The 57,671-nt window shown below is 51.4% G+C and carries 57 protein-coding genes and 5 pseudogenes (1 of these 62 running past the window's edge); 14 read left to right on the top strand and 48 right to left on the bottom strand.

Annotated features, from left to right (window positions below; all coding sequences use genetic code 11):
- Positions 1–33: the 5' portion of a TetR/AcrR family transcriptional regulator gene (locus COHPA_RS24520; protein ID WP_027086918.1), read on the bottom strand. Its footprint begins 651 nt before the window's first position; the window shows 33 of its 684 coding nt (coding positions 1–33); it begins with the start codon at positions 31–33; its stop codon lies off the left edge, out of view.
- 107 nt (positions 34–140) lie between these two features.
- Here COHPA_RS24520 and COHPA_RS0114700 point away from each other — a divergent pair, with 107 nt between their 5' ends.
- Positions 141–395: a zinc/iron-chelating domain-containing protein gene (locus tag COHPA_RS0114700; RefSeq protein WP_027086917.1), complete on the top strand. Its 255-nt coding sequence runs from the start codon at positions 141–143 to the stop codon at positions 393–395.
- A gap of 108 nt (positions 396–503) precedes the next feature.
- Positions 504–1,232 (top strand): polysaccharide deacetylase family protein, encoded by a 729-nt coding sequence (locus COHPA_RS0114695; protein WP_027086916.1) that lies wholly within the window; start codon positions 504–506, stop codon positions 1,230–1,232.
- A 2-nt stretch (positions 1,233–1,234) separates the two neighbouring features.
- Here the strand turns inward: COHPA_RS0114695 and COHPA_RS0114690 are convergent, their stop codons facing one another.
- Positions 1,235–1,837: a class I SAM-dependent methyltransferase gene (locus COHPA_RS0114690; RefSeq protein ID WP_027086915.1), complete on the bottom strand. Its 603-nt coding sequence runs from the start codon at positions 1,835–1,837 to the stop codon at positions 1,235–1,237.
- 209 nt (positions 1,838–2,046) lie between these two features.
- Between COHPA_RS0114690 and COHPA_RS0114685 the strand changes: the two genes are divergently transcribed.
- Both COHPA_RS0114685 and COHPA_RS25195 read left to right on the top strand, forming a co-directional pair.
- Entirely contained in the window at positions 2,047–5,325 is a 3,279-nt protein-coding gene (locus tag COHPA_RS0114685) for an S-layer homology domain-containing protein (protein ID WP_027086914.1), read from the top strand.
- A gap of 131 nt (positions 5,326–5,456) precedes the next feature.
- Positions 5,457–5,621 (top strand): zinc-binding dehydrogenase, encoded by a 165-nt coding sequence (locus tag COHPA_RS25195; protein WP_084761016.1) that lies wholly within the window; start codon positions 5,457–5,459, stop codon positions 5,619–5,621.
- A gap of 341 nt (positions 5,622–5,962) precedes the next feature.
- Here the strand turns inward: COHPA_RS25195 and COHPA_RS0114680 are convergent, their stop codons facing one another.
- The 12 genes and pseudogenes from COHPA_RS0114680 to COHPA_RS26260 all read right to left on the bottom strand — a co-directional run bounded on the left by COHPA_RS0114680 (position 5,963) and on the right by COHPA_RS26260 (position 16,648).
- Entirely contained in the window at positions 5,963–7,603 is a 1,641-nt protein-coding gene (locus tag COHPA_RS0114680; protein WP_027086913.1) for a stalk domain-containing protein, read from the bottom strand.
- A 142-nt stretch (positions 7,604–7,745) separates the two neighbouring features.
- Entirely contained in the window at positions 7,746–8,975 is a 1,230-nt protein-coding gene (locus tag COHPA_RS0114675; protein WP_027086912.1) for an endo-1,4-beta-xylanase, read from the bottom strand.
- 124 nt (positions 8,976–9,099) lie between these two features.
- Entirely contained in the window at positions 9,100–9,966 is an 867-nt protein-coding gene (locus COHPA_RS0114670) for a YitT family protein (protein ID WP_027086911.1), read from the bottom strand.
- A gap of 91 nt (positions 9,967–10,057) precedes the next feature.
- Positions 10,058–10,219, bottom strand: a pseudogene (locus tag COHPA_RS25190) (GNAT family N-acetyltransferase); the annotation flags it as partial.
- 60 nt (positions 10,220–10,279) lie between these two features.
- Entirely contained in the window at positions 10,280–10,747 is a 468-nt protein-coding gene (locus tag COHPA_RS0114660) for a MarR family winged helix-turn-helix transcriptional regulator (RefSeq protein WP_027086910.1), read from the bottom strand.
- A gap of 105 nt (positions 10,748–10,852) precedes the next feature.
- Positions 10,853–11,287, bottom strand: coding sequence for an ester cyclase (locus COHPA_RS0114655; RefSeq protein ID WP_027086909.1), 435 nt, complete (start codon positions 11,285–11,287; stop codon positions 10,853–10,855).
- Between the two features lie 133 nt (positions 11,288–11,420).
- On the bottom strand, positions 11,421–11,846 hold the full coding sequence (locus COHPA_RS0114650) for a VOC family protein (RefSeq protein ID WP_027086908.1): 426 nt from the start codon (positions 11,844–11,846) through the stop codon (positions 11,421–11,423).
- A 344-nt stretch (positions 11,847–12,190) separates the two neighbouring features.
- The gene (locus COHPA_RS0114645; protein WP_027086907.1) at positions 12,191–14,572 is read right to left on the bottom strand and encodes a GH36-type glycosyl hydrolase domain-containing protein; all 2,382 of its coding nucleotides are present in this window, start codon (positions 14,570–14,572) and stop codon (positions 12,191–12,193) included.
- A 124-nt stretch (positions 14,573–14,696) separates the two neighbouring features.
- Complete coding sequence (locus COHPA_RS25635) at positions 14,697–14,873, bottom strand: hypothetical protein (protein WP_156926676.1); 177 nt, start codon at positions 14,871–14,873, stop codon at positions 14,697–14,699.
- Between the two features lie 32 nt (positions 14,874–14,905).
- Positions 14,906–15,445, bottom strand: coding sequence for a DoxX family protein (locus tag COHPA_RS0114635; RefSeq protein ID WP_027086906.1), 540 nt, complete (start codon positions 15,443–15,445; stop codon positions 14,906–14,908).
- A gap of 238 nt (positions 15,446–15,683) precedes the next feature.
- Positions 15,684–16,160: a CBO0543 family protein gene (locus COHPA_RS0114630; RefSeq protein WP_027086905.1), complete on the bottom strand. Its 477-nt coding sequence runs from the start codon at positions 16,158–16,160 to the stop codon at positions 15,684–15,686.
- A complete protein-coding gene (locus COHPA_RS26260; RefSeq protein WP_027086904.1) occupies positions 16,157–16,648 on the bottom strand; it encodes a CBO0543 family protein in 492 nt (163 codons plus the stop codon). Before COHPA_RS26260 ends, COHPA_RS0114630 begins: the two co-directional genes overlap by 4 nt.
- Positions 16,649–16,827: 179 nt before the next feature.
- Between COHPA_RS26260 and COHPA_RS0114620 the strand changes: the two genes are divergently transcribed.
- The gene (locus COHPA_RS0114620) at positions 16,828–17,931 is read left to right on the top strand and encodes a stalk domain-containing protein (RefSeq protein ID WP_027086903.1); all 1,104 of its coding nucleotides are present in this window, start codon (positions 16,828–16,830) and stop codon (positions 17,929–17,931) included.
- A gap of 442 nt (positions 17,932–18,373) precedes the next feature.
- Here the strand turns inward: COHPA_RS0114620 and splB are convergent, their stop codons facing one another.
- From splB to COHPA_RS0114550, 14 genes and pseudogenes are all read right to left on the bottom strand, one after another.
- Positions 18,374–19,411 (bottom strand): spore photoproduct lyase, encoded by a 1,038-nt coding sequence (splB, locus tag COHPA_RS0114615; protein ID WP_027086902.1) that lies wholly within the window; start codon positions 19,409–19,411, stop codon positions 18,374–18,376.
- A 116-nt stretch (positions 19,412–19,527) separates the two neighbouring features.
- On the bottom strand, positions 19,528–19,977 hold the full coding sequence (locus COHPA_RS0114610) for a YdeI/OmpD-associated family protein (protein WP_027086901.1): 450 nt from the start codon (positions 19,975–19,977) through the stop codon (positions 19,528–19,530).
- 97 nt (positions 19,978–20,074) lie between these two features.
- Entirely contained in the window at positions 20,075–20,923 is an 849-nt protein-coding gene (locus tag COHPA_RS0114605; protein ID WP_027086900.1) for an AraC family transcriptional regulator, read from the bottom strand.
- A gap of 73 nt (positions 20,924–20,996) precedes the next feature.
- Positions 20,997–21,800 (bottom strand): class I SAM-dependent methyltransferase, encoded by an 804-nt coding sequence (locus COHPA_RS0114600; RefSeq protein WP_027086899.1) that lies wholly within the window; start codon positions 21,798–21,800, stop codon positions 20,997–20,999.
- A 48-nt stretch (positions 21,801–21,848) separates the two neighbouring features.
- Positions 21,849–22,568: a response regulator transcription factor gene (locus COHPA_RS0114595; protein WP_027086898.1), complete on the bottom strand. Its 720-nt coding sequence runs from the start codon at positions 22,566–22,568 to the stop codon at positions 21,849–21,851.
- Positions 22,569–22,585: 17 nt separating this feature from the next.
- Positions 22,586–24,052: a sensor histidine kinase gene (locus tag COHPA_RS0114590; RefSeq protein WP_027086897.1), complete on the bottom strand. Its 1,467-nt coding sequence runs from the start codon at positions 24,050–24,052 to the stop codon at positions 22,586–22,588.
- Positions 24,053–24,055: 3 nt separating this feature from the next.
- Complete coding sequence (locus tag COHPA_RS0114585) at positions 24,056–24,781, bottom strand: ABC transporter permease (protein WP_027086896.1); 726 nt, start codon at positions 24,779–24,781, stop codon at positions 24,056–24,058.
- The gene (locus COHPA_RS0114580; protein ID WP_027086895.1) at positions 24,778–25,500 is read right to left on the bottom strand and encodes an ABC transporter ATP-binding protein; all 723 of its coding nucleotides are present in this window, start codon (positions 25,498–25,500) and stop codon (positions 24,778–24,780) included. Before COHPA_RS0114580 ends, COHPA_RS0114585 begins: the two co-directional genes overlap by 4 nt.
- A gap of 26 nt (positions 25,501–25,526) precedes the next feature.
- A complete protein-coding gene (locus COHPA_RS0114575; protein WP_027086894.1) occupies positions 25,527–26,498 on the bottom strand; it encodes a hypothetical protein in 972 nt (323 codons plus the stop codon).
- Positions 26,499–26,636: 138 nt separating this feature from the next.
- The gene (locus COHPA_RS0114570; RefSeq protein ID WP_245590303.1) at positions 26,637–27,404 is read right to left on the bottom strand and encodes an aminoglycoside phosphotransferase family protein; all 768 of its coding nucleotides are present in this window, start codon (positions 27,402–27,404) and stop codon (positions 26,637–26,639) included.
- An 11-nt stretch (positions 27,405–27,415) separates the two neighbouring features.
- Positions 27,416–27,610, bottom strand: a pseudogene (locus COHPA_RS25625) (phosphotransferase); the annotation flags it as partial.
- A gap of 68 nt (positions 27,611–27,678) precedes the next feature.
- Entirely contained in the window at positions 27,679–28,146 is a 468-nt protein-coding gene (locus tag COHPA_RS0114560; RefSeq protein ID WP_027086891.1) for a hypothetical protein, read from the bottom strand.
- Between the two features lie 24 nt (positions 28,147–28,170).
- Complete coding sequence (locus COHPA_RS0114555) at positions 28,171–28,650, bottom strand: GyrI-like domain-containing protein (RefSeq protein WP_027086890.1); 480 nt, start codon at positions 28,648–28,650, stop codon at positions 28,171–28,173.
- Positions 28,651–28,725: 75 nt separating this feature from the next.
- Positions 28,726–29,154, bottom strand: coding sequence for a DoxX family protein (locus COHPA_RS0114550; protein WP_211237881.1), 429 nt, complete (start codon positions 29,152–29,154; stop codon positions 28,726–28,728).
- An 86-nt stretch (positions 29,155–29,240) separates the two neighbouring features.
- Between COHPA_RS0114550 and COHPA_RS0114545 the strand changes: the two genes are divergently transcribed.
- Positions 29,241–30,203, top strand: coding sequence for a helix-turn-helix transcriptional regulator (locus tag COHPA_RS0114545; RefSeq protein WP_027086888.1), 963 nt, complete (start codon positions 29,241–29,243; stop codon positions 30,201–30,203).
- A 50-nt stretch (positions 30,204–30,253) separates the two neighbouring features.
- Here COHPA_RS0114545 and COHPA_RS0114540 read toward each other — a convergent pair whose 3' ends face one another.
- From COHPA_RS0114540 to COHPA_RS0114520, 5 genes are all read right to left on the bottom strand, one after another.
- Complete coding sequence (locus tag COHPA_RS0114540; RefSeq protein ID WP_027086887.1) at positions 30,254–30,895, bottom strand: peroxiredoxin-like family protein; 642 nt, start codon at positions 30,893–30,895, stop codon at positions 30,254–30,256.
- Between the two features lie 833 nt (positions 30,896–31,728).
- Entirely contained in the window at positions 31,729–32,400 is a 672-nt protein-coding gene (locus tag COHPA_RS0114535; RefSeq protein WP_027086886.1) for a TetR/AcrR family transcriptional regulator, read from the bottom strand.
- A gap of 58 nt (positions 32,401–32,458) precedes the next feature.
- Positions 32,459–33,328 carry an alpha/beta fold hydrolase gene (locus COHPA_RS0114530; RefSeq protein WP_027086885.1) on the bottom strand — a complete coding sequence of 290 codons (870 nt, stop codon included), beginning with the start codon at positions 33,326–33,328 and terminating at the stop codon, positions 32,459–32,461.
- Positions 33,328–34,254: a PadR family transcriptional regulator gene (locus COHPA_RS0114525; protein WP_027086884.1), complete on the bottom strand. Its 927-nt coding sequence runs from the start codon at positions 34,252–34,254 to the stop codon at positions 33,328–33,330. The genes COHPA_RS0114530 and COHPA_RS0114525 overlap by 1 nt, the downstream gene beginning before the upstream one ends.
- A 123-nt stretch (positions 34,255–34,377) precedes the next feature.
- On the bottom strand, positions 34,378–35,637 hold the full coding sequence (locus COHPA_RS0114520; RefSeq protein ID WP_027086883.1) for a mechanosensitive ion channel family protein: 1,260 nt from the start codon (positions 35,635–35,637) through the stop codon (positions 34,378–34,380).
- 131 nt (positions 35,638–35,768) lie between these two features.
- On the opposite strand from COHPA_RS0114520, the gene COHPA_RS0114515 reads away from it, so the two are divergent.
- Positions 35,769–36,590, top strand: coding sequence for a glycoside hydrolase family 16 protein (locus tag COHPA_RS0114515; protein ID WP_027086882.1), 822 nt, complete (start codon positions 35,769–35,771; stop codon positions 36,588–36,590).
- 59 nt (positions 36,591–36,649) lie between these two features.
- Here COHPA_RS0114515 and COHPA_RS0114510 read toward each other — a convergent pair whose 3' ends face one another.
- The 6 genes from COHPA_RS0114510 to COHPA_RS0114485 all read right to left on the bottom strand — a co-directional run bounded on the left by COHPA_RS0114510 (position 36,650) and on the right by COHPA_RS0114485 (position 41,232).
- On the bottom strand, positions 36,650–37,024 hold the full coding sequence (locus COHPA_RS0114510; protein WP_027086881.1) for a GntR family transcriptional regulator: 375 nt from the start codon (positions 37,022–37,024) through the stop codon (positions 36,650–36,652).
- Entirely contained in the window at positions 37,021–37,677 is a 657-nt protein-coding gene (locus tag COHPA_RS0114505; RefSeq protein ID WP_027086880.1) for an ABC-2 transporter permease, read from the bottom strand. The genes COHPA_RS0114510 and COHPA_RS0114505 overlap by 4 nt, the downstream gene beginning before the upstream one ends.
- Positions 37,670–38,524, bottom strand: coding sequence for an ABC transporter ATP-binding protein (locus COHPA_RS0114500; RefSeq protein WP_027086879.1), 855 nt, complete (start codon positions 38,522–38,524; stop codon positions 37,670–37,672). Before COHPA_RS0114500 ends, COHPA_RS0114505 begins: the two co-directional genes overlap by 8 nt.
- A 263-nt stretch (positions 38,525–38,787) precedes the next feature.
- The gene (locus COHPA_RS23555) at positions 38,788–39,315 is read right to left on the bottom strand and encodes a hypothetical protein (protein WP_027086878.1); all 528 of its coding nucleotides are present in this window, start codon (positions 39,313–39,315) and stop codon (positions 38,788–38,790) included.
- The gene (locus tag COHPA_RS0114490; RefSeq protein WP_027086877.1) at positions 39,296–39,793 is read right to left on the bottom strand and encodes an RNA polymerase sigma factor; all 498 of its coding nucleotides are present in this window, start codon (positions 39,791–39,793) and stop codon (positions 39,296–39,298) included. The genes COHPA_RS23555 and COHPA_RS0114490 overlap by 20 nt, the downstream gene beginning before the upstream one ends.
- A gap of 200 nt (positions 39,794–39,993) precedes the next feature.
- Complete coding sequence (locus tag COHPA_RS0114485; RefSeq protein WP_027086876.1) at positions 39,994–41,232, bottom strand: Fic family protein; 1,239 nt, start codon at positions 41,230–41,232, stop codon at positions 39,994–39,996.
- 161 nt (positions 41,233–41,393) lie between these two features.
- Between COHPA_RS0114485 and COHPA_RS0114480 the strand changes: the two genes are divergently transcribed.
- A complete protein-coding gene (locus COHPA_RS0114480; protein WP_027086875.1) occupies positions 41,394–42,578 on the top strand; it encodes a Fic family protein in 1,185 nt (394 codons plus the stop codon).
- Between the two features lie 62 nt (positions 42,579–42,640).
- On the opposite strand, the gene COHPA_RS0114475 is transcribed toward COHPA_RS0114480, so the two are convergent.
- Positions 42,641–46,792, bottom strand: coding sequence for an S-layer homology domain-containing protein (locus COHPA_RS0114475; RefSeq protein ID WP_027086874.1), 4,152 nt, complete (start codon positions 46,790–46,792; stop codon positions 42,641–42,643).
- A gap of 183 nt (positions 46,793–46,975) precedes the next feature.
- Between COHPA_RS0114475 and COHPA_RS0114470 the strand changes: the two genes are divergently transcribed.
- The 4 genes from COHPA_RS0114470 (at position 46,976) to COHPA_RS0114455 (ending at position 52,364) form a co-directional block, all read left to right on the top strand.
- Positions 46,976–47,662, top strand: a complete 687-nt coding sequence (locus tag COHPA_RS0114470) for a response regulator transcription factor (RefSeq protein WP_027086873.1) — start codon at positions 46,976–46,978, stop codon at positions 47,660–47,662.
- Entirely contained in the window at positions 47,659–49,101 is a 1,443-nt protein-coding gene (locus COHPA_RS0114465) for a sensor histidine kinase (protein WP_027086872.1), read from the top strand. The genes COHPA_RS0114470 and COHPA_RS0114465 overlap by 4 nt, the downstream gene beginning before the upstream one ends.
- A gap of 30 nt (positions 49,102–49,131) precedes the next feature.
- Entirely contained in the window at positions 49,132–51,156 is a 2,025-nt protein-coding gene (locus tag COHPA_RS0114460) for a right-handed parallel beta-helix repeat-containing protein (RefSeq protein ID WP_027086871.1), read from the top strand.
- 311 nt (positions 51,157–51,467) lie between these two features.
- Positions 51,468–52,364, top strand: coding sequence for a LysR family transcriptional regulator (locus COHPA_RS0114455; protein WP_027086870.1), 897 nt, complete (start codon positions 51,468–51,470; stop codon positions 52,362–52,364).
- A gap of 6 nt (positions 52,365–52,370) precedes the next feature.
- On the opposite strand, the gene COHPA_RS0114450 is transcribed toward COHPA_RS0114455, so the two are convergent.
- Both COHPA_RS0114450 and COHPA_RS0114445 read right to left on the bottom strand, forming a co-directional pair.
- A complete protein-coding gene (locus tag COHPA_RS0114450) occupies positions 52,371–52,979 on the bottom strand; it encodes a MarR family winged helix-turn-helix transcriptional regulator (RefSeq protein WP_027086869.1) in 609 nt (202 codons plus the stop codon).
- A 123-nt stretch (positions 52,980–53,102) separates the two neighbouring features.
- Positions 53,103–53,342, bottom strand: coding sequence for a thioredoxin family protein (locus COHPA_RS0114445; protein WP_027086868.1), 240 nt, complete (start codon positions 53,340–53,342; stop codon positions 53,103–53,105).
- Between the two features lie 162 nt (positions 53,343–53,504).
- Here COHPA_RS0114445 and COHPA_RS0114440 point away from each other — a divergent pair, with 162 nt between their 5' ends.
- Positions 53,505–53,831: a hypothetical protein gene (locus COHPA_RS0114440; RefSeq protein WP_027086867.1), complete on the top strand. Its 327-nt coding sequence runs from the start codon at positions 53,505–53,507 to the stop codon at positions 53,829–53,831.
- Here the strand turns inward: COHPA_RS0114440 and COHPA_RS0114435 are convergent.
- From COHPA_RS0114435 to COHPA_RS0114425, 3 genes are read right to left on the bottom strand one after another with little or no spacing between them, the layout of a single operon-like run.
- Positions 53,828–54,325, bottom strand: coding sequence for a DinB family protein (locus COHPA_RS0114435; RefSeq protein ID WP_425393686.1), 498 nt, complete (start codon positions 54,323–54,325; stop codon positions 53,828–53,830). The genes COHPA_RS0114440 and COHPA_RS0114435 overlap by 4 nt on opposite strands.
- Positions 54,326–55,102, bottom strand: coding sequence for an RNA polymerase sigma factor (locus COHPA_RS0114430; RefSeq protein WP_027086865.1), 777 nt, complete (start codon positions 55,100–55,102; stop codon positions 54,326–54,328).
- On the bottom strand, positions 55,102–55,524 hold the full coding sequence (locus COHPA_RS0114425; protein WP_027086864.1) for a VOC family protein: 423 nt from the start codon (positions 55,522–55,524) through the stop codon (positions 55,102–55,104). The genes COHPA_RS0114430 and COHPA_RS0114425 overlap by 1 nt, the downstream gene beginning before the upstream one ends.
- 220 nt (positions 55,525–55,744) lie before the next feature.
- Between COHPA_RS0114425 and COHPA_RS25185 the strand changes: the two are divergent.
- Positions 55,745–55,882, top strand: a pseudogene (locus COHPA_RS25185) (IS3 family transposase); the annotation flags it as partial.
- An 83-nt stretch (positions 55,883–55,965) separates the two neighbouring features.
- Here the strand turns inward: COHPA_RS25185 and COHPA_RS0114420 are convergent.
- The 3 genes and pseudogenes from COHPA_RS0114420 to COHPA_RS0114410 form a co-directional block, all read right to left on the bottom strand.
- Positions 55,966–56,502, bottom strand: coding sequence for a hypothetical protein (locus COHPA_RS0114420; protein WP_027086863.1), 537 nt, complete (start codon positions 56,500–56,502; stop codon positions 55,966–55,968).
- A gap of 166 nt (positions 56,503–56,668) precedes the next feature.
- Positions 56,669–56,918: pseudogene (locus COHPA_RS0114415) on the bottom strand (response regulator); the annotation flags it as partial.
- Positions 56,919–56,987: 69 nt separating this feature from the next.
- A pseudogene (locus COHPA_RS0114410) lies at positions 56,988–57,542 on the bottom strand (MMPL family transporter); the annotation flags it as partial.
- Positions 57,543–57,671 lie beyond the last annotated feature (129 nt).

Below are 57,671 nucleotides of genomic sequence, written 5' to 3'. Positions count from 1 at the left end.
CGATCTTGTGTTGGAGCCTGGCGTATCGTTCACCACCGTTTCGATCCTTTATAACTAACTGGTTAGATTTTAATCGCTCGATTTCCGATTGTCAAGCTCCTTCGCCTATACCTATAATGAGGTGAAGGAGGAATCGCCACATGGAATGTAGAATAGGCTGCGCTGCGTGTTGCATCGTCGTCTCTATCTCCTCCCCGATACCCGGCATGCCGGATGGCAAGCCTGCCGGCGTCCCTTGCGTGAATCTGACGGAGGATTACCGGTGCGGCTTGTTCGGCAAGCCTGAACGCCCCGCCGTCTGCGGCAGCTTGCCGCCCTCCCTTGAGATGTGCGGAACGACGAACGAAGAAGCCCATGCGTACCTTAGCGCGCTCGAACAGACGACTCGCCCATAAGATTCATGAAAGGCACCCGGTACGGGTGCCTTTCTTCGTTATTCGATGTATACGAATGTACCCCATTAAGGCAGTATAGAGACGATCTGGATTCATGGAGGTATTCGCATGCCGTTTCGTCGCTCGGGTGCTCTTGTCGCCTGTCTTCTCTTGTCGTCGCAGACGCCGGCTTGGTCTGCTCCTTCCAACAGCCGGGATTATTATGAAGCCCGCAACGAAATCGTCTGGGAAGTTCCGACGAAGGAGAAAGTTATCGCTCTGACGTTCGATGACGGTCCCGATTCGGAGGACACGCCGGCGATCCTGGATCTTCTGCGCCAATACGAAGCCAAGGCGACCTTCTTCGTCGTGGGCAAACGCGTGGAGGAGTATCCCGATCTCGTCATTAGGGAATCGCTGGAGGGGCATGAAATCGCGAATCATACGTACAGTCACCCCTACTTCAATCGCCGGGATTCGAGTCAGAAGATTCGTAAGGAGATGGAGCAGACCAATGACGCGATTGTGCAAGTTACCGGGCAGCAACCTCACCTGTTCCGTCCCCCCGGCGGGTATTACAGCGAGCAATTAGTCCGCGTGTCGAAATATTTTCATTATCGAATCGTCTTATGGTCTTGGCATCAAGACACGGAGGATTGGAACAAGCCGGGAGTCGATAAGATCGTGAACAAAGTGTTGAACAACGCCCGTAACGGGGATATTGCCTTGTTCCACGATCATGTCCAGGGGAGTACGCAAACGATAGCGGCTTTGGAACGAATATTGCCCGAATTGAAGCGAAGAGGCTTCCGGTTCGTAACGGTGTCCGAGCTGCTCTCTTACAAGCGGCGATCATAAGTTTACTTGCTGGAGTCCAGAACGAACATCGACGCGTCTTGCCCCATGAAAATCCGCTCGCCGGCCAAGAAGGTTCTGGAATGGATATCCTTAAACCCGATTGCCGTCATGAGGTCCGCCAGCTCGTTCTGGTTAAATCCGGTATGGACGAGTTCTGAAGATACCTTGTCGTTCTTATCGAAATCGACGATGAGCAGATGCCCTCCGTCGTTCAGCACTTCGTATAGCCTGGTCAGAACGGGTTGAACATCGGGAATATGAAGCAGGACTTGTGCCATGAATATATAGTCCGCGCGAACATCGCCCAATCCTTCTTTTTCGAAATCGAAAATCATCGTCTCCGCGTTCCGAATGGCCGACTCGGTAATCTTCCTTTTTATCTGGTCGATCATGCCCGGGGAAGTATCCAGAAACAGCATGGCACGAAATTCGTCCAGTAGGTTCATTCCGACTAGCCCGGTCCCGCAACCGAAGTCGATCGCGCTCTTGCTCTTGGCATCTATGATGTATTCACGGATGGCTTCCGCGGATGCTTTGGCGATTCGGATTCTTTCAGGTGTATCATACGTGCCGGCGATCATTTCGAACTTATCGGTATTGGCCATGGGTGCCTCCAGTCTCCTGTGGTTCGGATAAAATCGACGACCTGCTGCAGTGATGCAATCTGGCTGATAATGTTGGCCCGGTGGCTCCTGACGCGTTCCACCGCTCGCCTGCGATGAACCTCAATGAATTGAATTTTTCATTAACGGAAACGATATGGCAGGCTATTCGTTGTCTGTTGATTTTACAACCCGATTGGAGGAAATTTCAATTGAATGTCTTGCGCGATGAGCTCATCAAAACGGGTGAAGGCTATGAACTGATTATTTACCTTGATCCGCAGAAAGTCGAATTCGCAAGCGAGTCCGACCTTGACGGGAGCAACAAACAAGAACTCATCTCTGACGTCCAGGATTACGCGAAGAAGAAATATCCGAACGTCAAGATTAATGTCGCCAAAATTATTCTAGGCGGGATGTTGATCTCGACGGTTCCGCTTGCCGGAGGCGTAGGCAAAGCGCAAGCGGCTACGCCGAACGATTTCACTTCCGCTTCCAGTTGGGCTAGGCCTTCCATTTCACGATTGATGGACATGAAGATTATTACGGGCGATCAAGCGGGAAATTTCAATCCCAAGTCCGCCATGAATCGCGACGCATTCGCGACTCTATTAGTTAAAGCGCTCGTTCCCGAGAACGAGCTCGCGAATCCGGGTACGCCTACCTTTACCGACCTTGGCAAAGATCATTGGGCTTACACCTATGTAGAAACCGCGGTGAAGAAGGGTTGGATCTCGGGGCTTTCCGCGGACGTCTTCGGGGGCGGCAAACAGATCACTCGCGAACAAATGGCGACGATATTCGTACGCGCTCTTGGACTGACTCCGGACGACATGAAGGGATTGGGCGATACCCTGATATTCGAGGACAAGGACAGAATTTCGCCATATGCCCGAGACGCCGTCGCCTTCGCGGTTGCGAACGATCTGTTCGCGGGGGTAACGCCTACCCGATTCGACGGCAAAGCAATCGCCACGCGAGAGCAGGTTGCCGTAGTCGTGGATCGTTTTCTGACGAACAAGGACAAGTTGCAATCGGCGGCGGCAGCCTTGCTGTCGACGACCGTTACGGCTACGGCCGGCGCGGATTTATCGTCGATAACTCTAACGTTCTCCAAAGCGCTTGATTCGCTTGCGGCGTCGGACATTACGATTAAAGCGGCAACAGGCGCGGCACTGAACATTACGAATGTGAGCTTGAGCGACGACAAGATGTCCGCTGTCGTTACGACAGACAGAATGACCGGCGGCGTTCCCTATACCATCACCGTGAACAAGCCGAACGTCAAAGGACCGGCAATCGTTACGCCGGTTGTAACCGACCTCCGCGTGACGGGCGTGACCGCGGATAATAATAAACAAATCAAGGTCGCGTTCAATCAGGAACTGGACAGAACGTCTGCCCAACTCGTATCCAACTACACGTACACGGGAGCTTCTTCGGGGATTTCCTCCGTCGATCTGCTGGACGACAAGAAATCCGTTCTCGTCACATTGACCCAGGCGGAAGGCCAGCAAGCCGTCGGTTCGCTGGCGATCAAGGACGTGCAATCCGTCTCCGGCAGCAAGCTGGCGAACGTCAGCGAAACCGTCACCTTCCTGGATTTGACGATTCCAAGCGCGATCGGCGCCAAGCTGACGGCACCGACCAAAGTTCAAGTGACGTTCTCGGAGCCCGTAACGGCCTCTTCCTTGAGCAACACGGCATTCTCGCTCAACAATAATACGTATTCGTTAGCCGGAGCGCCGACGATCGTTAAGCCGAACGTCGTCGAGCTGACGCTCGGCAGCGCATTGCCGGCCGGAGACTATACGCTGACCATCAACCCGACGAATACCGCGAGCGGCAATCAGATCAAAGACTTCGTAGGTCTGGCCGTACCGAAAAGCGATGTGAAGTTCAGCTACGCGGCGGATACGGTCGCTCCGGCGGCAAGCGTCGCGTCGATCACGCAAACGTCGGTTGCGATTCAGTTCAACGAAGCGGTAAGCATGGCAGGCACAGGCGCTCTGAATACGGATTTTACGGTATATCATTCGAACAATAACGTGCCGAGCTATAAAGGAACGGCGTCCCTTAGTCCGGACGGCCTTACGATGACGGTAAATTTCGACAACGCCCCGCTGCCGCAAGGCGCCGTCACCTTGTTCTTGAACAACAGCCCCTCGACAGCGGTTCAGCTTCAGGATGCTTGGGGGAACAAATTCGCGACGACCACGCTTACGACGTCGGTCATTGCCGATACGACCGCGCCTACGGTTAGCGGGGTGAACTATGTCGATTCCACCCACGTGGACGTAACGTTCAGCGAAGCGGTAACAGGCGTCGACCCGGCCGATTTCACTTTGAAGTCGGCGGACGGTACGACGATTCCCGTCTCCGGCGTCGCCCCGACAAGCAATACGTATCGCTTGACTACTGCGGTCCCGATCAACGGCTCCACATACACGTTAAGCTTGGCGGATGGCGTCTTAACGGATACCTCGCTCGCGAAGAACAAAAACCTTCCTTATTCCACTTCGTTCAGCGTAGCGGACACGATCGCGCCAAACGTTACGACGGGCGAGTTTACAGCGGACAATAAGACCGTGGTCGTTAAGTTCAGCGAGGCGATGACCATTACGGGGCTAGGCTCCATCCTGGATACGAATTATTACCGATTGGCCGCTTCCGACGGCAGCCATCCAAGCGCGCTGCCGGCAGGCACGACGATTACTCCGACCGCCGGCAACAATGGCGTTCTCATTACGCTCCCGAACGCGATTTCGGGCCTCGGTTTCGGGAATTACGCGAAGCTTCTCGTCGGTCAAGTGAAAGACGCGGCGGGCAATGCCACGAGCGCTCTCAGTAATACGGTCGCTCTGACGGCTGTCACGCTATCCAACGGCAATATTAGCGATGTAAGAGCCATCAGCGGAGATACGCTTACGTTCAAGGTCGACACGTATCTGAACGCAATCGATGTATCGAAATTTACGATTGACGGACAAGCGGCGACTTCGGCGACCTATAAGAACGAAGGAGGCACGGCGCTCGTCACGGTTAAAGCTCCAAGCGCCGTAGGGATTATCAATCCGAGCACGGTGGCTTTGGGCATTACGGCCGGCGGTCTTACGTCCGACCTCAATATTGCGAGTACCGCGATATCGCAAACCGGCGCGATCGACTACGCGGCTCCGTCCATCGTGTCCCGCGTCATTGCGGACTCGAATGCGAACAGCAAGTGGGATACCGTGACCGTAACATTCTCGGAAGCGATTCAAGCCGCTTCCGTTGCCTTCGACTCGTTCCTGGTGGACGGCTATACGGTCAACGACGTAAACGTAAGCGCCGACGGTACGACGGTCACGTTGAAGCTTCAGGAGAAAGACTCGGCGGACATCACCGGTACGAAGCCGAACGTGCAGCTCGTGAAGGCGATCCGCGACGCATCCGCGCAACGCAACGTAATCGCGCCGGAGACAGCCGGAGTAGCCGCGACGACCGCATAGTTTCGGCAACAGAATCAAGTATTCGTCCAAGGCCATCCTCTTCAGGATGGCCTTTACTGTTATTGACTTAAGTCAATGCAAGGAATGATCCCCCTAGATACAATGAAGTCATTACTTGGACTTAGGGGGGAATTCCGGTACGAAAAGCAGGGGCGGACTTCGTTGTCGATTATACTCGGGAGGACTTCACGAAAGCGGGCAAAAGATATGATGTCGTCTTCGATGCCGTTGGCAAGCGCTCCTTCTCGGCTTCCAAGCGCGTTCTTAGATGCCGTATTGCCGGGCTAATTCCCTGATATGTGCTTGTATTCCCGCAAGCCGAAGATACCTCTAGCCTACTCCATTTCCGGGCGTACGTGCGTTGGCGTCATTTACTGCATGAATGGCAGGTATTCCAATCGTTGGGATACTCCTTGATCTGTAAACGGTACGAAGTGCAGTTATTTGGGTAGAAAAATGCGAGATCCGATGTTTCGGCGATAATGAGATGTATTCGATGCCGTTATCCACTAGAAAAAATGACGATAGGATGATAACGAACTGTACTCCACGCAGTTGAGACGGAAATCGGTTGTACGTTCTGCAGCGTATGCGACCGGCGATCGATCGCGGACTCATGCATGCAAATTCCTCGTTCTTAATAACTAATGGTCACCGTTCGCGTCGTATCATCGAAATCAACCTTGGCGCCAAGCACTTCGGATAACAGTCTCACCGGAATAAGCGTCGAACCGTTATCCAATATAGCCGGCGAGTTCGTCGCAACCTCTTGGCCGTTCAACGCATAAGCTTTTTGGTTCGTGTAAAGCGTGATGGTTCTGCCTTGTTTGGAATAGATGGCGGCCATCCGTTGATCGTCCCAGTCTACGGATGCCCCAAGCGCCCCTGCTAAATCCCTTATCCACAGATAAGAGCTCCCGTCTTTAACGATCGGCTTCTGCTTCATAGGTACGATAACGTCGTCCAAGACGAATTCGGTATCCGCCAGTCCGAAGGAGACCACGCGCACCAGCTTGTCGGGTTGATTCATGAGCTTCGCATACGCGGCGGAATCGCTATGCAATTTACTCTTCCCTAAGTCCTCGATAGGCTCCGTACGGAAATCCCACTTCTTCTCGTAGACTCGGGGCTCATTGTCCTCAATGACGGACAACTTCACGTATGCCGTGTACACCGTATCCGGAGAGAGCGGTTTTATCGGAATCAGCATGACCTCATTCCGCAGATGATCGTCGTCTTTCGGCGTATTCTGCAGCAGATCCAACTCGTTGCCCGCGCGATCCGTCAGCTTGGATTCTACTAATTGCACGTCTCTAACGAATTTCCCCGCGAGCTGGACCATGATCGGATAACCGACGGGGTACTCCGCGTCGGAATGATTCCGTATCGGGTCCGGCGTCTCGTTACCGTCGAAGTCGACCGGTACGTAAGGGTCGCCTGGAGCGGGAGAAACGACTAATCGCGAGTCCCCTTCATTCTTGAGTCCGAATTCAATGACCGTGTAATTGCCTTGTTTATCGAGGCCGATCTCCACGGCTTCGGGCATCAAGAAAGGCATGCGGTGATAAGGGGCATCGAATAGGCCGTCGATCGCATGCGTGATCGTGGTGTCCGGGTTTCCGTTGTAAGACACGTCTTCCGAGAAAGCGCCGGTATATCCTGCATACTCGCCGCGCTTATTCAAATCGCTTCCGATATAATCGGGAAGCCCGCTATCTTCTTCGTGCATCGATGCTCCCGTTTCGGCGACTTTGTTCGTTTCTAGATACCGAGCATGCACTTGTGCCGCGTACGTCAAACTCTTATTGAACGCAAGGGGATTCAACCCGTGCATAACCCGGTAATCGTTGATCGCCTCGATGCCTTCCGATTGCTGCGCCGTAGGCGCCGCGGGCAGGTCGGAAACGGCTCTTTCGTCGATGCGGAACGTCCAGCTTCTCTCCAGCGGCAGGTAGCGATCGTCTTTCAGCTCCAACACGATGTCTACGGTATGCTCACCCGGTTGTAAATCCTCCGATGGCGTATAAGACAAAATCATTCTGCCGATATTCCATTGAGCATCCACTTTGACGTCATCGATTGTCATCGTATAGCTTTTCAGTTCGGGCGTGATGTCGCTTGACATGAATTCGAACAGAATCTGAGGTTTCTTCAACCCGACGTTGCCTTGCGGATACGCGTAGGAAGAATAGGATGCCGCCTCGGTTCGCGGCTGAGCGATCAATAACCCTGAGGCCATCATCACAATAACGAGCAAAGATTTTACAAGCTTATGCATTGACAAGTTCCTCCTGTGTCCAATCGTAGTATCCGTTACCTAATAATGACTAATTTCGATGTTTTTCTACCATTCTCCTTCTTCCTTGAAAACTTAAATCCCCCTCAATCATTCTGAGGGGGACCGCGAATCTCTTATGGAATTAGATGACCAGTCTGGCCGTCCCGGTATCCTTCTCAAGCTGGAAGCTTATTTTGCGATCTCCGCAAATCAGTTCGTATTCGCCGACGAATCCATGGAACGAGACCGTTCCGCTCTCATCGGTCGTAACCGTCATGTTAGTAGACCAGTCTCCCTTGATTCGCTTCTTCAGAATCTCATATGAAGGTTTCGGGGTGTTATCCGCCCTGACGATTCCCGCGGGAGCCCCGAGCCAAGCGCCCTCATCGCTGAAATTCCAGGTCGTAATGGCTTCTACCAAAGGATGCTTAAACAAAATCGAATACATCTCGTCGATTTCTCTTGCCTGACGCTCTTCGAATTCCGGCGTGGACGGCCAGTCCGGAATCCGATAGTCGTTCAAGTCTTCGATCTCGGGAGGCATGATATGTCCGGACGTCAACGTGTTCTCCGTAAAGTGGATCGGCAACCCGAAGTGGGAGAACCGCTCCAGCACCTCTTCCAGCTTCTCGCGCCCCCAATATCCCTGGTGCTGATGGGACTGAATGCCGATGGCGTCAATCGTAATCCCCGCGTTCAAACATCCGTCGATTAAGATTTCGTAGTTGATCGACGTATTAAAGTCGTTCAGCAACAAGGTGGCGCCAGGATTGCACTCGCGCGTCTTGGCGAACATTTCCTTAATGATTCCGATTCGTCCGAGGTCTTGGCTAATTCTCGTAATTCCGTTGTCGTACTTATCGAAGATCGGCATAATGACCACTTCATTGATGACGTCCCATGTATCGATTAAGCCATGGAAGGCGGTTACGTCGCGCTCGATTCTGGCTAGCTGCGCCTTCAGGATATCCTCGTTGCCGAGATCCAGAAGCCACGGCGCCGTTAGGGTGTGCCAGCAGAGAGGGTGGCCTTTAACCGAAACGTTCCGGTCCTTCAACCACCGTGCGGCAGTCTGTAGTTCCGGAATTTTAGGGCTCCCTTTCTCAGGCTCGAACATCGCCCAATAGAAGGGCAACGTTGCGCCATTGAATACATCAAGGAATAAATCCAGCTTTCGTTCCAGAAAAGCAAGCCTGTCCGCCGGCACGTTCCGATTCGCTACCGGAATCGCGTCGAATATGCCGCATCCGAATATGAACTTATGGTTGGTTTGCCTTAACGTTATCTCTTGGCCTGCAATGGGGTTTCCGGCTCCATCGACAAGCTTGATCGAACTGTCCGCCATGCGGTGCGCCAATTCGTTCTTCTGCACGACTTCATCCCTCCAGTTTCCGGTTGCGCGTTAGAAAGCGTTTCCAGAGTGCTAATCTACACTATAGCACTGCTTTCTTCGTTCCGAAAGGGCACTCCGAATCGAGACACGTTCAAGCGCTTCGCTAGTGGATATCCTTCTTCCCGAAGTTCCCGCCCCTGACCTCCGCGACGTCGTACACCGCAATGAAGGCATGCGGGTCGATCTCCTGAATTATTTCCTTCATCTTGCTTTCTTCCAATCGGTTGATGACGCAAGCGATTTCTTTGAACTGTTCGTTAGAGTATCCGCCTTCCACGAGGCTATAAGTAGCCCCGCGCCCTAAGCGATCGCGAATCGTCTCGACCATGACCTCGGGATATTTGGTAATAATCTTGAACGTCTTCGCGCCGCTTAACCCTTCTTCGACGATGTGAATCATCTTCGACGCGATATAATAAGCGATGCCCGACAGAATCGCGCCCTGCAAGCCGAATACAGTCGATACGACGATGAACACGAACATATTCAGGAACAAGATGAGATCGCTGGTGCCGAAGGGCAGTTTGCGGGAAAGCAATACGGCGAGCATGTCGATGCCGTCCAACGCGCCGCCGTTCCTTAAGGCAAGACCCATGCCGAAACCGATGATAATACCGCCGACGACGGTTACGAGCAGCGTATCGCCCTCTATGATCGGAGATATTTCGTGCATGACGACGGTGCCTACGGCGAGCGAGGCGATCCCGAGCACGGAATAGATCGCGAAGCTTTTGCCGATCTGCTTGTATCCTAAAAATACGAACGGCACGTTAAGGATCGCGATTAACACGCCAAGCGGAATTCCGACAAGTTCCGAACCCACGATACTTAGGCCCGTTACGCCGCCGTCGGATACGTTGTTCGGAATTAATACGGCTTCAAGTCCATAGGCAGTAACGAACGCCCCGATAACCACGGCTAGGCCGCGTATCCATTTTTTTAGAACCGGGTGTTTGTGGCTTTTTTCCATGTAACGACCTCATTTCGTTATGCTGTATTCTCGCATTCAATTTTACCTTTTATTCGGCAAAATAAAAAACCTCGGTCAGAGGGATTTCAACATGCACCGCCCGCTCGTTATAGGAGAACACGTTGAGCTCGATACGGTGAAGATTCAGGATGCCGAAGCCGTAATCCAGCATGAGCCGCAGAGCTTCCGTTCCGTACCCTTTCCCTTGATAAGCGTCATTATTGATAGCGATTCGAATATTCGCGTTCCGGTTCCTTCTAGGAAACGCACGGGTGCCATTCTATCTATCTCCTTTAGCTGCGGGTCTATGTTGTTACCAGACCGGTCGGAACGGTGAGGATTGCGAGCCGGGGAACGCATGAACGATCTGGCGCATCGAGGAACGAAGCCGTTCCATTTCCTCATGCCCCAGCACGTCGAGCCAACGCCTCTCTATCGCGGAGAATATCGTTTCGGTAGCCCGAATGCACTGCCAGCCTCGTTCCGTTAGGACGACATGCTTCCCTCTTCCGTCGGTAGGATGGGGAGCCCTTGCCACGTAACCGTGCTGTTCCAGATAGTCGATGATCACGCTGGCCGCCTGCTTGGTGACCCCCATATGCTCGGCTATTTCATTGCCGGTAGCGCTGCCCCAGGACAGCTTCTGGAATATAAACCCGTGGGAGGGTTTGACGTCGTCGTAACCGATCCGCGCCAATTCGCGATGCAATTCATCGACAACCAATCGGAACGCGGAAGCGAACAACATGGTTAGCTCATACCCCGCCGGTTCTTGTGCCATTAGGTTTATCCACCTTACCTCTCCGCGGAATCAACACAGAACCTATTGTAACATGCTTCGTAAGAATAACTAAGGCTGCCTATGAGGGCAGCCTAGTGTAACCGTTTATGGGTTGATTCGACATGCGGGATGTTCGTTAAGTTCTGCTCCGATCTGCCGGAGCAACGCGGCCGTATCGAGTAACGCCCAGTGCTCGGCTATTCGGCCATTCGCCAAGCGGAACTCCCGGTACACCTTCACGTTAATCCGATTCTGGGTCGCCTCCGTCCCTCTGAAGTTCCCTCTGTGCGTCCCCTCCAGCTTCAACCTCACAACGACGCGATCGCCTTGCGCTATGATGCTTTCCTCCACGGACGACTGATCCGGGAATGCCGCGTGCAGTGAGCCGGCCGTCAGCTTAAGTCCGGCTACATTGCCCGGAATATAAGCATGATCTACATAATCCTCCGTCAAGAACCGTTCGGTACACCCGAGGTCGCCTTCGTTCCAAAACCTTTGAATAAACTGACGAACGATACTCACGTTATCTTCCATGCTCATGGTTAACCCTCCGATATATAGTCAATTTAGTTGACCATGTGCCGATTTTACCGTCTCCGGTGCAATTAGTCAAGCGGATTGACTAGTCAATCTAAAAAAAAAGCCATCTTTGCTGATGGCCCGTGCTCCGCAGTTAATATTGCGCTTCCGTGAAAACCTGAAAGGTGACGCCGAATTTGTCGGTTACATCCCCGAATCCGGGGCTGAACGGCTCCGCTTGGAATGGCATATTGACTTGGCCGCCGTCTTGGCTCAAGGCATCGAAGATTCGTTTGGATTTCTCCACATCGTTCGTGGTAATGCAAATGGTTACCTGTTTTCCTAATGCAATCCTTGAACCGCCCGGAGAATCGGAGAACATGAGCTCCGAATCGCCAACCTGCAATTTGGCATGTGCCACCAAGTTCTTGTGTTCGTCATTAAAGGTGGATGGCATTTCCGGCATGTCTCCGTAAGTAAGCATCAAGAGAACCTTGGCATCGATGGCTTGCTCGTAGAAACGGATCGCTTCGCTTGTCTTCCCTTCCAAATTAATATAAGGGGTGAGTTTTAAAGTCATATTCGTACCTCCTAATGCGGGAAATGGTTGATTCATAAATATAGACGAATGCGTAGCCGTAAAATCATCGGTACGCGGAATTCGCTTCAATCATAAGGATATCGGTTTGGTGAAATACTCACTAGGGACATCACGGAGGTGAACGATAATGAGCACCAAAACGAAGCCTGATAAAAACAACCCGAAGCAAAGCCCCTCGCGGTCTAACGATCCGAGCGACCAAGGAAGATCAAGAATACAGCAACAATCTTCGAAGTAACGGTCACGCGCAAGCACAAAGCGCCTCGGAAGCTCATTCGCTTACAGCGGCGAGCAGCCGGGGCGCTTCTTATTACCGGATCGTTCTATTGCCGAGGCAATTTGACCAGCACGTCGTATTGTACTCCCGGCTGCAGATCATGAATAACGCCGGCTTCGATAAACTCGCCGTTCACGTACACTTCCGTCGTCATTACGCTTGTATCCCGCTTCATCTCGATATTCATCCGCGCTCCTCTAAACTCGCGCTTCACGGCAGCTTCTTGCCATTCCGCGGGAAGCTGAGGGTTGATGCGCAGACCGGACGGGTTTCCCTGCAAGCCGAACAGTCCGTCGATCAAGCACCGATATACCCAAGCCGCCGTCCCCGTATTGAATAGATGGCTGGAACGTCCCGCGGTGCGCGGGAATTGCCGATAAGCCCCGCGATAATAGTTCGGAATAAATACGGGCAATTGACCCCTCCGAACGATATCTTCGCGACCCGGTCCGGGAATCATCTTGCGCAGCAGACGATAGGCGTTGTCCCGTTCTTCCGCGGCATAAAGTCCGAAAATATAGAAAGCCGCCGCATGGTTATATACCGCTCCGTTCTCGGCCGAACCAGGATGCTTCTGCGTAACCCGTCCCACATCCTCGCGCATGGCGGTGTAAGAAGGAGCCAGTTTCTCCACCCCGTACGGAGTTTCCAATTGCTCCTCGACGGATCGGATGAGTTTCTTCTTCTTCTCGTCATCCGCGGCTCCGCTTAACAGAGCCCAGCCTTGCGGGTTAATAAAGATGCGGCCTTCCTTGTCTTCCTTCACTCCGAACGGCACGTTGTCGTCCGTAATGCCTCGCGCATACCACTCGCCATCCCATAGATAGCGATTGACGACGGCGTTCGTCGCCTCGGCCGCCATTCGGAACGTCGTGCTTGCCTCCTTGCGACCGCCGGCCTCGCAAATATCCGCCCATACGTTGAACGCATAGGCAGTCGCGATCGTCAGCCATCCGGATACGCCTTTGCCCCGGACGCCGACCATATTCATAGGGTCGCACCAGTCGCCTTGATGAATATAGTTGAGCCCGCGCTCATCGCGGTCTTTCATTAGCCAATGCATGGCCCGGTCGATATGCTCCGATACGGCCGCCGGTTCCCCGTTGTCCGCGTAAGGTACCTTCTCGTCCAACAGCGAATAGTCGTTCGTCTCGTCCAAATAAGCGCTTATGCATATGGGCAGCCAGACGTTATGGTCCGCATGCGGAACTTGGTTGATATACTTCAATTCGGCTTCCTCGTGCAGCAGAATGCCGTCCGGCATGCCTCCGTCCGCGTTCTGCTGGCTTAATGCCGTAAGGAACGACTTTCTGGCGATCCCGGGATCGATATAACTCATGCCCATATGGTCTTGCAGATAGTTCCGCGTCTGCGGGTCCGTCGTGAGCCGATTCGTCTTGCCGTGATAATACATTTGCCGCGGCAGCCAGTGATTGACGAAGTTATCGAGATCCGCGTCCGGCGTGTGGATCTCGAGGCACCCGCGGCCTTCGCTCACGTATTCCGCGTATTCCCGCTCCGCTTGCGCGAAACCGTCGACGCCGTCGGCATTCGCATCGGTGAAATATTGCGCGCGGATCCGCGCGATCTCGTCCTCGTCCTTAGCCGGACCGAATAGAAAGCGATATTCGCTCTCCTCCCCCGGTTCCAAGTCCAGACGGTATTGCAGCACGGCGACCGGCATTTCGTACCGGGCGTCTCCATTGCCCAACGATTCGCTCTCGATCGAGCTAGGGCGGGCAAGTCCGCCCTCTCCTTCGAATGCTTCCTGGCTCGTTTCCCAGGCATATGGCTTCCGATCCGCTAGGAGATACGTCTGGTCCTTCAGCCGTTTGATCTTGTCATACTCGTGGACTTTCTGATACGGCGTAATCGAAGAGCATACGATGGCTTGCAATCGTTCGTTGTACTCGCCGGATTGATTCATCCACGACATGTAACCGACGGTAAAATACGGGTAGACGCTGATGCTCCGTTTGCTCGTCGACACGTTCTTTATCTTGACCCGCCAGAGCTCGATCGCATCCTCTTTGGGCAGGCTCAAGCTCATATTGACGGCCACCCCGCCGCTTTCGGTATTCCAGACGATCCGATGTTTACCTACCGCGAACGTATAACGATCGGCATCCGAACGCACCGGTTCGTAAGGCGCGGAGAAAATCCTGCCGTCCGTCTCGTCTTTGACGTACACGAACCGCCCCGGATGGTGAGCGTAGTAAGGTTGCTCCGGCTGCATGAACGATTTCGCTTCCAAATTCGGCGCATGGGAATATTTCGCCGGCTCCGGCTGCATGAACTGCGACGTCGCATAACCGCGACAATTCAACTGAATCATCATTTTCTCGTTCCACAGAAATCCCGAAGCCCTCGGTAGAATCGTTGGACTCGTAAGAATGTAATATTCGTTGTCTTCAGATGCTCTTATCATTCGCGCGCCTCCGCTCTTCTAATCTATTCGATCTTCCAATTATGCCTATTAATTCCGCTTGAAGCAAGAAGAAGGACGCTCCTGCTAAGCAGTAGGAGCGTCCTTGCGAAGAAGCGGGATCAGGTTATTGTTCGTACAATCGGAGCAGTTCTCTTGTCTGATTGGGTACGACCGGGAACTCGGCACCTTGATCCTCCATGCAAGCGATGATCATCCGTTCGTCGCACTCGCAGGCATTGTCGCAATGATAACAGTGACGGAGCATAAGCTCGGTTAAGTTGGTTTTATCTGTATGAAACATCGTAATCGCTCCTTTTCTATCTAGGAATCCGGTTAGTTGGCGTGCGCGGCGCCTGCGGGAGTTGTCGTGTCGTCTCCGCGAGGCTTCTTGAATTTGGCGTATGCTTTGCGAAGAAGCGGGATCAGGTAGTAGTCCAATCCATACCGTCCTGCATTCGTTCCCGCGAAGAGCACGATGCCTCCGATAAGCACGAGCCAAGGGTTAGTGCTCATCGTTCCGGCGAACATGAACATGAAGTTCATTAACAGTCCGAAGAAGGCCGCCGCAGCCGTTAGTCCCCCGAGAATGAGTCCGACGCCTACGAGGAACTCGCCGAGCGGGATGAGGACGTTGAACACCTTGACGTTAGGCAATGCGAAGTGTTTGATGAAGTATACGAAGTTCGGATATACCAGCTCTTGCGTTGTTTTGTCGACGATCGGCTTGCCGATCGCGTTATTCAAGAACCCGCCGGCATCGAATCCGCCCGTTAACTTGTGCCAGCCTGCCTCGATCCATTGGTATCCAAGGTAGACGCGAACGAAAACCATTAGAATTGCGGCGTATCTATTTCCTCTAAGCCATGCTAACATGACAATCATCTCCGTTTTATTGTGATTTTTTTCACTTAGTATTGTAAAAAAATCTGTTTGCGACTCATTAGCGATGACTTTGAATGGATTGACGAGATCGCTCGGACCGGGATCGCTTCAGAAATCGAATGTTCATGATCCATCTTCCCTTCTTCTTGCTGCCATAATGTGTGGCTTTCTCCTTGCATCTTTACTTTAACATGGTCCTGCCGGATTTAATGTGAAATAAATCACAATTTTAATCGTTTGCTTGACGGATCGTGCTGAAAAATACGACGCAGACGAGCCGGGTTACGGTAAAAACAATCAACAACGATCCCCAAGTCCAAAACCAATTCCACTGGATATAGTCAATTAATTTCGTATACCGTTCGATAACCACCTCAATTATGGTTAGCACGGAGGAGTAGAGTACGAAATAACCTATCTGCAATAGGCGGTTGGGGTTCGCGGGATAATACACATTGAATAGGGCGCAAATCATGGGATAGGCTAGAAACTCATAGATGAAGCTGGTTCGATTGATCTCGGCGAATTCACGAACCGGATAGGCCAGCGCGCCGGAGTCAACGACAACGTGACCAAGGATCGTGGTCATGAATTGGGTCGTTAGAAAAGCAACCATGGCTAGCCGATAGTGTTGTCTCGGGATGACCAGGATCAGGAGTAAAGAAACGATCGTTACGCCAATCAGAATTCCGCGCTCTAAAGTCATACGTTCCCCCGATCCTCTCGCGACAAAGGCAAATGGCGAAAAAACCATCGGACAACCGCGTTCGATATCACGAGGATTACGCCGAATACGAGCTCCGCGACCAACCAATAGTAGCTCTTGTGATCCTGCAATCCGCTATAGCGGGATATCGTTATATCCGTCAAAGTCGCAAAGCTCGTCCACAACACCAAGTATACGGCGCGTACAATCCTAGTCGCTCTAGGTTCGTAAATCACGTAGATCGCCGTATAAAGCGGCATTAATACAATCATCAAAGTAATACTCATGTCGGATGCCTTCGGGAACTCTCGCACCGGAAAAGACAGAACGTTATATTGTAAGAACATCATCTGAGCAAACCAATCAAGCCCCTGTGCCGTTATGAAGGCTATGACAAAAGAATGTCGTTTATGGCAAGGTACAAAGGCCGAGATCACGAGCAAGCTGAAAATCCAAATCGCCAAAAGTAGATTTTGTTCCAACCCCATTGATTCGCATATCCGCCTTCCGTTAGAGGAAAGTGATTCATGTTAGTTTGCCCTTTCTTAGGCAGGTAAATTCCGTGGTTGGTAATATCGGGCAACCGGCGAGAACCAGCAACCTTACTCTCTCCGCCTTCGTTATTTATATTGCCATCAACAAACACATAACGAAGAAGGGAATGTGAATGCAAATGCAATCTTCGGCTCTATCCGATCGTACCCGTAAGCTGCTTCTGTCTCTCGCCGTCGTCATGGCATTCCCCGCCGCATCGGCGATTCCTCAAGGCATCGCTTCCGCGGCCGTTACGAAATATTCGACGATCTCGCAGCCGTTCAAGATCAATGGGACGAGCTTTCATATCGGCACCATCAACAAGAACGGTTCGACTTACATCGCGCTGCGGAGTATCGACTCCGCGTTAGGATTAACCACGAGATATGATCCTTCCAGCCGGCTCGTGCAAGTTACGGGGCGTAACCGTTCGATTAGAATCGGCCTGTCGACCGGTGCCATCAGCCTGAACGGCCAGCCTATATTCGGTCCCGAACCCATCCTGCAGAACGGCACGACGTATCTCCCGCTTCGCTTCTTATCCGAGCGATTCGGATACGAGGTGACGTACGATAAGGGCTCCAAACTCATCGGGTTGCATGCTCTTAAGGAAAACGAACTCTCCATTTCCGCAGAGACGATCGGCGCGGACGGGGACGACAAATCGTTATCGGTGTATTATCCCGTATTATCAGGGCTCGATAACGCCGAGGTACAGCGGACAATCAACAGCTTCTTGAAACAAGAAGCCGACCGATTCGTTACGGCAGGTTCGGAGCAAATGAATCCCGTCGTACAGGCGAACGACGACCTGCTCGCCGAGAATCCGAACGCGCAGGTTCGCCGACCGACCTTCGATGGCCGGTACACCGTCACGTACAATGAGAAGGGTCTGCTTAGTCTCTATGCCGATTATTCCGTATACCTGGGCGGAGCGCATAGCAACACGGCCCGCGTGGCATACACCTTCGATTTATCGACCGGAGAGAGGCTCTCGCTCAAGGATGTCGCCGGCGAGCGCACGGATTACGTCACGACGATCAATGAGGCGATCAAGAAACAAATCGCGGATCGAGGGTTGACGTTGCACACGCCGTTTAAGACGATCGAGCCGGATCGCGATTTCTTCTTGCGGCATAACGGAGCCGTTGTCTACTTTACCCAATACGAGTACACGTCCTTCGCGGACGGCATGCCGGAGTTCGTCATTCCCTATTCGGCTTTCTCCCGGACCTGATATATAGTACAAGGGCCATCCCGTGCAGTTTACGCGCAGGATGGCCCTTGCTTAATTGATTGAGGGCGAGTTGAATACGTCGCAATCGTGGGCGCCGACGATATGGCACGAATCCCAAGGTCGATTCGACCGAGGGTCGCCTCTTCCGTTTGTTTTTACTGATCGATATCAACTAGGCCAACGCATCGTCATTGCTCGACACTAACTGCATGAATGGCAGGTATTCCAATCGATTGGACACCCATGGACCGGTAAACGGTGCGAAGTACTGTTATTTGGGTAGATAACGAGAGTCCTAACGGTTTCGGCGATAATGAGATGTACTCGATGCAGTTATTCAATAGAAGAAGGATGATACTGTGATAACGAACTGTATTCCGTGCAGTTGAGGTAGCGGGGAAGGCTTTGCGCTATCGGCCAAACGCCCCCTTCGCTCATTCCTCTAAGTAAAATATTCGATCTTCGCTTCAGGGAACTTATCGAATATGCGCTCTGTAATGTACTCTCTCAGCGCGTCGGCCTGATCCTTGGGATACACGTATTTGCCTTGCCCCCAACGTCCCCACTTATATTGTCGCTTCGCTTCATCCATCTCCAGCTTGGATTTCGGGTATCTTCTCTCGATAATCGTCTTGGCCGTCTTCGTAAACCGGTGTTGGATGAGTTCGAACGTAAGGTCCCGCGTTCCCTCCATCGGAAGGGCTTCGGATAGCTTATCGAAAAGCTCGCCGTATCCTTGCTCCCAATCGTCGTACCAAATAATCGGCGCAACGATAAAGCCGAGCGGATACCCTGCTCTAGCCACCTTGCCTGCCGCTTCGATTCGGTCGGCGAAGCTAGAGGTCGCCGGCTCGAAGTTGTTGATGACATAGTCCGCGTTCACGCTGAACCGAAACCGGGTATGCCCGTTATGCTTCGCATCCAGCAAGGAGTCCACATGATGAAATTTCGTTACGAACCGGAGACGCCCGAGGGGCTCCCCGCCCATGAATTCGATATATTCTTTCAACGACCCCGAAATGTGCTCGATTCCTACGGGATCGGACGTACAAGCGGCTTCGAAGCGCGTAATATCCGGTGCCCGCTCCTCGATATACCGCTTCGCTTGCGCGAGAATGCCATCGGTGTTCACGTAAATCCGAATATAAGGTTTAGCCCCTAAAGTCGTCTGCAAGTAACAGTAATGGCAATGCCCCATGCACCCTGTGGCGAGCGGGATGGCGTATTCCGCGGAAGGCTTCGACGTATCGAACTTCAGCGTCTTCCTGAGCCCGACGACAAGCGTGCGTTTGGCGATCTTGTATTGCTCGAGCTCCGACTCTCCAGGCAAATTCGTAATTCTATTATGAGAAGTCGTCATCCGGTACGGGATTCCTTGGCTCTTGATCCATTCGAAGATGCGTTCGCCTTTGGGATAACGAAGAGCATCCGGCTCAAAGTACGCTAATTCAGGAATGAATTCCCCTCTAGATCGGCTCATGGCGGCGGCACCTCTTTCCGAAGTGCACTTATTGTGCCGCAGTAGATAGGCGAGTATGCCTAACCGTCCATGTTCGCAGGGAAGGCGTCCTTTCGGACGCCCTCTCATGCGAATCCTTATTGAAGCTGGCCTTCACGCAGCAGCTCGACGGACTTCTCGATACGACGCCGTCTTGTTTCGGCGCTTTTGGCGCTCTCGATATTCAATACGAACCGACGCTTGTTGCTATAGGACAAACTGTCGAAAAATCGCCGTGCCTCTCCTTCACGATCTAATGCTTCTGCAAAGTCATCCGGCACAGTCAACTCCCGAGGCGCGGTGTCCAGCTCGATTTCGACTTCGAATTCATCCCCGGCCTGAAGACCCGCCCCTTCTCGATGCTCCGCGCTGACCGGCAGCATAAACCTGCCGCCCATTGCCGCTATCGTGCTGCGATAAGTATACGAGCGGATCGTAACTTTGACAGGCGGCTTTTTCCCCGCCCCGAGCGCTTCGACGATTTCATTCGGGACGTGAATGCCGGTAGCCGTCTTCTTGCTCAGTTCAAGCGTGGCTTTAAACTTCATGATCGTACACCTCTCTCATCCGTTTATTCGTCTCAATGTTATAGACGAGATTGGTATGCGAAAATCATCTTGATCATGAACTCTTGGACCGTAAAAGTTACTTCTTCTTGACGGGAATCCAGATCTCGCCCTGCGTATGGCAGGGCATTCCATAGCACATTTCGAACTGGGGACCCTCTACCTGTTCATACCCGGATATCGGAAACCACTCGGAATAGATTCGTTCCCATAGCTTCTGAAGATCGCACTGCGGCTCCGGGAATATAGCCCATGTTGATCCCGGCACGGACAACTTCGTGAATTTCTCCGGTATTTCAAGTCCTTTGGGCAGATGGTAACAGACCATGTACTTGAACGATTCTCCCGTGTGATCGTATAAGGCGGCGTGCAATACGGAATTGCCGAACCGCCCTAGCAGCTCGTTCATTAGACTAACGCTGCCGTCTTCGTCGCATTGTTGGCGGAACTCAGGAACATCGCGGAATGCCTGTTGCATATCCTGGCTAACTACGCCGTATACGCCGAACATCTCGAACGGCCCTCTCTGTTCAATCCGGTAGTTCATCTCGACATCTCCTTTGATTGAGATATGGAAGGACATGCGAGGATAGGCTTTCAGAGCAACGCCTGTATCGCGCGCGGATATAGGCATGATTCCGTGGAGATTCTTGAACGCCCGCGTGAACGCTTCCGGCGACTGGTAGCCGTATTTCATAGCTATATCGATAACCTTGGCGTCGGTGGTCTGCAGTTCGAAGGCCGCCAATGTCAAACGTCGGCGCCTAATGTACTCGGATAACGAGACACCCGTGATGAACGGAAACATTCTCTGAAAATGATACGTAGAGCAACAGGCGATCTGTGCGACGTCGTCATAGGAGATTTCGTCCGCCAAATTCGCTTCGATATAATCCATGGCGCTTGTCATTCTCTCCAACCAATCCATCGTTGTCCCTCCCCTCGAGATTCATACTAACGCAGACCCGTTAAGAGTTCCGTGCAATCTCTGCACCAAAATATCAAGGCTTCCGCGCCTTGATGACAAACGTTACGGGAAGCATCTTGGCTTTCCGGGCAAAATCTCCGTTTCTCGAATGTATAATATCTTCGTCGGATTCTTCAATGAGGTACTCGATGACGAATCCCGCTTTGGCTAACGCATTCACATAGGTTGACAGCTTTCGGTCCGATAACGTCAGCGTACTTTCGCCAAGCGTCACCGAATACCAGGATTCATCGAAATAACATTTTTTGAAAACAAGCTTATCATTCTCCGGAGCGACGCACTTATGGATCGGGTGAGACCAACTGAAAATGAATACCCCGTCCTGCTTGAGGTAAGAAGCGATTCGGCGAAAAGTCCTTTCAAGATCGGTTGTCCAGCCAATCGCATAAATCGAATAAACAAAGTCGAAGTAGTTGTCCGGTATGCCGCATTCTTCTTCCATAGGGGAACAGATTAACGTCGCGGATAGACCGGATGCCGTCAAATGCTGCTTCGTCTTCTCGATTTGGTTCGCCGATAAGTCGATTCCCCATAGTTCGGATGCTTGGCGTTCACCTAGATACTGCAAAGATTGACCGCTTCCGCAGCCGATTTCGAGCACCTTTCTTCCCGAGACATCTCCGAAGAGACGATGGTTGTCTTCCGAGACGAACGCACCGTAGAACGGAAGCGCGGTTGCTCCTAGAACTTCGTTTCCATTGTTATCCCAGAATAGGCTATTCGTCTCATGAATCCTGCGATGATCCATTTCGACCGTGATGGCGCCAACCTCGCTACCGCCTATCATGTTCGTTCTACGAGCAGAATTGATGTCCATAACGACGTCCCCCGATTCCTTTTCTCCCTTCTTGCCGCACGTATGTTCTCACACCTTAAACCGATACCCCGCGCCCCACACCGTCTCGATAAACTGATGCTGCGCCGGGTCCTTCTGGATCTTGTCGCGGATCTTCCCGACGTGGACCGTAACCGTGGCGGAATCCCCGAAATAATCGATTCCCCACACCTTATCCAGCAGCTCCTCCTTGGAATAAACACGGTCCGGGTTGTCCGCGAGGAAGAGCAGCAGGTCGAATTCTTTGGCGGTCATCGTAATCTCTTGCCCGTTCAGCGTCACCCGTCTGGCATCGACTTGAATCGCAAGCCCCCGAATGTTCAGCTCGCGCATCTTCCGGACAGGCGAAGAACCGAAGCCTGCCGCGGCAGCTCCGGTCAATCGGTCATATCGTTCAAGATGCGCCTTCACCCTGGCTACGAGCTCGGACGGGCTGAACGGCTTCGTCACGTAATCGTCCGCGCCCAAGCCGAGCCCCCTAATCTTATCGATATCCTCCTTGCGGGCGGACACCATCAGGACCGGGATGAATTTCGTCTCGCGAACCTTCCGCAGGATGTCGAAGCCATCCATACCCGGCAGCATGACGTCTAGAATAATAAGATCGTACGCCTGCTCCAGCGCCTCTTCCAGCGCTTGCCGGCCGTCTGCCCGAAGGGTCACCTCATAGCCGTGTACCTCCAGGTAATCCCGTTCCAGCTCGGCGATCGCCTGATCGTCTTCGACGATCAACACTTTCCGCTTCGTCATCTTCTTACTCTCTCCCGTCACGCCCGAGGCTGATTCATCGGAATCGTAAACATCACCGTCATCGAATGCCCGAGCTCGCTTCTTGCGGTAATCATCCCGCCATGGAAAGCGACGATCTGCTTCACGATGGCTAGCCCTAACCCCGAGCCCGCCACATTCTGATTCCGATCGGCGTCCCCCCGATAGAAGCGGTCGAAGATCCGCTCAAGCTCGCTCTGCTCCATTCCCGGACCGTTATCTCTAACCGCGATAACCCACGAATCCGCTTGCCGGCCGAAATACACGTGGATATGCGGTTCGTTCTTATCCATGAATTTCGCCGAGTTGCCGACGACGTTCAGAATCGCCCGCTTGATCTTCTGGGCATCCATCGTCGCGACCGCGTCCGATCCGGCCTCGTATTCGCCCGTCAACCGCACGCCCGCTCTCTCGCATTCGATATGCAGCTCGTTCATGGTCTGCCGGTAGAACTCCTCCAGCGACACCGCATCGAAGCGAAACTTCTCTTGCTCGAGATCCAGCTTCGACAACAGGAACAAGTCGTCGATCATCCGGTCCATGTCGAGCGTCTTCGCATGAATGACGTCGATATATTTCCTCAGCTTCTCCGGGTCGTTCGCGATGCCTTCCCGAATCCCTTCCACGTATCCCTTAATCGAAGTGAGCGGAGTCTTCAGGTCATGCGAGATGTTCGAGATCAGCTCTTTGCGGTTCTCCTCCAGCGCCAGTTGCGCGCCGATCGATCGCGCGAGCTCGCTGCGCATTTTCTCGTACGAGCGGATCACGCTTCCCACTTCGTTGCGTACCTTCGATTGCAGGCTGAAGTTCAGATCCCCCTCCGCGATAAGGCGGGAACCTTGCTCCAATTGCCGCAACGGCCGGACGATATCCTTCGTCGTAATCCAGATCAGCGGAACGAGAATGATCGCCAGCAAGACCGCGATGCCGAGAAGCACGAATAACGGGAACCGGTCGCCCTTCTTCCACGTCTCCGTCACGTCGATGACGAGGTAATACGATAGGGGATCGTCGATTTCCGGAAAATCGTACCGCAGCGCGAGCCAATCGCGTCCTTCCCGCGAACTTACCGTGAACGTGACGTCCCCGTGTTTGCCCGATGACGTCACGTCTTCCCGCAACTGCTCCAGGAACGTATCCTCTTGCTTGAGCGCGCCGTAGCTTTCCCATCGCTCGCCGTCCTGAACGACGAGGAAGCCCTCGAACGGAAGCAGTTGGTCCCCCAACCGACTCGCGAATGCGGGGGAGCTCAGCTCTTCCGGCTTATACCGCTCCGCGTAGCGCAAGTCCACGATCACATCGACGCCCCGCTCCAATGCCTCGTGCGGACTTTGATCCTTCACGATGCCCTTGGCAAAATAAGAGACGATCCCCGTGACGAGTCCGATCCCCGTCACCGTGACGATCGCCGCGGTCAGCACAATGCCGATGATATACGTTAAGATGAGCTTCAGTCGAATAGACATCGGTTAGATCTCTTTTCTTTGGAAGGCTAATAAACCCAATATAGTGCCCATGATATAGTAGGCCGTAATAAATAGCAATGCCGAGATCGACGCTCCGGCATCGCCACCGTACAGAAGCGGCCGTACCCAATCCGCGAAGTCGGTGACGAAGTAACGGCTGAGCTGCGGTTCGAGCAAACCGACGACGCCCATCGCCAGCCACAGCACGACGCTTACCGTCAGTCCGACTCCGCCGCTGCCCGTCCACAAGGCCACGCAGTTAACCAGCACCACAAGCAATCCGCAGTAAACGATCGCCGCGCCGAGTTCGGCCAGACTCGCGCCCAGCTCCGAGAGCGCAGGCACGCCTTGAAGCACCAGGCTTCCGATCAACGTCGGAACGAACACGCTTAGCACGATCAACGCACCGGCCACCCATCCGGCCAGTATTCTCCCCATGAAGAGAGACTCCCGGCTTACCGGCAGCTTCAGCGCATGCTTAATCGTACGGTCTTTCACCTCGCCGACCATGAGGTCGCTGCCAAGCGTTGCCATGAATAAGGGGAACACGATCGCTAGCAACAATTCCAGAGCGGTTGACGGGAGATTGTCGTCGAGTCCGATTCGGTCGCCTATGAAGACGAAAAAGATGCCGATCAGGAAGGAGAGCAGCAGCAGCACCTTCAGCTTGCCTCCGCGAAGCAGCTTACGTAGCTCTTCGCCCGTGAGATAGTTCAATCGCGCGATCATGCTACCCCGCTCCTTTCCTGCCCGATGCCGTGCAAATAGTAGTCTTCCACGCTAGGGAACGATTCCCGAATCTGCGAGACGCTCGCGGTACCGACATGCCGTCCCTCGAAGACGATGCATGCATGCGTGATCCAATCCTCGATGTCTCGTACCTGATGCGACGAGACGATGATGCTCATCCCTGTCTCGGCTACGAGACGCCGCAATATCGTAGACATCTCCCGCCGACCCTCGATATCCATGCCCGAGAACGGTTCGTCGAGCAGCAGCAGCTTCGGCCGGTGGAGCAGCGCGCTAGCGAGCTCGATCCGCTGTTTCATGCCGGTGGAGTACTTCTTGATCTTGAGCTGTTGGTGCTTCGACATGCCCACGAGCTCGATCGTCTCCCGAATGCGGGCTTCGTCGACGCCCGGGTACAGCTTGTGATAGAGTCTCAAATACTCGTAACCCGTGAGATAGGGGTACGGTGTCGGCTCGCCGATCATTAAGCCCATGTGCGGTCTCGTCCGCTCAGGATGGTCGGCTACGGAGACGCCGTCCAAGCGCGCATTCCCGCGGTCGCAGTCGAGCCATCCGGCCATCGCTTGCAGCGCTGTCGTCTTCCCGGCGCCGTTCGGTCCCAATAAGGCGACAACCTCACCGGGAAGTACGGTGAGATTGAGCCCTTGGATGCCGCGGCCGCCGGGGTAGACCTTAGACAAATCGTTCGCTTCGAACATAGTCGGGTCCTCCCGTTCTCGTGATGTTAGCCGCGATCTTCGAACGTTGCCGCGTCGATGATCTCGATGTTCTTGCCGGCAGGGTCGTACGCGTCCGGGGTCGTGGCGTTAATGCCGCCGATATCTCCCGCGCCTTCGATCTCCACCGTATGGGCGACGCCGGCTTCGTCCTTGCCGCTTACTTCAAGCTCGCCTTGCACGTTCTGAAGCTCATTGTCCGCGTTCACCGTGAACTGAAGCGTAACGTGCTCGATCGCGAAGTCTTCCGTCAGCTTGGGCAATTGCTCTTCGAAGTTGATGTCCTTGAGTCCTTGGAAGAAAGGCAGCTCCTTGATCCGCTCCCAATGTTCCGGCGCTTCCTTCTCATGCTTGCGTTCCGTCCTGTCGTTAGACTCCGCCACGTCCATCAGCAGACGAATCGGAAGCGGTATGTCCTTCTCGTCGATGTCCGCCGTAATCGTCTTCGAACCGTCCGCGTGGTTCGTCACGCTGAAGTTATTCTTCAGGTCGCCGACCAGAAAATCGAGGAGCACTTCTTCCGCTTTGTTCATCGAATGGCCGCGGGAGTCGTCCTTATGAGACCGTTCGCGGTGCTTCCATTCGTTCTTCTCGTCCGAGTCGATTACCTGATAGTCCAGCCCGTGCGTGCGGTCAACCATGTAGACGCTATCTTCGCCGCTGCTGTACAGACTGCCGCTGCGCTCGACGCCCATGAGGGTGAAGTCGAAGTCGCTGCTCATGACGTGTCCGTCTTCCCCTTCCGCCACCTTCGTTGTACCGTTCGCGTCCAGCAAGCTCTTGCCGTCTACTGTTACGGTGAAGTTCCCGTTCATCGTCGCGCTATCGAACGCTTTGCCCGACAATTGGTTCGCCTTCAGCACTTCTTTGAACGCATTGTACCCTTCCGTATTCGGAGTGTACGCGAATGCCGTCGCCGTAAATAACGTCACCGCAGCCGCCGCTCCGCCTACCATCAACCATTGATTTCTCTTTTTCATAACCTGCTCGCTCCTTTAGATTGTACGGTTTCTCTTGCTTACAACCTTAGTCTAAAGGAGGAGTCTAAACTCCCTCGAAACCAATTCGAAAATATTTCTAAAATATAAGCCCTAATATCCGTGCGAGTTCGTACCCTTCTAGATCCACTCATGGAAACGATCCGTTACGAATCGAATCTCTCTCTCATAGTGAGCCAAGTGTCCTTCTTCGACCATTTTCCGAAAGGCGGCATTTCCTTCGGCAGCGCCATTGCGGAGCGTATCGCACAATGTAGCCAGGCGTTGAATGATCCACTGGCGCAGTTCGTCAGGGACGGGAGTTCCGTACGATTCGAAAAACAATTGAATCCGTCGACGGCGCTCTTCAGCGTGTAAATCCGATTGATAGCCTACCGTTGTTCCCGATGAATGGTCAGGCGAGAAGCTCGCAAGCGGAACCGATGTGTACAGAGAGTACGCGATGTCCCACATTCTCGGCCCAGGCCCGGCCATATCGAAATCAATCAGCGCCACGGGAGCCCCCTGTTGGAAGACCACGTTGTACAACGCGGCGTCGTTATGACAGATGACTTCGTGCTTGCGTTCATCGACATAACTGAGCTGCCATAGGCCCTTCGACAGGAGCGCGGATCCTTCCGTCGCATCGTGAAAACGGCGTAAGAGACGCGCTAAACCTATTAGCGTTGCATCCGACCACATATAAGGTTCAAGTTCAGGGTAATCGTTCCCCGGAACTTCCCCTGCAATGAATGATAGAATTTCGCGTTCGGAGCCGTCGATTCCGAACAATCTTGGCGCTCCCTCGAAGCCCTGTTGCTCAAGATGCGTAAGCAGCTCATGAACAGACGGGCTCCAATAACCGGTAGGGCGGAGGACCGTATTTTCTCGACGAACAATTTGATTCACGTTTCCGCCTGTTAGAACTTCTTCCTGCACGACGCCTCTCCCCTCTCGTCATCGTACTCGACCATGTGATCGATATCCGCTTCGTCCGCTATCAGGCTTGCGAGATCCTCGCCCAGGTAGCCCCATCCGGACGTATCCCAGTCGATGAGCGCAAGCGTTCCGTCTGCATAAATCAGGTTGGTTACCCAGAAGTCCGATGAAATCAATGCCTTCCAAAATTCCGTAGCTTCAAGCGCAGAACAACGAATAAAGGCACCCGAACGGGTGCCAAGCTTCAATATTCGCCTTTAATGACGAAGAACGAACCTCGGATCGTCCCCGCCAGCTTGGACTTCTGTCTCGCGAATTTAAACTTCTTCTCTTCGAGCTCCCTGGGCACTTCCATCCCCTCGGACAGCTTAAACCCTACGGCCCGCTTCTTAGGATCGTCCACCGTGTACAAGACGTTAACCGCCAGACCATCCTCATAAAAGACGAACGCCCATCTAATATTGTCCACTTGAAAGCACGATGTCTCTAGCGGCCGGGCCGCAAACGCGATGCCGCGTTCTTCCTTAAGCACCCGGTTCACATACTCAAGCGTCTCCTGGCTTTCGCTCGCCGGTACGACCGTAAATTCGTGATTGTATTTGTTCATGAAATACCGGGCTTCGTTCGCGCGCAGGCCGGCTAACGCTTCCGCTACCGGCGAAGATTCCAGACCTGCCGTAGACACTTGTTTAAAATCAACGATACGGGACATTCTTATTCCTCCTGACGATCTCGTTTATTTGTGCACGACCGGAACCCACATCTCGCCGTAGACAAGGCCGTCTCGCTGCCCCATCTCAACCGTTGCATTCGGTCCGCCGACATAGGCGTATTGATCGGCTGCCGGCAAGACTTGACCGAAAGCAATGCCCGTAAGCATGCTGCCGAGCTCGTCGGCCGACTTCCCTTCGCCTTTAACGACGAGGTATTGTCCTTTAGGGAATTGGATCACCCTGTGTTCTTCCGGTATCGACGAATCCGTCATGACGCCTGCATAATACATCATCTTACGATTTACGGCTTCGCTTACCGCGAATATATAATCGTTCGAGGCAATCGCTTTTAACGTGTCCAGCCTGCCATCCTGCTCGACTTGCCGCCAGAAGTTTTCTTTCTCCTTGTTCATGCCTGCATAATCCGTGTAATCGCTCTTCAGCTCCGTTCCGATACCCAGAACGATAAAGCTGTCTTTCTCCTCGAAGGAATACGTCGCCATCTTCCCAGCTCCTTTGGATGAATGTGATCGGTTTACCATAAACATAAGCCATATTGCCAAAATAGGAAACTACTATTAGAGCCGGCGGCTATTCGGACGCAGCGCCCAGGAGGCGATGCCGAGCGCCGCATAGAAAAGCGGGAGAATAACATGGAATCCGCCGTCGCCGTAATCATTAGCGTACGCGTGCGATAAAGCCGCACCCGTCATAAGAAAGAAGAGGCCGCTATACGCCCATTCCTTAAGCCGGGGGAAACCCGGCATCAAGATCGCAATGACCGCGAGCAGTTTCCAAGTTCCGAGAATGCTCGTGACGTATAACGGGAAACCGATCCCGGTCACTAAATCTACATTGCCGCCGTATCGCATCAATTGCCCGATCCCGCTTAAAGTAATAGAGAATGCGAGAATGATCGTGACGGTCCAATAAGCGGCCTTTCTTCCAACAGGGCGGGATTCAACCCTTGCCATCTTTTCATTTCCGATTATCGTACTCAAGTTCATTCCTCCTTAATCCATTTGTGTTTTCGCTTGATGGGTTTATAATAAACTTTAATCATGTCAGAAAATGATACTGTTTAGAGGAACCGATGAAAAAAGTTGAACGGATTAACGTGATTATGCGGTACATCAACAACCGCGCCCATTTCACCATCTCGGAAATCATGCATGAGTTTAACATCTCCCGTTCGACGGCGATCCGGGACATTAGGGAAATCGAAGCGATGGGAATGCCTTTAGTCGCCGAAGTCGGGAGGGACGGGGGTTATTCCGTCATGAACAACTCCGTCCTGCCCACCGTTCGCTTTACCGATAATGAAATTAAAGCACTCTTCATCGCTTTCATGGCCACAAGAAATCTGCAGCTCCCTTATCTCAAGAGCCGCCACTCTCTGGCGGAGAAATTGCTCGGCCTCATCTCTCAGAACCAGCAAGACGATCTTGTTCTGTTAAATCGAATTTTGCTCTTCGAAGGTACCAACCCGCACAATCCCGACCTGCTTGATCTATCGGACCTGCCCCATCCGATGTTGGAACAGCTCATCCAGATCCTGCTTGAAGACCGCTACCTGATGGTTGCTGTCGAAGAAGGAAGAGCAATCAAGCATTACCCGATCTACCTCTTGCGACTCTATAGGGAGAAAAGCTCTTGGCAAATCGAAGGCTTCGACCTATCGGAGGAGAAGAGGCGGATTATTCCGGTCGACCATCTCGCCGATGTCGAGCCTTGCCCCGAGAAGAAAAGATTAAGCCCGAAGAAGATTGCGGAACGGCTAAGCACGAAGGAAGAAGCCTTCAATCTCGTCCTCGAGCTGGGTCCCAAGGCGATCGCCCAGTTCAAGAAATACCATCCGTTGAAAATGACGATTTCATACACGAATCCTTTTCAGACGACGGCTATTCTGAAGACTTTCCTCAATATCCATCATCCGGGCGAGTTGGCCGAAATAACCAATTGGCTGCTTTTCTTAGGCGCGGACATCAAGGTCAGGGAAATACCGAAGGAAGTCGTGGAGGGATTGCAGGAGAGAGCGTCTGTATTCGGGAAATGATCGCAAAGCAAAGACCCCGGGGAACCGGGGCCTTTATTCGTCATTTAGCTTTAAAGTTTTCTCAATTCCCGCAGAATAACCTCCGGATCCTGCCGCTGCATAAAGTCAGGATTCACGTAAGTCGAACGGATAATGCCGGATTCGTCGATCATGAAGGTGGACGGAATCGGCAGAATCCATCGGCTCGCGGCATTGTATTCCGCCAAATCCATTCCGATCTGTTTCATGATCTCTTGAATGTAATCCGGAACATCGTAGAGGATGTTATAGATAGCGGCCGTAAGTCCATTCGTGTCGCTGAGCACTTGGAAGGTCAGCTCTTCCTTCTCCTGCTGGGATAGCGTGTTGTCCGGACTTTGCGGGCTGACGGCGATCAACTGGGCCCCGAGGGCTTGAATCTCTGGCAGCAGCTTCTGATACGCCTTAAGCTGCGTGTTGCAGAACGGACACCATCCGCCCCGGTAGAACGTTAGAACGACCGGGCCTTTGGACAGTTCATCATACAGATTCACCGTTTCTCCCAAAGCGTTCTTAAGCGTAAAATCTTTGGCCTTCTCGCCCTCCCGCCGGCCGTAAATATTGCCCGACTCCTGCTGCTCCCTGATCTGACGGAACATCTCCGCTTGAATCTCGAAAGGGGTATTCGCGACGAATTGCTGTTTAACTTCCGCTAAAGCTTGCGTTAACGACATGTTCTATTCCTCCTGATGAGTTCGAAGTTAATGAGGTCATTTTTTCTGGATTAAACACTCCATTTTTGTTCCTGAGACCATCCTAACCGATTTATTTTGGAGTGTCAACTCCAAAATATAAATCAGCGAACTAAAAAAACCGATCCTACTCGGATCGGTCGGGCGTGCTCGTCTCATTCGCTTAGGCACCGTTGCTTTTCCCGCGACTCTCGATGTGCGCTTTTGGCGGCAAAGGCGGCGTGGGTCAGAGCGCAGCAGGATGGGGCGTCCCCCTACTGAGTCGCTCCATCGGGAGTTCGCACGCTTTGTCCCCCTACTGAGCCGCTGCACCGGGAGTTCGCACGCTTTGTCCCCCTACTGAGTCGCTCCATCGGGAGTTCGCACGCTTTGTCCCCCTACTGAGCCGCTGCACCGGGATTTCGCACGCTTTGTCCCCCTACTGAGTCGCTCCATCGGGAGTTCGCACGCTTTGTCCCCCTACTGAGCCGCTGCACCGGGATTTCGCACGCTTTGTCCCCCTACTGAGCCGCTCCACCTGCAATTCTGCATTTAATCCTACCCGAAATCGCTCGTTTATCCCTTCATCCTGCAAAATTACAGGTATTTGTCCTGCAAACCTTCAATGGAGTCACGCGGCTAGCTATCACCTGCACATTTGCATTTATTGATTTAACACCCTACCGGTCCTATGAAATAGCTGTACGATCGCAGGTTCTGTTGTATGGCGGAGAGAGAGTGGGATTCGCTCCGTCGCTGTGCGGCTTATTCTAATAGTTTATAAAAAAACCCCAAGGAGAATAACGCTCCTTGGGGTTACCTACGTTCGGTTTCGGTTATTTCGCCGAAGTCTCAATGAGGTAAGACCGAATATGATCCAACATCGCGTCCAGACCCGCTTCGAGCGGACCGGCCTCCTTGCGGACCTTGGCCAGCAGCAGCCCGCCTTGAAGCGCGGCGAGCAGCGCGAGCGCAAGCTGCTCCGGCTGGGCGTCGCTTCGCATCTCGCCGCGATCGTAGATCGCCCGGAGCCCTCGGCGGATCGCCATCTCCCATTGCGCGAATCCCGCCGCCAGCTCTCTCCTCGCGGCAGGCTCCAGGTCGGCCAGCTCGCTGCCGAGCGATCCGATCGGGCATCCGCCTTGGAATCCGAGTTCCGTCTGGTACAGGACAAGCGCATCGCGCCAGGATTGCAGGGCTTCCATACTGTCAAGATGACTCAGCAACGGCTCCTGTGAGCCAAGCACCTGCTCGTTCTGGAAGAGAATCACGGCCAAGACGAGCTCCCGCTTCTCCTTGAAATAGTGGTACAGCTGGGAAGAGCTGACACCCGCCTCTTGTTGGACGTCTTCCACGCTCGTTCCGGCAACGCCGCGTTCATACATCAGCTTCGCGGCGGCAGCCACGATGCGAGCCCGCGTCGCCTGCCCTTTTTTCGTCAGCTTCGGGATAGGGTTGGTCTGCGATTCGATATTCGATTCGGTTGGGGTATTCGTCGCTTTTCTCATGTTCTTAGTATAGCAAAAATGGAGTCATCCAACCAAAAAAAGAATTGGAATCTGCAAATCAAGAAGGCATCGCGCGAACGAAGAAATCCCGCATCCGTTCTGCCTGTCCCAACACGGCATGGCCCACGCCGGGCAAGAGAACAGTCGTGACGTTCGGAGCGTTATGCTCGATCCGGTCTATGCTCTTGTTAGCATTCAATAGCCAATCGTTGTCGCCGAAAACAACGAGGATCGGCATCGTAAGACGGGAGAGCTCGGCATCGCTGAACACGGGAAGCGTTGCATAACGAGGCTTTAAATATTTATTGATGAGCAGAATAAAGTCCAGCGCTCTGCGCATCTCGTTCGTGTCTCCGTCGCCTCCGCGATCCATTCCTAATACGCGCTTAATGACTTTAGAGCGATCTCCGCGAGCGGAGATCGTTTGCAGCAGCACTTTGAACAGGAAATTCCGCCTTTGCATCGCGAGTCCGCCGGGACAAAGAAGAGCGAGATTGCCGACCTTGTCCGGATGAACGGTCGCGTAGCGAAGCGCTATCCAACCGCCTAGAGATTGACCGGCAATCGAGCATTGCTTAACGCCGAGGCGGGCAATCACTTCATCCAACCATTGCTCGTATGCGCCGCTCAGGTAGTCAGGCCGAATATCGGAGGAAAGGCCTGCCTCGCCGGGCAAATCGACGGCGAACACGTGGAACTGCCGGCTCAGCAGCGCCACATCGCCGTACCAGGAGAAAGAGTTCGACAAGCTCCCATGAAGCAGCACCAACGCCGGACTTGTCGGATCCCCGGATTCAATGACGAACGTCTCGCCGTATGAAGTCGGGATTTGATACTGTTTATTGTCAACAGGCCAGTCCGCCAGTATTGTTCTGTATTCAGCCAACACCTGTTGCTTGCCCTCTTCGCTCTTATACGTGGCAGGCATTAAAGATCATCCTCCAACAACCAGCTTTCCGCTTGCTCCCGATTCTCGAAGGCACGGAATAGCTTCCCGCGATTGGCTTCCGCAAGAAAATCTTTAAATTTGCCTCGAGCTTTGTCGGCATCGAGAACCGCTGCCGCTTTGATGTTGTAATTGGTGAGCTTCTGGAGAACCAGCCCTGCAACGCGAGTCGAGAGCTGTAAAAACTCTTCCGATAGACATGCAGCGGGAAGCATCACTTTATTCGTACCGTTCTCCGCACATGCCGCCACCAAGTTCAAACCATCCTGCTCTTGCCTGATTTCACCGGAAACGACCACAATGTAATCTCTCTCGTTATGGCGAACCTTATTGTATTTCATATTAGAATGACGACCTCTCTCTCGTGTATCATATTTAACCGGCGCAAGCGGAAGCGCGACAGACCGCACCTTATCGATCCATCTCAATTCGGACTCATAAATCTGGCGGATGTTCTCCATGACCAATTCCAGTATCGCCGATTCATATGGCGTACTTCGACTAGATGAAACCTCGTCTTGCACGGCAAGCGCCATCCCCTTCACTTCACCGCTGTATTGTTCAAGCAAGGATTCAAGCTCCAGTTGTGTAAGGTTTCTGCCGAACACAAGCTGCATGAGGAAGGTTTTGCGTATTTCCGGCACCTCGGGAAATCCTAGCGTTAGCCGATGCAATTGTTCCAGGCCGCCGTTCGTCAGCGTATAGATCTTTTTGGTCGGGGAAGCTTCGCCATGTTTGACTTCGACACTGACGAAACCCTCATCTTCAAGCTCCGCCAGCGCGCGGTAGATTTGGCTGTTATTGCCCGACCAGTAGATGAACGGCGACTTCTGCATCGCTTTCTTCATGTCGTATCCCGTGAGGGATTGATTTCGCAATAGTCCCAGAATCGCATGTTGAATGTTCATTGTATAACACCTCTTATCGTAACATAGGTTTATTGTAACATATGTTTCATACGCCCGCAATTGTCGAAGAAAAAATAAATAGCCCGCAAAGCCGAAGCCTTACGAGCCATTGTGGGACTTAGATTACCCGCGTTCTACCGCGAATCTCGAGGTCGGCTCGGATAAACCGCGCATATCGTAGCCCGTCGGATTCTGGTAGATTCGCAGGCCGAACTCCGACGCCACGGCCAAGCAATGATCGAAGATGTCGGCTTGAATCGCTTCGTAAGACAGCCAACGAATATCGCTGGTAAACGTGTAAATTTCCAAAGGCAAGCCGTGTTCTCCCGGCGCGAGCTGTCTAACCATTGTCGTCAGTTCTTTGTGAATGTGCGGATGAAGCTTCAAGTAATTTTCGATATAAATTCGGTAGGTGCCGATATTCGTAAGGTTTCTTCCATTCACTCGACTTGACGGGTCGATGCGGCTCTCCTGATTATAGGCTTCGATTTCCTTCTCTTTCCTTTCAATATATTCAGTGAGAAGGTGGATTTTCTTGAATTGCCGAATCATCTCATCCGTACAGAATTTAATGCTGGACGTATCAACATAGATGGATCGTTTGATTCGCCGGCCGCCCGTGTCCTGCATTCCTCTCCAGTTTTTGAAGGAGTCGGATATGAAAGCATAGCTCGGGACCATGGTAATCGTCTTATCCCAGTTTTTAACTTTAACCGTATTTAGCGTAATTTCGATGACGTCGCCGTCGGCGTTATATTTAGGCATCTCGATCCAATCGCCGACGCGAACCATGTCATTGGCGGACAATTGGACGCCGGCCACGAGACCTAGAATTGAATCCTTGAAGATTAGCATCAGCACGGCCGACAGAGCACCGAGTCCGCTTAGCAGAAGGAGAGGGCTTTTCCCGATCAAAGTGGCGATGAGCGTGATGACGGCAACAATGAAAATGATGATTTTAGCGACTTGAATAAAGCTTTTGATCGGCCTGATTCTAGACTCTTCGTACATTAAATAAATATCGTTGACGGCATTTAGGAAAGCGTTCAATGCGAAGACCGCCACGATAAAAATATAGCAAAATGAGGCTTTCTCGATTAGTGCCTGATAGTCTGGGAATGAGGACGCAAAGTTATAAATGATGACGGCCGGAACCAGATGGGAAAGCTTCTGAAACACCTTTCGCTCCAACAGGATACTGTTCCATTTGAACTTGTTTTTGGTGATGAAATGAGCAATGATCCGAAGCACGATTTTCTTAGTCACAAAATTGGCCGCTACGCAGAGCAAGACGATAAACATAATCATGATGATGTTCGAGAGATAGAGGGCAACATCCTCATGAACTCTGAATCTAGTTAGCGCGTCTTTGATTACTTCCATAGTCAACTCCTTGTGGAACGATATTAGGCACAAGTATAGTATACCTCTGAGCGACGTATGGACCAACTTCGGGAGTTTGTGCACAATAGAGGAGTATAGATAGGGAATAAGAAGAAGGAGCGATCGCCGAAATGAATAGGCTGGATTTCCCAAGAAACCCTTTAGAGAAAGCGGGGTACTCCCTCGTGTTCCACGACGACTTCGAGACGGTCGAGTTGGATCGCGCGAAATGGCTGCCCTATTACTTGCCGCAATGGAGCAGCCGCCGAAACACAACCGCAAATTACCGATTCGAGGACAGCCAGCTTCTCCTGCGTATTACCGAGGAGCAACAACCGTGGTGCAGGGAATTCGATGGAGACGTGAAAGCGAGCAACCTGCAGACGGGAGTGTTCTCCGGGCCGCTCGGCAGCGCGCTCGGGCAACATCGGTTCTCGCAGGATTGCCGCGTCCGAGAGGAACAACCCGAGGAACGGTTGTTCGTCCCGCAATACGGCTATATCGAAATTCGGGCCAGAGGACTCGGCACGCCCCGGAACGTCTGCGCATTCTGGTTGATTGGCTTCGAGGATGTACCCGAACGATCGGCGGAAATTTGCCCGTTCGAATTGAAAGGGTGGAACGTGAAGGACGGGTCGTGCACGCTCGGCTTTGGCATTCATGCGTTCGGCGACCCTACGATCGAAGAGGAGTTTATCGAGCGGGAGTTGGCGATGGACCCGACGCTCTACCATGTATACGCGATCGATTGGACTCCCGAGGGCGTTGACTTCTACGTGGATAATGAACGGATTCATCGCTCGCGTCAGTCGCCAAGTTATCCGATGCAATTGATGCTTAACGTCTATGAAATCCCGCCCCATAAGAACGGGAACGTTGAACCGCCTGTTTATCCGAGCGAGTTCGCGGTCGATTATGTAAGAGGGTATCGGCGCTTACTGGAGGACGCATGACATCTCCCATGAACCGGCAACGCTACGGACAGTCTTATGTCAGTAGCGTTGTACGATGTTTATGGGCTTGCATATATCTTTTTCAGCAGTTCTATCGCTTCCGCTAGGGTCAGGCCCAAGGATTTATAGTAGGAGATGTCGCTTTTCATTTGCTTCAGGATCATATCGTCGCGTATTCTCAGTATCTCATCTGCTGCGAATTCGGCTACGAAACATCCTTTCCCCGTTACCGTATGGATCAACCCGCTTCGTTCGAGTTCTTCCCAAGCCTTTTTTACCGTAATGACGCTAACCCTAAGCTCCAAAGCCGCCTGTCGAATGGGGGGTAGACAAAAGCCGCTTCCTAGCTCGCCTCTCAAAATCAGAGCGCTGATTTGCTCGTAAAGCTGCTGATAAATCGGTTTCTCGGATGTATTCGAAATCGTTATGTTCATAATATCTCCACTTTGTGAAATCGACGGATTGCAATCCGATAGACGATCAGGGCGAACGCAATGAAGATTACCATGCCCGCGATCAGAATGGATAGCTGCAACGCCGTATTGTCCGCCCCGGCGCCGTAGAAAATATCGTTCAACCAAGGACTCTCGATTCCTGCCCACTGGACAGCTCCGGCGAAAAGCATAGCCGCCGCAGTGGATGCAGTCGTTGCCGCGCCATACTTGTACGCCGTCTTATAATACATGGAAAGAAGTATGATGTTGAAGATCGCGAGCATCATAAAGCATAATCCCCAGAAGCCTAAGTGCGGCGCGAAGAAGTAGTAAGTCATGTCCGGATATAGACGAAACGTAAAGAAGCTAAAGATCATGGCAACGAAAAGATGCATAAGCTCCAGGATGACGACGACGATTATTCTAGCCTTCACGATGTCCCTTTTGGTCACGGGCATCATCATACTGAACATCAAATCATTCTGGCTTTTAAATCCGCCGAACACGTTCGGTACCGTTAACCAACAAAAATAAAGCGGGACAAGGAAATAAATCCAACCGGGAATAAGCATGAGGACGCCCGTGAATAAGGGTAAGGCGAAGAACCACGGATTTACGCCCAATTTCAAATCCTTCATCACCAAGTTATACATGCGAATCCCCCCTCTTAGCGAAATAAATCATAATCTCCTCGAGGCTCGGCGTGACGGCCTCCAGGTTGGAGGTTGGATCGAAGTCTTTGGCGTGAATCAGTCCGGTAAAGCCGAAGGAATTGGTCTTGTAGGAGATTAGTTGTTCCTTCACTTCGCTCAATCGGCCCTCGCTGCCGCTGAGTAAACGATAAGATTCCATAAATTCGTTTTTCTCGGAACTAGCGACGATTCGCCCGTTATCAATGAAGGTTATAAAATCCGCGCATTTTTCCAAGTCGGACGTAATGTGAGTAGAGAAGAGAATGCTGATCTCTCCGCCAACGATAAGCTCTTGAAAAATATCTAACAGGTCGTCTCTTGAGACGGGATCGAGGCCGCTTGTCGGTTCATCCAGGACGAGAAGCTTCGCGCCATGGGATAGAGCAAGAGCCAAGCTGTACTTTACTTTCATTCCCGTTGACAGCTCGGCCACTTTTTTGTTTTCATCCAATTTGAATCTTTTTATGTAGCTGTAGTAGGTTTCATCATTCCAATTCTTATAGAACTTCTTCGTGATCTGGGTCAGCGTTTTTATCTTGCTGCGCGAATAGAAATCGACATCGCCGAATGCGCATCCGATTTCCTGCTTTAATTCGAGTTCGTGTTCGGACACTTTCTTGCCGAAAATGCATACCTCGCCGCCGTCGACTTGAATCATGTTCAGGATCGATTTGATCGTGGTCGTTTTTCCCGCGCCGTTGACACCGATAAATCCCATAATATAACCCTTCTCCAATTGAAACGATACGTCTTTAATCTGAAAATCGGGGTATATCTTAGTTACGTTTCGAACGTCCAAAGCGAACATACCGTGCCTCCTCGACATATTGTGTATGTTGTATATGCACAATATATCACGGAGCGATCCGCAGAGTCAATTAGATAGGTTGCTTTGCCAACCACTTTATCCGTATTTGATTAATAACCTATTCGTGACCCAGAGCCAAGACCCCTTTCGGACATACGGACTTTGACGAATATTCGGAAAAAGGAGGTGTTCCGGTCGTCATGTTGCAATGACTACCGGAACACCCCCTTGGGACCGCTCACTCAACGAACCGCGCTCGGTACTTATTGCAGCGGTGCCATGTTGTTGTAGATGTTCGTCGCGTTGACCTTGCCCGTGCTGATGTCGTCGGTCGTAAAGCCGGATACGATATTCCCCACCTTGAATTCCTTCTGCAGCAGCTCCTCGGAAGGCTCCGCGGCGGTAGGACCGCCGATGCCCATCTTCGTCTCCGGCGTCACGGCGACCCACAAATCGCCGACCTTGAAGCTTTTGCCGTCCGCGCTCACCTCGGAGATGATGCCCTCGATGTTCACCGCCGCCTTGCCCATGATCGGAGGCTTCGCCGGCGCGTTCGTCGCAGGCTGAGAAGATGGCGTCGACGCCGGGGAGTTCTGATTGAGAGTGATTAAGCCAATCGCGAGCACCGCGCACGCCGCGATCCCGGCCGTCCAGACCGTTGCTTTGCTCTTCTTCGTCATTTCCATGTTCATCGTCTCCTTATGATTCATCAATTTGGTATAGGTGGCTTCTTGGAAATTCTCGCTGGTCTTCAAACGGGACATCGCGGACTTATAAACAGATTTCTTCATCCTCCATGCCTCCAATCTTCTTCTTGAGGAGCGTACGCCCTCTCGCCAACCAGGTTCCCACCGTGGCGGGTTTGGCCTCAAGGATCGTCGCGATCTCCTGGATGGAATAGCCTTCGTAATAGTGCAGATGGATCGGAATCCGATATTTCTTGTCCAAGGCGAGCACGGCCTGCAGAACGTCGCTCTCTTCCTTGGGGAGGTAGCCCAGGTCTTCGGGAACCGGGTTGCGGCTGCGAAACCACCCGGCCTTCAACATATTTTTGCTTTTATTGATCGTCGTTCGGATTAGCCAAGCTTTCTCATGTTCGCCGTTATCGAATACGGGGCGCTTCTGCCAATAGACGAGGAATACCTCCTGGGCCACTTCTTCCGCGTCCGCCGTGTTCTTCAAGTACGCGAAGGCAATCTTGATCAAACTATGCGAATAAAGTTCCAAGGCCCGTCGCACAGACTCATTGAGCTCTAATGAATCGTACACCTCAGCACCTCCTTTCATCTTCAATACAACCGGGAGCTCTATTATTTTTCACCGAAGCTCAAATTTTACGGGTTATACCCTTCGTAGCTCTAGACGAACCGAAGCGCGCAAAGGGATGCAGCTTACAGGCAGTAAAAAAATCCCGTCTCATAGAGAGACAGGATCTTATTGTTTAACGGGCGTAGTTAGCTCGTCTACGATTAGGTTCCCTTGTCCAAATCCAGGGTCTGATTCAAAAACTCGTCGCGCAACCTATACCTTTTGGGCCGATTGCTTACCAACTCTACATAATTATCTTCTATAAAACGATTCATCATCTTGTCCGTCTTGTATCTGGAATATCTCGTGATTTGCATCATACTTTCAAGCGTAATGGTGGCGTTCGGAATTTTAAATACGGTTATCAGCGTGATTGCTTTTAGAAACTGGCTCTCTAATCTTCTGCTAACCCATTGCGGGCCTTTGAAGAACTCGTTTATTTTCTTCATCTTAATTAAATTTAATTCTAAATCGTCTATGATATCCTTCTGGCCGTCAACGAGAAGCTCCAGCATATCGATCAAATAGAAGGTCATTTCTCCCTTGTTCATAGGATTGGGAATTTCCTCAAGGGCTTTGTAATATTTCTGTTTGTTCTTATTGATCGCGTAAGAGAAGGTTATGCCCGAATACCTTTCCAGATATCTGGATAAGTAGCTACAGACGAATAGACGGCCTGTCCGACCGTTCCCGTCGTAGAATGGATGAACGTATTCATAATAATAGTGCGCCACCATATATCTATACAGTTCAGGATGTGCATTACTGCTTAGATAATCGATGAGCTTTTCAAGTGCCCGAGTTATTTTATCTTCGGAGCTTAGGCCTATATGAGTAACGTTCGCACCGTCATTGACTTCTACATAACCGGTTCTGAACAGAGTTCCGTCAGGAGCATTTTTCTTGTCGATTTCGTCGGCTACCAAATCGTCATAGAGCTTTCTAAAATCCTCGGCGGTTTGAAAGGGCTTTATGCTTTCAATGTGAAGATAGGTTTTCATCATGCCTTTAAATCTCTTCGACTTGGGCTCATCGAGTCTGCTCAGAACTTCCGACAGCTCTTTCTTAGTACTGCGAACACCCTCAATCTCGTTGTTGCTTTGCGCTTCATTAATGATTAATTTCTGAAAGTAAGGTTCGATAACAAAATCCGGCAATTTGCTAATCAGCCCGGTTATGATCGAGCTGTTCTTTAACACTTCGTTATTCAAGTTCATCAGTTTAGGGATAGTCACATAGAAAGCATCAAATGAATCGCTATCCAACTTTCCTTTTCGAAAGGCACGGATCGTGAACGGAGTTTGATAACTGCCATAGCTTTGCTTCCTCTTCTCAAGTTCCTCGTTGTACGCCTTGCTGTCTAATTTATAAAAAAGCCGCGATAGTTTCTCGTATTCCACAAAATCCACCTTCTTATTTTAAAAAATTGGGATATTTTAAATTTACCATTTCGTATTACACTATTCAACTTAGAAATTCTCCTATTTTTACAATGAATACTTTGAACAGAGATGGAGAGGCTGGAAAATACGGAAGTTCATCATATAGAGCGGGTGTTCCTATGTATAAACCACTAATATATCTGAGCGATCATTCAACTCGTTACGAGCTTGAGTATCAGAAGAGATATAACGATTACGCTTCCGTGCACTTGCCGTTCAGAATACAAGCCCATAATCATGATGAGTCTTATGAAGCGTTCTATGTCAACCATGCATCCCTCGATGCATTGAATGACGCCCTCTATCAGAATTCCAAAACCATATGCGCCCTTACGCATTCCTTGCCGGAGTATGCGATTAAAGAGAGCATCAAATATTTCATTGCTAACGAGATCATAAGCACGAATCGAATAGAAGGCATCCCTATCGACTTGAATGAAATATACCAGGAGACAGGTAAAGCGCGCGATTATGTTAAAATGTACGATTTCCTCCATAACCCCCATCTATTACGCCTGAACACGCCTGAGGATATTAGATTTATCTATAATGAATTGATCTATAACGAATCCGATCCGACTACTTTCGTAGATGGCGGGCTGTTTCGTTCGCATTCCGTGTATATCAGATCCAATCGGGGAGAAATTTTGCACAAAGGCCTTGAGCCGGAATCGAATATTCATGCATACTTAGCAACTCTGTTGCGCTTCCTTAACCATTTCGACTCGGCGAAACTAAATAAAATCGCCGTCGCGCACTATATGTTCGGGTATATACACCCGTTCTACGATGGCAATGGGAGGACATCCAGGTATATAAGCAGTTTGCTGCTAAGCCGCGAGCTTGATTTGTTTACGGCGCTCTCGCTTTCCCAGTCTATCGAGAGACATCGAGATAAGTACTACGATTCTTTTGGTCTCTCTAATCACCCGCATAATAAAGGCGAACTTACTTTTTTCTGCATGCATTTCTTGCAGTTTATTGAGAATGCACAGAAGAATATCATCAACGAACTCGTACTTAGTCAATACAAATTAAAGAAACTCGATACCGTATTGTCGACGATGAATTTACCTCGTCTTAAAGCCGCTTTGGTTCTCCGAATCATTGGCTCTAACTTTATTATGGGCATTCCGAATAGAAAAATAACAAAACCGGAGCTGCAAGAATACGCCAAGCTGCCGCATAGAACTTTAAGCGCAATTGTAAAAGAGCTATCCATGCTTAACCTCGTCACCTATGGGAACAAGAAACCTTATCCGATAACATTGAGCGATTACTTGCAAGGTTTACTTGAGACCTGAGGCATATAAATACCCCCTATGTAGATACATAGAGGGTACTCGTTCAATCGGAGGTATTAGCCTTATTGATCCATAAACTCGATATATTGCAGCAACTTTGTCAGCATGACGGCCGCTTGCGCTCTCGTCGCATACTCCGACGGCGCCATCGTATGGCTCGTTAATCCATCGATAATGCCTGCCTCGACAGCTTGCGCAACCGCCATTGTCGCCCATGAAGAGATGTCTGAGCGATCGGAGAACTTACTCAACAAGCTATCTACCCGACTGGCATCCGCTCCCGATCGTCCCGCAATCGACAATGAGCCCGCCACCATAACGGCCATCTGTTCCCGAGTGATCGGGGTGTTCGGCGCAAAACGGCTATCCGATACCCCGTTAACCACACCTGCGCTTACCCCTGCCTCGATTGCCGATGCATACCAGTCATCCTGGTCAACGTCCTGGAATGTGAGCTTCCGAGCCCCGTCTTCCACCCCGATCCCCAGAGCGCGGACGAGCAAAGCGGTAAATTCAGCTCTTATAATCCGAGCGTCCGGCGCGAACAAGCTATCGGATACCCCTTGTACAATCAGCTTGGATGCCAGTTGCTCCACATCTCGCTGCGCCCAATGTCCCTTTAGATCGGCGAAAGACCGATGTTCCGCTTCCGCAACGGCATAGATGCTGTTATGCGGCACTTTCATCGTCATCTCTTGCCGACCCGCGCTCCCTGCGGTCAGCACCGACGGAACGAAGCGGAACTTCTGAGCGACAGGGTCATACTCTACGGCAGTCAAGCGGACTCCCGGCGCGATCTCGCCCAGTACAATCGTCCGGACCAAGTACGTTCTGCCGAAATCCTTGATTTCAATCGTTCGTTCGCCTGCAGATACGGCCAGCGTATAGTCGACCGCCTGACTGACCAGCTTGAGCCCTTGTTTACCGGCAGCCTGCTCCAGTCGTTCCTTCTCCGCGCCCGTGATTTGCTCCATCAAGACATGCACCTGTATCAGATCCGAACCGACGCCAAGCCGTTCCGCCAATTCCTTCAGATCAAGTACATTCGTTTGCAGTTGGAAACTGGCTCCGTTCAATCTGACTTCGAATACGGCATTGGGGTACGACTCCTTCACCGCCCCCAAGGATGATGCCGGGAGCTGCACTTGTACCGCCTCTGCCGAATCTTCGACATCGATGATCACCAACGACCTGCTTGCCGTCTCGAGCAATTCCAACGCTCGTTGAAGCACCTCATCGGTCAACGAGGCCTTCTCGAGCACCGTCCCGTCTTCCCGCTTCTCCTTCGTCAAATGCGACGGATCGATCGTAATGACAACGCTCCCGTCCGGAGCTAAGGTGACGGCGGGCGGTTGAGGAGACGGTTCAGAGACGGGCCCGGACCCGGATCCGGTTACAGGCCGCGGAGGCGTTGTCTCTATATTCCTGATTTCGATCTCCTCTACCGTTTCGTTGCCGACATCATCTCTTGCGTACACGGTATATGTCCCGTTCGTCTCGACCTCGAAGAAATCATCGACGAGCACGGTGCCGCCACTACCGAAGTAACTCTCGGTTTGCAGTCCGGCCGCCCATTTGACTTCCGCGATATCGCTTCCTGTTCCGTCGGCCGCAATCGTGAGCTTGACCTTGCCCTGGGTTAACGTACCGTCTGCGGGATCTTGGGTAACCGCGATTGTCGGAGCCTTGGCGTCGATCGTGATGCCCTCGCCGTCGGCCGACGGCAACCCGAGCGGTACGGCTACGCCCGATGCAGTAATCCCCGCGGACCCGGTTAAATCGATGGCGGCTCCTACCTCGATGCCGTCCATGTCAAGGAGCCCCGCTTCCACTACATATTCGAAAATGAGCTTGTTCGGCTCTCCGATGGGCTTTCCCGTAAATACGGCATACACCGTTTCGGTACCGGTCCCGTTATCAATCGCAATCGGGATTCTCGGCGTACCGGTTACGTCCACATCGCTTTCATAGGTTACGATGAAGGCAAGCGTGTCACCCGTCCCGTAAACCCTATCGATCGGAAGTTCGAGACCGGTTTGCCCAGGTGCCGGAACCCGGATCGTGAATGCGTACGCGCCTTGCGCGAAACCGTTAACATCTGTCGTTACGATCCCGATCGCATTATCGCCCGGCGTTACCGGAACCGTAACGGATACGTCTTCGGTTCCCTCGATGACCACTTTCGTGCCCGCATCGGCGAGACTAGCGACGATATCGACAGCCGTTATGAACTCGCTCGCAAGAACCGTGTATGCGCCTTTCCCCGATTCGAACGTGCCAGGGCTCCAATTCAACGTCCCTCTCGAGGTTCCTACACCCACGCTGCTCAGCTTGACGGAGTCGTAAGCACCAGTAAACATCGGATAAGTCGTCCCGTCGATCATCGCCCAAGTCCCGGCGAAATCCCAGCCGGCTGCTTGAAAAGTCGACTTGTCCTGCATGTCCGCCATCACTATCCCGACCGCTCCGCTCCCTCCTCCCGATGCCGTCAAACCGTTAATCGACGTATCCCAGAAGGAGTCGGTCACGCCGTCATGATCGGCATACCCGATCAATCCGCCGACTTGATCGTTCCCGCTCACGGCTGCCGCGACATACGATTCCGTCACGTTGCCCGACGAGAGGCTTCCTGCCAATCCGCCGACTTCATCCCCTGTACTCGCTACATTCCCGGTTACATATGACTTTGTAACGGTCCCTCCGTTGATCTCTCCGGCCAATCCCCCTGTCTTGCCGTTTCCTGTAACGTCCGCATGTACCAGTCCCAGACGGTTAACCTCGCTTGTTCCTGCCAACGCCGCAAACAGCCCGACATGATCTTCCCCGCTTCGATTGATGAAGAGATTGGAGATCACGTGCTTATTACCCTCGAACACACCCGTAAACGGGTTCGCTTCATCCCCGATCGGATCCCATCCGGCGCCGAGGTGATAACCAGCCCCGACCGCACTCAAGTAATCGGCTACATCAATGTCGTTCATCAATTGATAGGAGTCGTCCAAGCCATAATTGCCCGACCCAATGGCTCCCAGCTGCTCGGCTGTCGTGATGCTGTGAGGATAATCCTCGCTGCCGTCTTCCCGCGCGATCGTAAGCGTGTATTCGACGACGATAGGGTTCGGCAATGGGTCCGGGCCGGGTAGCGCCACACCGGTGCTGGACACTTTAATCGAGATTGGATTCTCTCCTTCATCCAACGGAACGGACTCCACGCCGCCGCCATCATCGACGGACACGCTGCCTTCGGCATATGTAGCTACCGTGACCGATGTAACCTCATTCGGCACGATAGCCTTGTAAGCAAACTGATCGGCTTGAAAACCCGGTTGAATCGCGATCGCGCCGCTGCCATCCGCCACTTCCAGCGTATCCATTAAGAGGCGATTATAGGTTGCTCGATGCATCGGATAGGTCACGCCTTCGATGATTCTCCAGTTTCCCGTGTTGGAGAAATCCCAACCTACACCTTCATAATTATTGCTATTCGTCATCTCATCCTCGGTCAGAGGCGTCCCGACCGCCGAACGGTCCGTCAGCTCCGAATTGTAGTAGATAGAAGTGGTATTGACGATCCCATCTACTTTGCCGACCAATCCCCCGTATGTGAAGCCTGAATCTATCCCTACCGCACTTACAGCCGCGTAGGAATAACTGAAGTCTCCACCGCCTGAGTACCCGGCTATTCCGCCGACATTCGATCCCCCCAAGATGGAGCCGGCCACGTACACATTTTCGAACGTCGTACGTACACTTTCTCCGACTAATCCGCCGATGTAGTCTCCGTTATTGGCGTCAATCGATACATCAAGCAAACCGATATTTCGAAACATGGCATTCTCGGATCTCGCAAACAAACCGCGTCTGTTGGTTCCAGCACCTCCGGTGTGTATGGTCAAATGGGATATCGTATGTCCGTTGCCATCCAAAGTCCCTTTGAAGGGCTCATCGAACGCCATCGAATTCCAATTCGCGATCCCTCCCAAATCAAGATCCGCGCCCAATTCATAATTTTTGGTTAAATTGTCGGCGGAATCATCCACCTCCAGCAATTGCGCTATTGTCGTAATGACGCAAGGGTCTTCCCCCGACCTCCCGCATGGCTCATCCGCAAAATCGGCATACGCCCGGCCCGATTCCCCAATCGGCAATAGGGAACCGAACAGGATCATAGCAGCCAGCATCATCCGCCATACTCGCCTTTTTAGGATCATCATCTATTTCCTCCCGTCACTGTAATCCTCAAGTCTGCATACGGTGAAAATTATAGCAGAATTTGTCTGATAAGAGTCTTAATGAAATCTTAATAGAGTGCAAACGATGTCGGAACTGCCACGACAGTGGATGGAAACCCATGGTATGATAGGAATACGATCATACATTCGGCGGTGACGACTGGAATGGAACGAATTCTCGTGGTTGACGACGACCCGCAAATTCGCGAAATCATCCGCACTCCTATCGAGCAAGCGGGAATGATTGCGCTCGAGGCGGGGACCGGACGACAGGCAATAGAACGGTTAAACTCCGATCGCATAGACGTCATCGTTCTGGATCTCATGATGGATGAGGGCGACGGACTCGAAGTGCTGCGCTACTTGCGCAGTCATCAATTGGACACGCTAGCGATCGTCGTTAGCGCTAGAAGACAGGAGCAAGACAAGATCACGACGCTCGGACTCGGTGCCGACGATTACATGACGAAGCCCTTCAGTCCAATGGAGCTCATGGCCCGCATTCAAGCCGTCCTGCGCAGACGATATCCTGCATCAGAACGTTCATCACCGGTCATTCGGTTGAACGCCTTGGTTCTGGATGCCGACAACCTGATCCTGCACCTTGCGAACGAGAAAGTATCCTTAACTTTGATCGAGTGCGGTCTGATGCAGTTGTTCATGCGGAACCCCGATCGTGTCATGACGAAGCTCGAAATCTATCAGCAAGTATGGCAGCACGAACGGTATGACGATAATAACCTGAGCGTGTATATGAGTCGACTGCGAAAAATGCTGGAGCGTTCACAGTCGTCGTGGGAAATTCAAACCGTTCGCGGCGTCGGCTATCGGTTAACGGGAGTTGGACTATGAAATTACGTACCAAGCTATGGCTCGTGCTTGTGCTTGGCGCCATGTTAAGCATGGCGCTGTTCGTCATTACCTCCGTTTGGATGGGGAAGGTCGCGAACAAAGGGTACGCGCTGTTCCAATTAAATCCACTCGCGCAATCTGTCGCGGCTTCGCTTGAACAGCAACCCGAATTGGAATGGAACGTACTGAAAAGAACGTTGGATCGCGCCCGCGAGCAGCATCCCGACATTCGATGGTTGTGGATCGACGATCAAGGACAAACCCTCTACGATACGGCCGGCATTCATCCCCGCTTTACGTTTCGCGATATAGCCATGCTTATGCAAGATATGCCGGGGAACTATTTGAGGGAAAATGACATCCCCATCATCACCCCGACAACCGCGGGCGGACAATCGTACTACTTGCTCCTCATCGTTCCGGCCTCCGCCATGAAGCAAGGCGAGATCTATTTCCTTATTCGCACGATGACATCGCTGCTGACCTTGGTGGTTCCGCTCATCCTGTCCTTTTTGATTCCGTTCCTGCTGGCCTTATGGATGTTCTTCTCCATTAACAAAAGAATTCGCAGGTTGAATCAAGCGCTGAACCAACTGAATATTCATAGCGATTCTCCCGACGTGCAATTGACCGATTCATCCAAGGACGAATTAGGCCAACTGACGCAGCACTTTAACTCGATGACACAGCGCATCCGAAACCAATTTGCCGAAATTCAGCAGTTCGAGAACAACCGCAAACTCTTGCTATCCAACTTGTCGCACGATTTGCGTACCCCGCTTACCACGATGCTCGGCTGCGCGGAGATGATTCGCACCGGAAATTATCGGGATCAGCAGGAGCTTCAAGCGAGGGCCAAGATCATTCTGCAACGCTCCAGATACATGGACAAGCTGCTGGATCAAATGCTGGATATCTCCCGTCAGGACACGGCCGGCTTTGCCATCCGCCAGGCGAATGATAATTTATCGGAGATCGTTCGTAAACTGGCGGCCGAATATATGATGATCCTTGACGGAGAGCAGATCGCGTTCGATGTCGATCTGCCGGACGAGGATATTCATCTGTTCATCGACGCATCGCTGATAGAGAGGGCTTTGCGGAACATTCTCGACAATGCGATCCGATACGGGAAACAAGGACGCTATCTCGGATTTCAATTGACAGCCGACGGGACTTCCGTCCGCTTGAGCGTAAGCGATAAGGGGAAGGGCATTCCTCCGGAACACCAAGCGCGCGTATTCGAGCGCTTCTACCGGGTGGAGGGCGGAAGGAAGGGAGAGGGCCTCGGGATCGGTCTTGCCATCGTCAAGGAAATCGTCGAAGCCCATAGCGGATCTATCGAGCTGCACAGCATCCCAGATGTTGGGACGCAGGTGCGGATTATGCTGCCGCGGTACAACAGAGAGACTCGAATAGCTGAAGCGCAAACGGTATAATAGCTTCATACAACAAGAAGGAGAGATGATATGGAATACCATGTATCCATACATGGGAATGATCGCCAACAAGGAACCGCCGATCAACCCTTTCGCACGATATCTCGCGCTGCTTCTCTTGCCATGGCCGGTGATACGGTTATTGTTCATGCCGGAGTATACAGGGAATGGGTTAACCCGGCCAACGGCGGAACGGCGGAGCATAGAATCGTATATCGATCCGCAGGAGACGGGGAAGTCGTCATTACGGGAGCTGAACGGATTACCGACTGGAAGTCCGAAGGAGACTCCGTGTGGAGCACGGAAGTACCCAACTCCCTATTTTCCGTTCGTAATCCCTTTAACACGGAATTGAGTGGAGACTGGGTGTTTGACGGGCCCTTCCCGGTTCATCTTGGCGATGTCTATTTAGATGGCAAATCTTTATATGAATGCGATAGCGTCGAGAAGGTTCGCAAGCCCGAAGTTTGGCCCGAAGCCAAGTATCCCAAGGACTCCCTGTTAAAGTGGTATGCGGAAGTCGGTTCTACGACAACGAAAATCTGGGCTCATTTCGGCGAAAAAGATCCTCGCAAGGAAAATGTAGAAATTAATGTCCGCCCTTATTGCTTCTGGCCTGAGAAACCGGGACTTAACTATATAACCGTAAGCGGCTTCACGCTTCGTCAAGCCTCTCCTCAATGGGCGCCGCCCACTGACTACCAGGAAGGTTTGATCGGACCTCACTGGAGCAAAGGTTGGATTATTGAAAACAATAGGATCAGCGAATCCAAATGCGTGGGTATCAGCCTGGGTACCGAGATCGGGACAGGTCACGCCAAGTCTTCGGAGAAGCATATGAAAGGCGGTACTCAGCGGGAGCAGGAGGTTATCCTGCAAGCATTGCGCTCCGGTTGGCATAAGGATAGAGTCGGCAGTCACATCGTTCGGGGCAATGTGATTCATGATTGCGAACAGGCAGGTATTGTCGGTCATATGGGGGGAGCCTTCAGCAGCATCTATCAGAACCGCATATACAATATTCACCACAAACGGCTAAGACACGGCGCCGAAGTAGCGGGAATTAAACTGCATGCTTCCCTGGATACTCAAATTTGCGACAATACCCTCTATAGCTATTACCGTGCGCTTTGGCTTGACTGGCAGGCACAGGGCACCCGCATCAGCCGCAATGTATTGTATGACAATCTTTCCGAAGATTTATTCGTTGAAGTTTGCCATGGTCCGTATATGGTCGATCATAATCTGTTCCTCTCCCCCATGAATTTCAGAAATATGGCGCAGGGCGGGGCATTTGCCCACAATTTATTCGCAGGGCGATTTGTCGTTCGTTCCGAGATCACCCGTACGACGCCGTATCACTTCCCTCACGAGACGGCAATGGCGGGATACTCCAATATCACCGGAGGCGATGACAGGTACTACAACAATATCTTCGTGGGGGATAACGACGCTGCTAAGGAACCTGTTCCCATAACCTTCTTCGAGCATCTTCCGCTAAAACCGAGGAATGAAGTCGGAGAGGACGGGAAGACCGTCATGGATGGCGTTCCGGACAATTCCATTTGCTATCTGCATGCCGTGGGACTGGGGGGTTACGACCAACATCCCGATGTGAAAGATAAGAAATGGTGGGAATACACCCATGAGGAGCTTGCCGAGCTTGGCGATGCCACAAAGGATTTCTTTATAGGCAATGCAGTTCTTCCGGTAGCTATGGGCGGAAATTTATATCTTAACCGTGCGGTTCCAAGTCGTCATGAATCCCATGCGAAGATCTATGCGCAGAAGGGCATAACAGTCGAGATTAATCCTGAGGAAGGTAAGGTGCGTATTCAGGTCGAAGAGCCCGAATGGCTTCGCGGAGCTTCTGCAATGTTGGTAACCACCGATCTGCTGGGCAAGACTTATCACGCCGATATGAAATATGAGGAACCGGACGGCACGGCCTATCGTTTTAACTCCGATTTCTTCGGAACCAAGAGGCCTGATGCGGGTGTCACGCCCGGTCCGTTCGAATTGACCGACAAAGGTAGCATTGATTTTGAATTTTAGTTTATGATTTACGGGTTAAGCCTCTACTCCGCTGATCGGGGTAGAGGCTTTCGTTTGCGGTAAATTCACCATAACGGGTCTATCGAAGTAAAACAGTCCCGATGACTCCTCCCCCCATAGCCCGTAATGCTCGACCATGGTTTAAGACTCCGTTCGGGCATTGCGTGTATACAATCAATACCTCCCATGCTATCTTTATCCATATGTATAATGCACTGTGCTCAATAGGCTCTTATATATCCCGCCGACAACCTGTTGGTTCCTGTATGGTGTTGTATGGGTATAACCTTTGAATGGAGCTGATATCCAGAGTGGAACTGAGGCAACTTGAATATTTCGTAGCGGTGTGTGAAGAGCTGCATTTCACCAGAGCTGCCGAGAGGTTAAACATTTCTCAACCATCGCTGAGTCAACAAATTCGCATCTTAGAGCACAATGTTGGACTACCGCTCTTCGATCGCATTGGCAAAAAAACGATTATAACCGAATCCGGCCAAATTCTTCTTAAGCATTGCTATAACGTATTTCATGAGCTGGAGCAAGCGAGGTCTGCTATCGCAGAGCTACAGGGACTAACAAGAGGCTCTCTTAAGATAGGTGCAATATATTCCGTCATGAACGATTTATTGCCTCCAGCCATTCTATCCTTTCAACAGAGCTATCCCCAGGTAGAGCTCTCTCTATTCGGATTGCGTAACGGAGATATTATTCATATGCTGCTTCACAATGAAATAGATATGGGAATTATTATCTATCCAACTCTCCATGATGAACTGGTGGCCACCTACTTATATGATGAGAGGCTTGCGATTGCCGTACCGGACAATCATCCGCTAGCTGGCTGTACGGAGATTAAGCTCGAGAGTTTACATCATGTTCCTGTCATCGCACTTCAGAAGACCTATTACCTAAGAGAATATATGGATCGAGTTTACAAAGATAATGACATCGTCCCCCGTGTCGTCATGGAACTCAACACCATGGATTCGATAATATGTATGGTAGGACAAGGAGCAGGAGTCACCGTCCTGCCTCTCCCTTATCTTCAAGCGTCGAAGCAAGCTGCCATTCGTGTTATCCCCATTGCAGATCCTAACCTAAGCATTAAGATTGGCATGGCCTATCGCCGCAATAAGTATCTTTGCGCCGCAAGTAGGGTATTCATGGAACAAATTATAGTATTGGCTAAGCAAAGAAATTGCCTATAACCGAAATTACCTTAAGTAGGTATGTTCCGGGCATTCTTTCAGCGAGGCCTCATGCGTCAGGTACTTCTCGATTAAGTCGCAATAATGAGGGTATTCCCCTTGAACGATATTCGGCTTAAAATGTACACATCCTAAACAAGGCTCTGCAACTACTAGATACCCCTGCTGCTGCATAATTTTGACGAGAGCGCCTAAACCGGCTTCAAGCTTTTCATATGAGGATTCCTCTAAAGATTGAACCACGTCCTGAAGCCTATTCCCCCATTGATTTAGCTTTACTATCAAAGCAAAGCCTTCGTTAGTTAACCTCAAATGTGTAATACGACGGTCAACCGAGCTCGTAATTTTGTAAATGAGTCCTTTTTGTACAAGTCCGTTCAGAATCTTTACAGCGGTAACATGCGAAGCGCCGATGGAGGCCGCAAAAGTCTTAACGGTAACCATATCATCGCGAGTATGATGGATGAATTGCAATGCTTGAATTTGTACTGGAGATAATCCGAAAGCCCCACTCTCATCTTGATTGATCGACTTGATCGCTTGAGCCACTCGTAACAGAGCCATGCTCAAGCTTGCAGAACGATTCTGCTTACGGAGCTTAGGATCAAAGAACATTTGACAAATCACCTCTGACTCCCATTATACAACTTTCCTACCCCTCCTCTCCTTATTTCAATAGGGTCATACAAAAGGTGATCGGGTATTGCCTACCCCATCACCTTTTTGTTTTTGCGTTTATTATCCTTTTTTAACATCTTCCAATGATGCGCCGTAGTTAATGTGATAGACCAAACCATCTACTACGATTGCTGGAACAGATTTAACGCCTGCCTTCTCCGCATCCGTGATTTTGTTGCGTTGTTCACCTAGATGAACGATTTCCGGTTGGACTTTCTTCTCATCAAGAAAGTTCAGGATCAATTGCTCCGCTTCCACGCATACTGGACAACCTGCATGATAGAATACTGCTTTAGACAATTCAATCACTCCCTTATGTTTTAATATGTAGCATCGCTACACATATAATTCTAATACGGTTTCAGCACCAGAACCATTTCTGATTTCATATGGTAACGATAGGAATAACCTATCGTTATCCTGTACCGGGTCCGGAACAACCGGTATCGGAATGCAGTATTAATGATCGGAGAAGAAGTACTGACTGACCCTACGGAAATGGGAATGATCGTTGAAACTGCGATATATAAACATGTTCATTCCTTCAACTATTTGAACACCACCCAAATTGGGTATTATCGTGATTCAAAGACAGAGAAATCCAAAGTCGCTTCTGCTATTGTCATCACAAAAAATAGCATTCGGATGGTGAATTGGAACCGCGACCCGGCCTCCTGGTTTGCGACCGCTTCAGGTGCGATGAGGTCCCGCGCCGCGGCAACATCAAGCAAATTAATGCTCATATTGGCAAAGTCGAATACGGCTGAGTCCTCATCCTATGGGGATTAAGTAAACAGTCCGCCTAAACGATCGTCTGCAGGAGGCGGGTAACCCAGGTGTCTCGCCATCGTTAAGATTTGACCTCTGTGATGAAATTCGTGCGTCTCCGTATGCGTTAACAGCAACAATGGAGTAGGTTCCTTCGGGTAACCCTCCCAGCTCTCGTCTTGCTCGATCGGTTCAGACCAACGATCGTCAAATTCGTGAAAGAACCGTTGCACCAGTTCATCCGCCTCCGCAAATCTCTTACGGACGAACTTCACGTCGGCAGTCTCGTGTACGGACACATCCCAATGATCATTTAATTTCCGGAACGCGAACGACTCCAGCCAATACCTATAACAATCAACGACATGAAGGTGGGTTCGAATGATCGTTCCACGCCCGAATCCGGAAACCGGTTGATGCAACATTCGAGGAGGAAGCTCCTCCAAGAACGCAAGCATCACTTGTCTAGCGGATCTGATCCAATCGTATTGTTGCCACAGATTAAACAACCGCAATCACTCCTCGAAGTCCGAATGATGCCGTCCATCTTGCAATGGCAGCTTCCCGGTTAACATCAATACATGGCCGTCGGGATCTATGATCGTAAAATAAAGCGTGTTTCCGCGCAATTCGATCCGATCCACTTGAGCCCCTTCATCAATCATCGTATGGTACGACCGGAATATGGCAAAAGGGTCTGCGCGGCGAAACCCGTCTACTAACGCTTCGAATACCTCGATGCTAAGTCCGCCGCGCGGAGCAGTAAGCACGGAATCATCCCAATATTCGGGATGGCGTTCAACAGCCGTCTTCAGCCTCGTCCTCGCCCGTTTCAGAGCCGCCTTGACCGAACCCTCGGATTGTCTGAACAGCATTCCCGTTTCCTTCGCGGTAAAGTGAAATACGTCGATCAGCAAAATAAGCACGACCTGCTTGGGTTCGAGCCGATCGGACAACAGCTCAAGCGCCTCCCGGACATCCCATTTGCTCCATTCGTCATAAGAACCGCTTTGCTCCTCGAATTGTCCGACCAGAGGCTGAAATTTACGGCTGCGGCAAATATCCACCCACGCGTTGGCGGCGATTCGAAACAAGAAAGGCTTCGTAATTTCCCTGTTCGGAAATCGAATATGCCAGCGATAGGCTTTAATCAGAGACTCCTGCAGCAAATCGTCCGCATCCCACGCCGAGCCCGCTTTAGCCAAACAATACCGTCTTAGATCGCTTTGCAGCGGAAGCGTCATCTCCGCAAACGTCTCATATCCCGCCTCCGAACGGTCCCCTTGCGGCACTATGGCTGCTCCCTAAAATGATTTTTGTGGGCAAAATACGGCGTTTGCCCCGTCTCTTCCACAATATCGACGGGATTTCCGTCTGGATCGAATGCTTTGAAAAACGTGTGTCCATCCTCTTTATAGATTTCGCTTAATTTTGCCCCCTTCGCCTTAAGCTCTCTATACGAATGGTTAATGTCGTACGAGGTGAAATTGAAATAAGGCATCTGGTGTTTACCGGTGTCGAATTGGATGGGCTGCGGTTTGTCCACTTTCCATAATAAAACCAAGGTTTGAGCGTTAGGGAACGCGAAAGCGACTCGATAATCGGTCTGCTCCACCTTCTCCAGATCGAACATTCGAACGTACCACTCCTCCGAACGAGCGATATCGGTCACAGGAATAAAAATGCTAGATACAAACGAGATGATTTTTCCCATATTTGATCAAACACTCTCCTTTAACTTTATTTTTAATCTATTAACGATAAAAATCCATAAAAAGATACGGGTAAGCAAAGACGCCTTATTGGCATAACTGATTACGAAGTTAGCGAACAGAACAAAAAACGGGTCGCCAGTGCCAAGTAATGCCCGACACCACGACCACATTTTTCAACGTGTAAGAGCTATCCCTTTCACTGATGATATGATTCTCCGCGCTGTGTACACGTCATCTGCGTTCCAGAAGGCGGTAAAGGAAAAAGGCATTACCATGAGCATGCCCCCTAAGGGAACGCCCGCTGATAATGCCCCAATCGAATCTTTTCATTCCACGCTAAAGTCTGAAACGTTTGAAAATCTCACTTGTACAACGACCTCTTGACCAGTTCACGCGAGGCATTAGGATTCCAAAGCTTCGACATACGTTTGTTCTCTAGGTTACGGGTTAATCATAGGATCAATTAATGTATTAATATATTGGAGACTATACTGTACAAGTTTCCAGTCAGATATGACAGTTCTTGAATACAAGCCTATTCGGCCATTTTGTTTCCCATACTCAATGAGTTCGTCCCATGTTACATAGGTCCTATTGATTTCATCCAGAAACCCATCCAATCCAGAACGATAGACCTTATAGAGTCTCGTATGCCTATCAACTTCTCTACGCAACTCAATACAATTTTCATCTAATATTTTCAGATCGAATGACCTGCTGCCTATTGCAAAGAAACCATACGGATAATATTGAACGTCTAGTGCACATCGGAATGTAACATCTTTATAATTTGAACTGGAATAGGAACACATTCCCGGAGCCCCTCCCAGAACCCCCGACGGTGGCTGAAGAATGGAAGTATTAGCACCGTTTCCAATCTGCGAGAACGCAAAATCCTTGGCTGCAACCGCTTGCCCCAGCAAGCCCAGTGCCATTATGATAATCATGACAAACGACATAAACATCTTACGTTTCATCCCGAAAATCCTCCAGTACGATTGATTGGGAAGTCAAGTTGAAATCATTTCATCCTGGCTCCTCCAATCACAATCCTATCACCCATAATTTTAGCTTCAATCCAACAAAAGTCCTTTTTTTACTAATAAGTAAAATTGACTAAAATAATCCATGTCGGCATCCTACACCTCTTGCCGTTAAGAGAATTACGGGAATACCGTAGTCTTGACTTAAGATTCTGGTTAATTCAATGCCATCCATACCGGGCATCATAACGTCAACGACAGCCAGATCAGGCACTTCCTTCTCCAGCATTTCCAAGGCTTCTGCGGCGTTACTTGCTTCTAACACCCGATATCCTTGACGTGTTAGATGAATGCCCACGAGCGAGCTGCAGGATGTTCTTGTCGTCATCAATGACGATGATTCTCCTCAGCTCAATCCCCCCCTCGCTATAGCCATGCAGAGACAAAGATGGGTTGTCTATGTCTCTGCACTTGTCAGCTTACTTCGCCTTATCCTTCTCGAACAATAAGATTACCGCCGGTAACAGCATCCCGCGAACCAAGAAGGTATCCATCAGAATTCCGATCGCAACAATGAAACCGAATACGAACAAATCCGCGATAGGCATCGTCATTAATGCTGCGAACGTTGCCGCTAATACTAGACCGGCCGATGAGATGACGCCGCCCGTATTGCGAATCGCAATCTCTAGTGCTTCCTTCGCTTTACGCGCCTTGCGTTCCTCCAGGAAGCGTGACACAAGAATAATATTGTAGTCGATTCCGAGCGCGACCAAGAAGATGAAGGAATACACGGGAACGCGCGTGCTTACCGCATCATACCCGAACAATACGTCGATCAGGAATATACCGATTCCTAATGCCGATACGAATGAGATCAGAATCGTAGCCATCATGTACGCCGACATTCTAGCCGATTTGGTCAATACGAACAACAAGACGAGTATGAGTAACGTTTCAAGTGCAACGATTACGATTATGTCTCGGTTATTCGCTTCACGTTCATCGACTAGCTTCGGCGTAACGCCGCCGTAACGTTGTCTGTAACGGCAAGTTTTTAGGCCATCCTTTTACTGGATGGTCCTTTAATCATGGCCGATTAGTGAAGCGTAGAAGCGCTTGTCGAATGTTTTGCGCTGTACGAGTCCGCGATAAGAAGACAC

It is taken from the genome of Cohnella panacarvi Gsoil 349, from assembly GCF_000515335.1.
Classification (GTDB): domain Bacteria; phylum Bacillota; class Bacilli; order Paenibacillales; family Paenibacillaceae; genus Cohnella; species Cohnella panacarvi.
This window is presented reverse-complemented; position numbering and strand designations above follow the sequence as displayed.

Excerpts from the sequence above, each read along its gene's own strand:
- COHPA_RS0114700 (WP_027086917.1), top strand. The coding sequence starts at position 141 with ATGGAATGTAGAATAGGCTGCGCTGCGTGTTGCATCGTCGTCTCTATC.
- COHPA_RS0114695 (WP_027086916.1), top strand. The coding sequence starts at position 504 with ATGCCGTTTCGTCGCTCGGGTGCTCTTGTCGCCTGTCTTCTCTTGTCG.
- COHPA_RS0114690 (WP_027086915.1), bottom strand. The coding sequence starts at position 1,837 with ATGGCCAATACCGATAAGTTCGAAATGATCGCCGGCACGTATGATACA.
- COHPA_RS0114680 (WP_027086913.1), bottom strand. The coding sequence starts at position 7,603 with ATGCATAAGCTTGTAAAATCTTTGCTCGTTATTGTGATGATGGCCTCA.
- COHPA_RS0114670 (WP_027086911.1), bottom strand. The coding sequence starts at position 9,966 with ATGGAAAAAAGCCACAAACACCCGGTTCTAAAAAAATGGATACGCGGC.
- COHPA_RS0114660 (WP_027086910.1), bottom strand. The coding sequence starts at position 10,747 with ATGGCACAAGAACCGGCGGGGTATGAGCTAACCATGTTGTTCGCTTCC.
- COHPA_RS0114655 (WP_027086909.1), bottom strand. The coding sequence starts at position 11,287 with ATGAGCATGGAAGATAACGTGAGTATCGTTCGTCAGTTTATTCAAAGG.
- COHPA_RS0114650 (WP_027086908.1), bottom strand. The coding sequence starts at position 11,846 with ATGACTTTAAAACTCACCCCTTATATTAATTTGGAAGGGAAGACAAGC.
- COHPA_RS0114645 (WP_027086907.1), bottom strand. The coding sequence starts at position 14,572 with ATGATAAGAGCATCTGAAGACAACGAATATTACATTCTTACGAGTCCA.
- COHPA_RS25635 (WP_156926676.1), bottom strand. The coding sequence starts at position 14,873 with ATGTTTCATACAGATAAAACCAACTTAACCGAGCTTATGCTCCGTCAC.
- COHPA_RS0114635 (WP_027086906.1), bottom strand. The coding sequence starts at position 15,445 with ATGTTAGCATGGCTTAGAGGAAATAGATACGCCGCAATTCTAATGGTT.
- COHPA_RS0114630 (WP_027086905.1), bottom strand. The coding sequence starts at position 16,160 with ATGACTTTAGAGCGCGGAATTCTGATTGGCGTAACGATCGTTTCTTTA.
- COHPA_RS26260 (WP_027086904.1), bottom strand. The coding sequence starts at position 16,648 with ATGGGGTTGGAACAAAATCTACTTTTGGCGATTTGGATTTTCAGCTTG.
- COHPA_RS0114620 (WP_027086903.1), top strand. The coding sequence starts at position 16,828 with ATGCAAATGCAATCTTCGGCTCTATCCGATCGTACCCGTAAGCTGCTT.
- splB (WP_027086902.1), bottom strand. The coding sequence starts at position 19,411 with ATGAGCCGATCTAGAGGGGAATTCATTCCTGAATTAGCGTACTTTGAG.
- COHPA_RS0114610 (WP_027086901.1), bottom strand. The coding sequence starts at position 19,977 with ATGAAGTTTAAAGCCACGCTTGAACTGAGCAAGAAGACGGCTACCGGC.
- COHPA_RS0114605 (WP_027086900.1), bottom strand. The coding sequence starts at position 20,923 with ATGGATTGGTTGGAGAGAATGACAAGCGCCATGGATTATATCGAAGCG.
- COHPA_RS0114600 (WP_027086899.1), bottom strand. The coding sequence starts at position 21,800 with ATGGACATCAATTCTGCTCGTAGAACGAACATGATAGGCGGTAGCGAG.
- COHPA_RS0114595 (WP_027086898.1), bottom strand. The coding sequence starts at position 22,568 with ATGACGAAGCGGAAAGTGTTGATCGTCGAAGACGATCAGGCGATCGCC.
- COHPA_RS0114590 (WP_027086897.1), bottom strand. The coding sequence starts at position 24,052 with ATGTCTATTCGACTGAAGCTCATCTTAACGTATATCATCGGCATTGTG.
- COHPA_RS0114585 (WP_027086896.1), bottom strand. The coding sequence starts at position 24,781 with ATGATCGCGCGATTGAACTATCTCACGGGCGAAGAGCTACGTAAGCTG.
- COHPA_RS0114580 (WP_027086895.1), bottom strand. The coding sequence starts at position 25,500 with ATGTTCGAAGCGAACGATTTGTCTAAGGTCTACCCCGGCGGCCGCGGC.
- COHPA_RS0114575 (WP_027086894.1), bottom strand. The coding sequence starts at position 26,498 with ATGAAAAAGAGAAATCAATGGTTGATGGTAGGCGGAGCGGCGGCTGCG.
- COHPA_RS0114560 (WP_027086891.1), bottom strand. The coding sequence starts at position 28,146 with ATGTCCCGTATCGTTGATTTTAAACAAGTGTCTACGGCAGGTCTGGAA.
- COHPA_RS0114555 (WP_027086890.1), bottom strand. The coding sequence starts at position 28,650 with ATGGCGACGTATTCCTTCGAGGAGAAAGACAGCTTTATCGTTCTGGGT.
- COHPA_RS0114550 (WP_211237881.1), bottom strand. The coding sequence starts at position 29,154 with ATGAACTTGAGTACGATAATCGGAAATGAAAAGATGGCAAGGGTTGAA.
- COHPA_RS0114545 (WP_027086888.1), top strand. The coding sequence starts at position 29,241 with ATGAAAAAAGTTGAACGGATTAACGTGATTATGCGGTACATCAACAAC.
- COHPA_RS0114540 (WP_027086887.1), bottom strand. The coding sequence starts at position 30,895 with ATGTCGTTAACGCAAGCTTTAGCGGAAGTTAAACAGCAATTCGTCGCG.
- COHPA_RS0114535 (WP_027086886.1), bottom strand. The coding sequence starts at position 32,400 with ATGAGAAAAGCGACGAATACCCCAACCGAATCGAATATCGAATCGCAG.
- COHPA_RS0114530 (WP_027086885.1), bottom strand. The coding sequence starts at position 33,328 with ATGCCTGCCACGTATAAGAGCGAAGAGGGCAAGCAACAGGTGTTGGCT.
- COHPA_RS0114525 (WP_027086884.1), bottom strand. The coding sequence starts at position 34,254 with ATGAACATTCAACATGCGATTCTGGGACTATTGCGAAATCAATCCCTC.
- COHPA_RS0114520 (WP_027086883.1), bottom strand. The coding sequence starts at position 35,637 with ATGGAAGTAATCAAAGACGCGCTAACTAGATTCAGAGTTCATGAGGAT.
- COHPA_RS0114515 (WP_027086882.1), top strand. The coding sequence starts at position 35,769 with ATGAATAGGCTGGATTTCCCAAGAAACCCTTTAGAGAAAGCGGGGTAC.
- COHPA_RS0114510 (WP_027086881.1), bottom strand. The coding sequence starts at position 37,024 with ATGAACATAACGATTTCGAATACATCCGAGAAACCGATTTATCAGCAG.
- COHPA_RS0114505 (WP_027086880.1), bottom strand. The coding sequence starts at position 37,677 with ATGTATAACTTGGTGATGAAGGATTTGAAATTGGGCGTAAATCCGTGG.
- COHPA_RS0114500 (WP_027086879.1), bottom strand. The coding sequence starts at position 38,524 with ATGTTCGCTTTGGACGTTCGAAACGTAACTAAGATATACCCCGATTTT.
- COHPA_RS23555 (WP_027086878.1), bottom strand. The coding sequence starts at position 39,315 with ATGAAGAAATCTGTTTATAAGTCCGCGATGTCCCGTTTGAAGACCAGC.
- COHPA_RS0114480 (WP_027086875.1), top strand. The coding sequence starts at position 41,394 with ATGTATAAACCACTAATATATCTGAGCGATCATTCAACTCGTTACGAG.
- COHPA_RS0114475 (WP_027086874.1), bottom strand. The coding sequence starts at position 46,792 with ATGATGATCCTAAAAAGGCGAGTATGGCGGATGATGCTGGCTGCTATG.
- COHPA_RS0114470 (WP_027086873.1), top strand. The coding sequence starts at position 46,976 with ATGGAACGAATTCTCGTGGTTGACGACGACCCGCAAATTCGCGAAATC.
- COHPA_RS0114465 (WP_027086872.1), top strand. The coding sequence starts at position 47,659 with ATGAAATTACGTACCAAGCTATGGCTCGTGCTTGTGCTTGGCGCCATG.
- COHPA_RS0114460 (WP_027086871.1), top strand. The coding sequence starts at position 49,132 with ATGGAATACCATGTATCCATACATGGGAATGATCGCCAACAAGGAACC.
- COHPA_RS0114450 (WP_027086869.1), bottom strand. The coding sequence starts at position 52,979 with ATGTTCTTTGATCCTAAGCTCCGTAAGCAGAATCGTTCTGCAAGCTTG.
- COHPA_RS0114440 (WP_027086867.1), top strand. The coding sequence starts at position 53,505 with ATGATCGGAGAAGAAGTACTGACTGACCCTACGGAAATGGGAATGATC.
- COHPA_RS0114425 (WP_027086864.1), bottom strand. The coding sequence starts at position 55,524 with ATGGGAAAAATCATCTCGTTTGTATCTAGCATTTTTATTCCTGTGACC.
- COHPA_RS0114420 (WP_027086863.1), bottom strand. The coding sequence starts at position 56,502 with ATGAAACGTAAGATGTTTATGTCGTTTGTCATGATTATCATAATGGCA.